Raw genomic sequence first — 57,671 nt, 5'->3', positions numbered from 1 at the left:
CCGATGTCCGCGGCGTCTCAGCCGACGCGGCCGCGCGGAAGTTGCGGGCCGCCGGACTGCGGCTCGGCAGCACGAGCTACGTACACGACGACCACGTGCCGTCCGGCATGGTCCAGTCGCAGTCCGCGAATCCAGGCGACCATCTGGGGGCCAAGTCATTGATCAACATCGTGGTGAGCCGAGGCGCCGATCAGCCGTCGAGTCCCTCCGGCACGCCGCTGGGCGCGCCGGCGCCGTCTCCGGACACCACGGTCGTCCCGAACGTAACCGGCGCATCGCTCGCGCAGGCGGAGTCCGCGCTGCGCTCCGCCGGCTTCCGGACGGGACGCATCAGCTACACGTACGACGATCGGACTCCCGCGGGCGTCGTAATCGGTCAGGGCCGGGCGGCCGGCGCCGAGGCCTCCCCGAACGAGGCGGTCGACTTGGTCGTCAGCCAGGGGCCCGCGCCGCCCGCCGGACCGGCGCCGCAGACGCCGCCGTCCAATCAGACCGGTCCGCCGGATCAAGGTTCGCCCCCGCCCGTGATCCCGTAATCCGAACGACGCGCCGCCGAGGGGCGCGCCCGCGGCCCGCCGAAATATCCCACCCGATATGCGTGCGATTGTTGTCGGCGGCGGCGTGATCGGTGCGTCGGCGGCTTATCGTCTTGCGCGGGGAGGCGCCGCTGTGACGCTTCTCGACCGCGGCCGGCTCTGCGGCGGGACCTCCGCCGCCAGTTTCGCCTGGACCAACTCGAACCAGAAGACGCCGCGCGAGTACCACGACCTGAACGTGGAAGGCATGCGCGCCCACGCCGCGCTGCGGGCCGAATTCGGCGCCGCGCCGTGGTGGCACGGAGGTGGTAACATCCACATCGCGGCCGGCGATGCCGCGCGCGTCGCGCTCCGCGCGCGCGTCGAGCGGCTGCGCGCTTGGGACTATGCCGCGGAGGAGATCGACGCGGCCCGGGCCCTCGCGCTCGAGCCGGATCTTCCCCCAGGCGCGCTCCGCGACACGGCGATCGCGTTCTATCCGGACGAAGCGTGGATCGAGACCACGGTCTACGTCTACGCGATGACGCGGGCGGCCGCGGCTGCCGGCGCGCGCGTCGAGGCCGGGACGGGGGTCCGCGAGATTTGGCGGGAGGGCAACCGCGTCACCGGCGCGCGCACCGACTCCGGCGAGTTCCACGAGGCGGACGTCGTCGTGAACTGCGCGGGCCGCTGGGCCGGCGACCTCGGCGCCTCGGCCGGCGCCGGTCTTCCGATGGCGCCGAACCGCAGCGTACTCGCGATCACGCCGCCGGCGCTTACGCGGCTCGAGCGCGTCGTCCACGCGCCGAGGTGCCAGTTTCGTCCCGACGGCGGGGGACGGGTGCTGATCCAGGCGGACGAAGTCGACGATGCGGTCACGGCGTCGCGCGCGTCCGAAGCGCCGCCTGACCTGGCGGCCGAACTGGTGCGGCGTGCGGCCGAACTGCTACCGGGGCTCGCCGGGACGGGTGTGGAGTCTGCGCGCCTCGGCGTTCGGTCGATGCCGGCGGACGGCCGGACCGTCATCGGCCCGCAGGGCGGGCTCTCCGGATATTACGCGATCGTCACCCACAGCGGCGTGACGCTCGCGCCGTTTCTGGCCACCGCGGCGGCCGCCGAGATCCTCGGCGGCCGTCCCGACCCGCGCCTCGCGCCGTTTCGTCCGGACCGGTTCGCGCGCGCCTAGCGGCGCCTAGGGTGACAGCCACGCGCGTGCGAGCCGCATCATCCCGTCCGGGACGTGGACGAAGCCGTGCACGCGCGCCGAAACCAGCTTGTACTCCTTCGGGAAGTAGAGCCACACGTAGGGCATGTCGTCCGCTACGATCTGGAGGACTTCACGGTACGCCCGCCGGCGCTGCGCCATGTCGCCGAGGAGGCGTGAGGCGTCGAGGAGGCTGGTTACGCGCGGGTTCGTGTAGCCGGTGTCGTTCGGCTGGTCGGGCCCGGCCTGCGTCAGGAAGGAATAGATGTCCCCGTCGGGGTCGGGCCGGCCGCTCCATCCGAGGAGTCCCGCCTGATGCCGCAGGTGCCCGAGCGTGTCGAGCAGCGTGCCGAACTCGATCGCCTGGATCTTGATCCGGATGCCCGCGTCCGCGGCCATCGACTGCACGGCCTGGGCCACGGATAGCTGCTGCTGGCCCGGGGTCGTGAGCAGCGTGAACTCGAATCCGTCCGGACGCCCGGCCGCCTGTTCTTTCTCCTTGGCCCGCGCCACGCTCCGGCCGGGAATCGGCCAGGACGGGTCGTATCCCGGGGTGCCGTTCGGAAAGAACGAGTACGCCGGATACGCCGCACCTTGAAGGACGACGCCGGCGAGCGCCTCCCGGTCGATCGTGTTGTCGAGCGCCTGGCGCAGCAGCTTGTTGTCGAAGGGCGGCTTCGTGATGTTGAGCCGGATCGCGACCCATGAAAACGCCCCGCGCTGCAGGAGCCGGTAGGCCGCCCCGGGGCGCGCCGACGCCTGCGCCAGTTCCTTGATCTGCGGCAGGGGCACCGTGTTGATGATGTCGAGGTCGCCCGATTTCAAATTTGCCACCCGGGCATTGTCGTCGATCACCGGACGAAACACGATGCGGTCGAGGTAGGGGAGGCCCTTCGCCCAGTAGGACGAGTTCCGCTGCAGTGTGACGTGGTCTTGCGGCGCCTTCTCTACGAACGTGAAGGCCCCGGCGCCGACCGGGTGGAGCGCGAAATTGAGCCCCTCCCGCTGCGCCGCCGCCGGCGACACCATCATCCCCGCGCGGTCGGTCAGCACGTAGAGCAGGGGACTGTACGGCCGCTCGAGGGTCAGGGCGACGGTGGCGGCGTCCTGAACCGTAATCTTCTGAATCGGGCTGATCTCGAGGCGGCGCGCCGACGGGAACCTCGAATCGCGCATTCGCTCGAGGTTGTAGCGGACCGCCTCCGCGTTGAACGGCGTCCCGTCCTGAAACACCACGCCCTGGCGCAGGTGCAGCGTCACCGTGCGGCCGTCGGCGCTCACCGCCCACGACGTGGCGAGATCCGGCACGATCCGCAGCGACTCGTCGGTGTCGACGAGCTTGGCGAACAGACCCTGGAACACTTGGCGATCGACCGCGGCGGTCGACCGGTGAGGATCGAGATTGGGCGGATCCGCGTCGAGGCCCACGCGCAGCGTCCCGCCGCGGTGGACGCTCTCCGCCTGCACGCCTGCCGCCAGAGCGGCCAGCAGCACGGCCGCGGCCCCGAGCGCGCCGAGCCTCCGCATGGTGACGGACCTTCGACTCGCGGCGCCGGACCGCCTGCGGGTTACTGGACGGTGACGCGGAGGTGCGTGACGGCGGCCTTCTCGCCGCGCCGGCACGAGACGGTTACGGGATAGGGACCCGCCTTGGCGATATCGGGAACGCGGACGCTGAACTTCACGAGCCCGTCCGACCCCGCGGCGTGCGGCGGCAACGACGCGATCGTACGGTGGGGATCAGACAGCGCCTGCACAGACGCGCCGCACCGCGCGTGGGGTGCCGTGCGCACGACGAGCCGGCCCTCCGTGCCGCGCATCACCGGCGTGGTCACCGAGACGACCCTGACGGAAAGCGGCGCCGCGCCGGCTGCAGCCGCCCAGGCCATCACGACCGCCGCCGCGGGCCCGAGGCTCCATCTGAGCGTAGCGTGCGAGCGCCGCATGACACCACAAGTTTTCCCGTGCGCGGGGCGTGGTCAAACGCGCGCCCGGGCTCAGGCCGACTTGGAGAGCTTCCCCCAGTTGTTGTAGCCCTGCATCAGAAAGATCCAGCTCTTGTCCCGCAGGTCCGTCGGTAGAAGGTCGTGGATCGCGTGAAGCTCATCGAGCTTCGCCTCTACCGCGTTCTGGACTTGCTGCTTACTCTCCGAGTCGGTGTAGGCCCGGTCGAGCAGCCGCAGCTGCCGGTGAATCCGCATCAGCGACGGGATAACATTCATCGAAACGCTCATCTCCGCATGCCCTCCTTCGTGTCTAGCCGGGTGCGCGCGAACGATCGCTCCCATCCGTGTCCGACGAATCGGAGACGGCTTCGGCGATCGCCTCGTCGACGGTGTCGTGCACGGGTATGACGGTGTCGAATCGAAGGCGCCGGAACAGCGCGCGCAGCGGCGCGTCCGACGACATCACAACTCGGAGCTGGCGCCGCCTCGTGCGGAGGTCCTCGGCGAGATCGTACAGCAGGCGGATCGCCGCGCTGTTGAGGTACGTCACGCCCGTGACGTCGACGGCGACGAGGGAGTTCGCCTTCGCATCGGACGCGGCTGCCCGCAGCTCACGCTCGACCTGCGGCAGACTGACGAGGTCGAGATCGCCTTCCACACACGCCACGGTGGCGCGTGGCGGTTGGTGCACCGTGACCCGAGCCTGTGCTCTCATAAGGCTGTTCTCGACGTCCGCGTCGTTGAAAAGCACTGCCGGACCGAAAAGCGATCCGCGCCGACCTTCCCCCGCCGCACGGACCTCCAGACCCGCTGTTTAGCCTCCCGATATTTACCCTCCGCCTTAAGAAGCGTAAACGGCGGCGCGGGTGTTCCATTCGCGGGAGCGGCGGGGACGAACGGAGGAATCCCGGTCGCGGGGGACCGAACCCGAGTCCCAGAGCCCCCTGGAGAGGTGCTTATGAGGCGATCGATCCTGTGGTTGGTCTCGACCGCGGTCTTGCTGGCCGCCGCGCCCTCGGCGCCGGCCGCGCAGGCTCAGGCGACCCTCACAGTGACGGTGGACAGTTTCCGGGCGGGCGGCGTCATCCCGCAGAGGTACGCCTTCTGCGTCCCGGCCGCGACGGGCCACACCGCGCCGGGACAGAACGTGAGCCCGGCAATCTCTTGGTCGCGCGGCCCGTCCGGGACCGCGTCGTACGCCATCGTGGTCGTCGATACGGATGTCCCCGCGGTTCTTACCGACGCCGACAAGGAAGGCAAAGTCATCCCGGCCACCATGAAGCGGCGGCCGTGGTATCATTGGCTGCTGGTCGATATCCCGGCGTCGGTCACGTCGCTGCCCGAGGGGGCGGATTCCAAGGACGGCACGGCCAAGTCTGCCGGACCGACCCCCAACGGCGTGCGCGGTCTCAACGACTACGGCAACGGCCGTGCCGGCTACGACGGACCGTGCCCTCCGTGGAACGACGCCGCCGTGCACCACTACCACTTCCGGGTCTACGCGCTTAACGTCGCGCGTCTGCCGGTGCCGGCGAATTTTACTGCCGCCGATGTCCCACGGGCCGGGCAGTCGCACGTCCTGGCGTGGGGGGAAGTGGTCGGTCTCTACACGCAAAACTCCGACGTCGCGAAGACCCTGCCGAAGTGACGGCCGCACCCTCCGCGATCGGCAACGTACGGTGGGCGAAAAGCGGGTGGCGGTCGCTCGGTTAGGTGGCGGCGGGTCCCGAACTTCGTCCGGCGGCGAGGCGGACGAACGCGTCGAACGCTCCGGGATTCGCGAGCGCGTCCCGGCTCGCGGCGCGGTCGGGCGGGGCGCCCGCGAGAATGCGCTTGACGGGGACCTCCAGCTTCTTGCCGTTGAGGGTACGCGGCACCTCGGCGACCTGGTAGATTTCGTCGGGCACGTGCCGCGGCGACAGCTGCGTCCGCAGGCGCTCGCGGATCGTCGTCTGGCGACGATCGTCGAGCTCGGCGCCCTCGCGCAGGACGACAAATAACACGAGGCGTCCTTCGCGCCCCAGCTCTCCGGTGTCGATGACGAGGCTGTCGAGCACATCCGGGAGTTCTTCTACGACCCGGTAGAACTCGCTCGTGCCCATGCGGACGCCGGCGCGGTTGAGCGTCGAATCGGAGCGTCCGTAGATCACGCAGCTGCCCCGCGGCGTGATCTTGATCCAGTCGCCGTGCCGCCAGACCCCGGGGTAGTGCGCGAAGTAGGCATCGTGGTAGCGCCGGCCGCCCGTATCGTTCCAGAAGGCCACCGGCATGGACGGCATCGGCTCGGTAACGACGAGTTCGCCGACTTCATCGACGACGGGCCGCCCGTCCTCGTTCCAGGCCTCGACCTTCGCGCCGAGGCCGCGGCACTGGATCTCGCCGGCGCGCACCGGAAGCAGGGGGCATGACAGAACGAACGCCGTCGCGATGTCGGTGCCGCCGCTCGCCGAGCCGAGCAGCAACGACGGGCTGACGTGGTCGTACACCCAGGCGAAGCCTTCGGGCGTGAGCGGCGCCCCGGTCGAGCCGATGCCGCGGAGACGCGATAGGTCAAACGTCTTTCCCGGCTCGATCCCCGCCTTCATACACGCGAGCAGAAACGGCGCGCTGGTCCCAAAGTAGGTCATCCCGGTCTCCGCGGCGAGCCGCCACAGCGCGTCGAGATCCGGGTAGGCGGGGCTGCCGTCGTACAGAATCGCCGTCGCCCCGGCGAGCAGGCTCGAGACGACTACGTTCCACATCATCCAGCCGGTGGTCGAGTACCAAAAGAAGCGGTCGCCGGGCTGGACGTCCGCGTGCAGCGTGATCCACTTCAACTGCTCGAGGAGAACTCCACCATGGCCGTGCATGATGCCCTTCGGCAGCCCCGTCGTCCCGGACGAGTAGAGGATCCACAGCGGATGATCGAACGGGACCGGCTCCGGCACGAAGCCGTCCGGCCCGGGAGGCAGCGCATCCGCCCACAGGCGCGCGCCGCGGAGGCCGGCGAGATCGGGACGCTCGGTGAGATACGGCAGGACGATGACGGCGTCGACGGTGGGCAGCGCGGCGGCGATCTCGCGCACGGCGTCCATACGGTTGTGTCCGCGACCGTTGTAGCGGTATCCGTCCACGGCGAGCAGCACGCGCGGTTCGATCTGCCGGAAGCGGTCGACGACGCTGCGCGTGCCGAACTCCGGCGGGCAGCTCGACCAGACGGCGCCGAGACCGGCCGAAGCGAGGAGCGCCGCGGCGGCCTCCGGGACGTTCGGCAGATACGCCGCGACCCGGTCGCCGCGCCGCACCCCGAACCGCCGGAGGCCCGCCGCCACTCCGGCCACCTCGCGCCGCAGATCGGCCCAGCTCAGGGTGCGGGGCGGCCGGGTCTCGGAACGGGCGAGGAGCGCCGGTGCGTCGTCGTTCCGGCGGAGGGCTGGCTCGGCGAAGTTGAGCGCGGCGCCGGGAAACCACCTGGCACCTTCCACACCCCGGCCGCGCTCGAGCACGGCGCCCGGCACGCGCGTGCCGCGGATCTCGAAGAACTCCCAGATCGATTCCCAGAAGGCCGCGAGATCCCGGACGCTCCAGTCCCAGAGCGCCTGGTAGGAGTCGAAGGTGAGGCCGCGCGTCCGGCGCAGCCAACCGAGGTAGCGGGTGATCGCCGCGCGCCCGCGTACCTCGGCCGGCGGTTCCCACAGCACGGTGCCTTCGGCGACGGTGTTAGGTTTCATCGTGGGCGGCCGCGGGGCGGCCCGCGGCGGCGGGGCGGGACATCGCGTGCAGCGGGTTCGACTACGCTTCGATGAGCCCCTTGCGGATCGCGTACCGCACGAGCTGCGTGCGGTCGTGGAGCTCGAGCTTCTCCAAGATGTGGGCGCGGTGCGTCTGCACGGTCTTGACGCTGATGAACAGCTGCTTTGCGATCTCCTGGTTGGTCGCGCCGTGGGCGATCAGGGTCAAAATCTCCTTTTCGCGGGCGGTGAGGCCGTCGTAGGTCTCGCGGTTTTCGCCGTGCTCGACGCGCTTGAGGTAGTCCTCGGCGACCGCGGTCGCCGCCTGCGGATAGAGGAACGCCTCTCCGCGCGCGGCCGATCGGATCGCCTCGATCAAGTTCGGCGCCGCATCGTGCTTGAGCACGCAGCCGGCCGAGCCGGCCTTGATGAGCTGGAAGACGTAGGTGTCGTCGGCGTGCATCGTGAGCGCGATGGTGTGCGTGTCCGGCACCGCGTCGCGGATCTGCCGCGTCGCCTCGATGCCGTCGAGCCGAGGCATGCTGATGTCGAGCACCGCGACCGTTGGGTGTACTTGCTTGGCGAGGGCGACCGCCTCGGCCCCGTCCGACGCTTCGCCCACCACCTGGATGTCCGGCTCGCCGGCCAGGATGCGCTTCACGCCCTCCCGCACGATGGCGTGATCGTCGGCGAGGATGACCGTTATCTTGCCGGGGCTCTCGCCGGTCACGGCGCCCGCGTCCGTCACGCGGTTTGTCCCCGGCGGACCGCGGCGGCGGGAAATTCGGCGAGCACCTCGGTGCCGCCCTCCGGCCGCGCGGCCACCTGGACCGTGCCGCCGAGGGCCGCGGCCCGCTCCACCATGCCGCCGAGTCCGACGCCGACCCGCCCCCGGTGCGCCGGGGCGCCGGCCGCCGCGGTGATTCCGCGCCCGTCGTCGCGCACGCGAAGCACGATACGGTCGTCCTTTCGCAAGAGGTCCACGTCGATGCGGGACGCGGCGGCGTGTTTGACGGCGTTCCAAAGCGCCTCCTGCGCGATGCGGAAGATCGTCGTCTCCAGCGTCGCGTCGAGCCGCTCGCTGCCGAGCCGCTCGCTCAGGCGCACGTCCAGGCCGCGGGCGGCGATCTGGCTCTGCGTGTACCACCGCAGCGCCGGCACGAGCCCCAGGTCGTCGAGGACGGCCGGCCGGAGGTCGTAGATCAGCGCCCGCACGGACTCCACCGTGCGCGCCGCGAGGCGCCTGAGGCGCGCGAGCGTCTCCTGGGTCACGGCCGTGCCGCGGGCGTCCTCGAGGCGCGCCGCTTCCAGTTCGAGCATCAGGCCGGCGAGCGACTGGCCGGCTTCGTCGTGCAGTTCCCGGGCGATGCGCTTGCGTTCGTCTTCCTGGGCGCTCAGGAGGCGCCGGATCAACCCCGTCCGATCCGCCTCCTTGTCGCGCAACTCGTCGAGCAGCTCGGCCTTGTCGATCGCAAAACTGACCTGCGTGGCGATCGCGGACACGAGCGCCAGTTCCCGCCGCATAAACAACCGACCGGGCACGAGCACGAGGTTCAGCACCCCCCGCGTCCGCACGGTGCGCAGGGGCACGCTCGCGTGCCGGAGGGCCACCCCGACGTCGGCGAACCGGTCGCAGTCCACGACGCCGCCCTGCGCCGGCAACCGGCCGGCGCGCAGCATCTCGAGGCAGCGGCAGGATCCGGCGGGCGCGGACCGGCCGTGTTCTCCGCCGGGGACCAGGTCGCGGAGGGCGCCGCCGCCGTCCGCCAGCGGTCCCGACAGCCCAAACGCCGCGGCGGTCTCGTACCGCCCACCGCGTTCGAGAAACACCCAGCCCGAGTGCGCCTGCACCATCTTGCCGGTCGCGCGCAGTACGTCTGTGAGCATCTCGCCGACGTGGCTCGCCTGGTGCAGCGCGGCGCTGATCGCGCTCATCACTTCGAGCGCGCGCTGCCGCTCGAGCGACCGGAGCTGCACGCCTGCGCCGAACGTCGCCGCGCACAGTGCGCCGAGCAGCTCCGAGATCCCGGCGTCGAAAGTCGTGCGCGGGAGGAACGACCAGCCGGCGAAATTGACCCCGATCGCGACGAGCGCGATGAAGATGGTCCGAATCGCGGTGTCATCGGCGGCGCCTTCCGCCTGGTAATAGCTGCGTCCCGCAAGGACGAACGCGAGCGCCGCGGCCATGCCGGCGACCGCGCGCGCGACGTCGGCGTGGCCCCGCCCGAGGACGAAGAACGCGGCGACGGCGGTGAGCAGTCCGCCGTAGCCGACGGCTCCGAAGAGGATGTTGCCGGGCGTGTTGGGGTCCCGTGCGACGGAGCCGGTGAGGAAGCAGCCGGCTCCGGCCAGGATGAGGATGCTCGGGACGAGGGCGAAGGGCGCGGGCGCTCCGTTGGACAGCAGGGTGAGTTCGGTGGCCGACCGGGCCGCCAGGGCGGCCATCCCGGCGGTCCACCACACCACGTACGGCAACCTCGTCTCGACGTACTTGCTGAGGAGCAGCAGCACGATCGCGACGTGGATGCCTACGGCGAAATCCAGCATAAGGACCGGCATGCCCAGTTCGCCACCACCCCCGTCGCGCCTCAGTGACCCTCTAACCGCTTCATTCCCACCCAAATCCCCGAATAATCGCCCACGCCGGCGAGCAAGTGGAGACCCTCCGCCGCCGGCCCCCGCCGGCATCGGGTGGAGACCCGATTTTGGATCCCAATAGGGCCATCGCCCGATTACTGCTCCCGCCCGGGCCAAGTAAACTCAACTCTGGGATGTTAAGGAGCACGGACCGGCTGATGTTGACGATCGCATATGGAGTCCCGTTGGCCCTGCTGTCGGTCGGGCTCATAGGGTTTCTTCGAATCGCCGTCCGCAGCAACAGTTTTCGCTACCTGCCTCGACGCAGACCGTTGTTCGGCCGGGCCTCGTAACGGGGGGAAACGAGGCCCGGCGGTCTAACGGCGGGCGCTCCCGGAGCGCCCGCCGGCCACGTTTTTGGGCACTCTCAACAGGAAGGAATGGCCTTGCGCATCCGTTGTAGTCTCCGGAGTGTAGTCTTCGGAGGGGTGATGAGGATGAGCGCGCCGGTAGAGCAGCAGCAGAAACCGCTTCTCCTGTATGAGGTCAAAGAGAACGTCGCCGTGCTTACCCTCAACCATCCGGAGCGCCGCAACGCCCTGTCGCGCGCGATGCTTCAGGAGTTGCAGCGGTCCCTCGACCGGGCCGCCGACGACGACCGGGTGCGCGCCGTCGTCATTCGCGCGGTGGGCCCGGTGTTCAGCTCCGGCCACGACCTGCGCGAACTCGTGGGCCAGCCCGAGGCCGACGTCGCCTCGCTGTTCGACGTCTGCACCGGCGTCATGGAGACGATCCGGACGTTGCCCAAGCCGGTGATCGCCCAGGTGCACGCCCTCGCCACCGCCGCCGGCTGCCAACTCGTCGCGACCTGCGATCTCGTCGTCGCCTCCGAGGACGCTACGTTCGCCACGCCGGGAGTCAAGAACGGTCTGTTCTGCACCACGCCCGGCGTGGCCGTCGCACGGGCGGTTGGTCCGCGGAAGGCGATGGAGATGCTGCTGACGGGGACGCCCATCAGCGCCGAGGACGCCCGGCGCGCGGACCTCGTCAACCGCATCGTCCCGACCGACCGGCTTGAGGCAGAGACGATGGCCCTCGCTGCCCAGGTGATCGCCGCCAGCTCGTATACGCTCGCGATCGGCAAGCGCGGCTTCTACCAGCAGCTCTCCAAGGACCGGCCAGAGGCCTACGCCGTCGCCCAAAAGGTGATGGTGGAGAACGCGCTGGCGCCGGACGCGCAAGAGGGGATGCGGGCCTTCCTCGAAAAACGCCCGCCCCGCTGGCGTCACTAGGAGCCGTCGTGCCGTCCCGGCTTGCTCCACTTGCGATCGCGCTGGCGGCGAGCATCCTGATTGGCGTCGCTCCGGGCGCGCCGTCCGCCCCCGAAATCGCCCAGGCGGCTCCGGTTCGGGCGCCCGACTTTCAGTTGCCCCTGCTCGGCGGCGGGTCCGTCAGCCTCGCGTCATTTAAAGGAAAGCCCGTCATCCTGCTGTTTTGGGCGCCGTGGTGACCCACCTGCAACGGAGACGCCCCCGGGTGGGAGCGCGCGGACGGTGAGGCCAGGGCGAAGGGCGTGGCGCTCTTGGGCATCGGACTGCTCGCCGGGCGCGCGTCCTGCGAGGCGTTCGTGAAGCGGTATCACCTGTCGTTTCCGAACGCGTACGACGGGGACGAGCGCGTCGCCAAGTCGTACGGCTTCACCTACCAGCCGTACTGGGCCGTGATCTCGCGGGCCGGGACGGTCGTTCGCGCGGGGTACGGGCCGGCGGGCGAGGCGGAACTGCGAACGGCCATCGACGCGCTGGCGAATCGGTAGCGCGGAGACCCGGTGCATCTCTCGCTCGTGATCGCGTTCGCCGCCGGCGTGCTCGGCTTCTTCTCGCCGTGCATCGTGCCGCTCATCCCGGGCTACCTATCGTTCGTGTCGGGCGTCTCGCTGCTCGAGGTCGAGGCGGCCGAACGGCGACGGCACGTCTGGCGCGTCGTCGGGGCGACGCTGCTCTTCGTGTTTGGCTTCTCCCTCGTGTTTACCGGACTCGGGGCGTCCGCGTCTCTCGCCGGCGGGTTCATTCTCGGCAACCGGGAGCTGCTCGGCCGGATCGGCGGCGCGATCGTCATTCTGTTCGGTCTCGTCATGCTGGGGGTGCTGCGGATCCCCGGGCTCTCCCGCGAACGGCGCTTCGCGTTCTCGGCCCGGCCGGCCGGGCTGGCCGGGATCGTGCTCGTGGGCATGGCGTTCGGGTTTGCGTGGACGCCGTGCGTCGGACCGGTCCTCGGCGCGATCCTGACGCTCGCGGCGACGACGGCGCGCGCGGCCGACGGTGCCCTGCTGCTGTTCGCGTACTCGCTCGGCCTCGGCCTGCCGTTTCTCGTCACCGCCGCGCTGCTCACGAGAGCTTTCGGCGCGCTCCGTGCGATCAGGCGCTACGCACACGCGATCGAGGTCACGGGTGGCGCGTTCCTGGTCGTGATGGGCGCGGCGCTTCTCTTCGACTGGATCTACCGTCTCAACGCCTGGATTCTTCAGGTGTTTCCGGTCCGACCCGCGCTGTAAAGGACTCGCCCGCCGCCGTTCCGTAGCCTAAGCCTGTATCGATCTGCGCGACAAAAGGGGGTCTGCGGTGACCGACGATCACTCGGCCGGTACGGCCACACCGCACGCTCCGGCCGCACCGCAGGCGCTGTCCGCGCCGTGGATCGGGAAGAGCGTGCGTCCGCACGAGACGCTGCGGCCGATCCGCGGCGTCGCCCGCTACGTCGACGACCTCGCGCTGCCGGGCGTCGTATACCTTGCCGTCGTGCGCAGCCCCGTCGCGCACGCTCGCATCCGCCGCATCTCGACCGACGCGGCGCGGCGCGCGCCCGGAGTCGTCGCCGCGGTCACGGGCGCCGACGTCGTCGGCCGGACGGAGGCGTTCCCCATCAACGTCGCCGAGGGCGCGAAGGTCACGCCTGCGCCGCTGCGGATTCTGGCCGACGGCGTGGTCCGGTACGCCGGGGAGCCCGTCGCGGCGGTCGCCGCAGAGACGCCGGCGGCGGCGCTTGACGCGGCCGCGCTCGTCGAGGTGGAGTACGATGAGCTGCCCGCGGTGACCGACGTGCGGGCCGCCCTCGGCGGCGCCGTCGCGGTCCACGCGGCCGCGCCGGACAACGCGCTGCTCCGCTGGCGGCGGAGCCACGGCGACGTGGACGAAGCGATCGCGTCGGCCGCGTACGTGGTGCGCGCGCGCTTCGAGATTCCCCGGATGGTCGGGGCGCCGATGGAGCCGCGGGGAGGGGCCGCGGCCTACGATCCCGGCACCGACGTGCTGACCGTGTGGTGCTCGACGCAGGATCCGCACCGCCCGCTCGCCCAGCTGAGCCGGGTACTGCGCCGTCCGGAGGACCGGCTGCGCGTCATCGTGCCGGAGGTCGGCGGCGGCTTCGGCGTCAAGGGCAGTCCGGCGCCGGAGGTGGCGGTCGCGGCGCTGCTGGCGATGGACCTCGGCCGGCCGGTCAAGTGGATGGAGACCAGGCGCGAGAACTTCCTCTCGAATTATCAGGCGCGCGGCATCGACGCGGACGCGGAGCTGGCCGTGGACAAGGACGGCCGGTTTCTCGGATTGCGCGCGCGCATCCTCGCCGACCTCGGCGCGTACATGTATCCCGCGACGACGACGGTCCCGCTCACCGCGGCGATCCTCATCATCAACACGTACACCACGCCGGCTGCGGACGTCGAGCTGATCGGCGTCGCCACGACGAAACCCCCGACGGGGCCGTATCGGGGCGCGGGCCGCCCGGAAGCCGTGTATATGATGGAGCGGCTGGTAGATCTCGCGGCGCATGCGACGGGACTGGATCCTGCCGAGATTCGCCGGCGCAACTTCATCGCCGCCGATCGGTTCCCGTACCGCACGCCGCTCGGGTGGGTGTACGATTCCGGACGGTTCGAGCTCTGCCTCGAGCGCGGGCTCGAGGCGATCGGCTACGGGCGCTGGCGGAAGGAGCAGGAGCGCGCGCGCGCCGAGGGACGCCTTCTCGGCATCGGCATCGCGGCGTACGTCGAACGCGCCGGTACGGGCCTGTGGGAGGCCGCGGCGATCACCGTCTCGCCTGACGGCCGTGTCGTCGCGCGCATGGGCTCGACCCCGCACGGCCAGGGGCACGAGACGACGTTCGCCCAGATCGCCGCGGACGCGCTCGGCGTGCCGCCGGACCGGATCACGGTCGAGCACGGGGATTCCGCGGTCGTGCCCCGCGGCGTGGGCACGTTCGGCAGCCGGTCGATCACCTGCGGCGGGTCGGCGCTGTGGGTCGCCGCGCAGAAGATCCAGGAGAAGGCCGCGCGGATCGCGGCGCACCTGCTTGAGGCCGCGCCGACCGACCTCGTTCGCGACGGCGACCGGTATGCGGTTCGCGGCGCGGCCGCGCGCGGCGTCTCGTTCGCGGAGGTGGCGGCGGCCGCGTACCAGCCGGGACGCCTGCCGCGCGACATGGAGCTGGGGCTCGACGCATCGGCGACGTTCGCCCTGCCGAGTCCGGTCTTTCCGTCTGGCGCCTACGTCGCCGTGGTCGAGGTCGAGGCGGAGACGGGGGCCGCGCGAATCCTGTCGCTGGTCGCGGTCGACGACGGCGGCCGCATCGTCAATCCGTTTCTCGCCGAGGCGCAGGTCGTCGGCGCCGTCGCGCAGGGCGTCGGCGAAGTCTTCCTCGAGGAAGCGGTCTACGACGAGGCGGGTCAGCCGCTGACGACGACGTTCGGCGAGTACGCGATGCCGCGGGCGGCAAACACGCCGTCCGTGCACGGCGTCTTCGTCGAAACGCCCTCGCCCTGGAACCCGCTCGGCGCGAAGGGCGTCGGGGAGGCGGGCTCGATCGCGGCCCCGCCCGCGGTGGCCAACGCCGTCATGGACGCGCTCGCGCCGCTCGGGATCACGCACCTCGACCTGCCGCTGCGGCCGGAGCGGCTGTGGCGGGCGATTCGTGATGCGAAAGGCGGTGAGCGATGAGACCCCGACTGCTCTCCGCGGCGCTCGCCGTCGCCGCGCTCGCCGTGGCCGGCGCGGCGCCCTCGGGTCTTGCCGCTCCGGCGGCACCCCAGTTCCCGCCCGCCGGGCCGCACGACAAGATCGTCTTCGGCCAGCCGACGGCGCCGCCGAACGTGGTCCACGCGCCGGTCGAGCTGGCGAAGGCGTTCGGGTTCATGGACAAATTCAGCGTGGACCTGTCGGTGCTCGACTTCGACGGCTCGACGCGCGCGCTCACCGCGGCGATCGCCGGCGGCATCAACGTCGGTCTCATCGATTGCCAGGTCGCGAACGGCAACGGGGTCCAGATCTCGATGTTCTATGCGCCGGCTCCCCGGACCGACTTCGTGCTCGTGGCGCGCGACAGCATCAAGACGCTGGGAGACCTCAAGGGGCGGAAGATGGGGCTCTCGGGCGCGCCCGGGGGCATCATCGATCGCATGAACCGCGCGATCCTCGCGAAGGCGGGCCTGCGGGCCGAAGACGTGACGATGGTCCCGACGACCACCGCCGGGCGCGTGCCGGCGCTCGTGACCGGCCAGAACGACACCGCGCTCTTCCATCTGGAGCAGGCGAGCAAGGTGCTGCGCACCCAGCGGGGTTTCCACGTTCTGTACGATCTCTACAAGGCGCTGCCCGATTACGAGTACAACGCCTACTGCGGGCTTCGCCCGTGGGTGCAGGCTCACCGGCAGGCGGTCGTCAACCTGGCCGCGGCGACGATTCTCGCCGTGCGGTATGCCTACGCGCACCGCGCGGAGACGATCAAGGCGCTGACCGACATCACGCACGAAGACGCCGAGGACGTCGCGTACGCGTACGGGAAAGTCGTCACCGGCTGCATCTGGGCGCGCAACCTCGGGCTCGACTCGAGGCGCATCGACTGGACCACGCAGTTCGAGCACGCCGGCGGCAACCTCCGGAACGTCTACCCGGCGAGTCAGATCGTCGACGCGGGTCTCGCCAACGAGGCGCTCGCCAAGGCCGGCGGCGCGGTCCCGGTTCCCGAGGGCTGCGAGTAGCCGCCGCCGCCACCCGCCATGCCTGACGAGCGGGTCCGCTACGTCGGCCGCGTCTGGGAGCCGCGGCTCGTCGCCAACGGCGTGGATCCGAGCGACTACCGTCGCGTCGTCGGCGGGCTCGAGACCTGGGACCAGTGGTACGGAGCGTGGATGGATCTGGCCGGCGGCCACGAGCGGCTGGCCCGCGACGCCGAGATCGGCGGATTCGGTCTCACCGCGGGGGAGGCGTACTACCGGGCCGCGATCGCCTACCATTTCGCCGTTTTCAGCTGGACGGAGAACCTGGATGAGTACACTCACGGCCACGAGCGCTGCGTGGACTGCTACCGGCGCGCGCTGCCCTGGCTCGATCCGCCGGCCGAGCGCGTCGAGTTTCCCCTCGAGACGGTCCGGATTCCGGGCTATCTGCGTCGCCCGCGCGTGGACCCCGCCGGCGCGGCCCCCGGAGGGGACTCCAGGCCGCCCGTCGTCTTGTTTCTCTCCGGGCTCGACTCGATCAAAGAAGAGCACGCCACCTTCGAGCGGTTTTTCCTGCGGCGGGGCCTCGCGACGCTCACCCTCGACGGGCCGGGCCAGGGCGAGACGTGGTACCGCATGAAGATGCGCGCCGATTGGGAGGTCACGGCGACGGCGGCGATCGACTACCTGCTCGGGCGCGGCGACGTCGACGGCACGCGGGTCGGCGTCTGCGGCGTCAGCCTCGGCGGCTACCTTGCGCCTCGGTGCGCCGCGTTCGAGCCGCGCCTCCGCGCCGTGGCGTCGTGCGGCGGCCTGCACAGCCTGGAGGAAGGCCGCCTGCACCGCGGGCCGCATCTCGCGCGGTGGCTGCACGTCTGGGGGGCGCGTGATCACGCGGAACTGGAGGCCCGCAGCCGGGGCGCCACGCTCGCCGACTGCGCGGCGCGCATCACGGCGCCGCTCCTCGTCGTACACGGCGCGCAAGACACCTTGATCCCGCCCGAAGACGCGTACCGCACGTACGAGCGCGCGGCGGGGCCCAAGCGGTGGGTGCTGTACCCCGACGGCAACCACGTCTGCAACAACATCACCTACAAATACCGGCCGCTCGTCGCGGATTTCATGGCGGAACAGCTGCGGTGACGCCCAAGATTCGGATCGAGAGGGCGTGCCGGATGTTCGCGGGCGGCACCGTCAGCGCGTTCGAGGACCTCTCGTTCGACGTCTACGACAACGAGATTCTCTGCATCGTCGGACCGAGCGGCTGCGGAAAGACGACCCTCTTGCGGTGCATCGACGGCCTGGTGCCGCTGTCGGCGGGCCGCATCCTCTTCGACGGGACGCCGGTCACGGCGCCGCCGTCGCGCATGGCGATGGTCTTTCAGCACTTCGGCCTCTTCCCCTGGAAGACGGTCGAGGCCAACGTGGCCTACGGGCTCCGCTTGGCCCGCGTCTCCCGAACGGAAGCCGACGGCCGCGTACGGCGTGCGCTCACGCTGGTCGGGCTCCAGACGTTCGCGCCGTACTACCCGTATCAACTCTCCGGCGGCATGCAGCAGCGCGTCGGGCTCGCGCGGGCGCTCGCGATCGAACCAGAGGTGCTGCTGATGGACGAGCCGTTCGCGGCCCTCGACGCACAGACCCGCGAGATCCTGCAGGAAGAGATGCTGCGCATCCTCGACCAGGAGCGCAAGACGATCGTGTTCGTGACGCACAGCATTGACGAGGCCCTGCTGCTCGGCGACCGCGTCATCGTACTGACATCCCGTCCGGCGCGGGTGCGCGATGTGCTGCCGGTCCCGTTTCCACGGCCCCGTGCCCTGGCCGCGGTCCGCGCCGACCCCGCGTTCGGCGCCCTGCGGTCACGGGTGTGGGACCTGCTGCGGCAGGAGATCCAGTGAACGGCCAGGCGGCGGTGCTGTCGTCGCAGCAACGGGCGGTACAGGCCGCGGCGTCGCGCCTCCGGCGGCGCCGGCGGCTGCAGGACGCGATCGTCCGCGTGGCGTCGGTCTGTGCCGTGCTCGCGATCTGGGAGGTAGGCGCCCGCGAGATGAGCCCGCTGCTCTTCGCGCCGCCGTCGCGGATTATCGCGGCCGGCGCGCAGATGGTCGTCTCCGGCGAGCTGTGGCCGTACCTCAGCCTGAGCTTCCGCGTCGCGGGGGCCGGCATGCTCCTCGGCACCGTCGTCGGCATCGCGGCCGGGGTGTTGATCGCGCGCGTGCGCCTGCTCGACCTCTCGCTCGAGCCGTTCGTGATCGCGCTGTACTCGACGCCGATGGTCGCGCTGATTCCACTCGTCGTGATCTGGGCCGGCTTCGGCGACGCCGGCAAGACCGTCGTGATCTTCTTGTTCGCGGTCTTTCCGGTGCTGCTGAATACCTACCAGGGCGTCCGGGGGGTGGACGCGCGCCTCCTGGAGGTCGCGCGCTCGTTTCGCACCTCGGAGCGGGCGCTGTGGGGTGACGTGATCCTGCCGTCGGCGCTGCCGTTCATCGTGGCGGGCGTGCGGCTCGCCCTCGGCCGCGCGCTCATCGGGATGGTGATTGCCGACCTGTACACCTCCGTCTCGGGCGTCGGCTACCTCATCGTCCGCTATGCCCAGAACCTCCAGATCGACCGCCTGCTGGTGCCGGTGGTGATCCTTTCGATCACCGGGGTGACGTTGGTTCAGGCGCTGCGCTGGGTCGAGGTGCGGATCGCGCCCTGGCAGTTCGCCGGGCGGGACGACTGACCGCGGCAGGACGTCCCGGCCGCCCGGAGCAGAGAGGAGGTCGACTGCGGTGTCATCCCGCGACTTCGAATCGGCGCGCGGCGCCCTCGACAGCGGCGCGAACTTCGGCCGCCTCACGGGCACGCCGTACTACGCCGACGCGGTGTACGAGCGGTTCTCCGACGCGGAGCACGCGCGCCGCCTCGCCGCGACCCGCGACAAGATGGCTCGCCTCGCTCTCGACGGGCTCATCGCCTGCGGCGGGCCCAACCACTGGAGCTACGGCGCCGGGGTCTTCTGGCTCAGCAATCACCGCGAATGGCACGCGCTCTCGGTCTATCTCTACGTGCCGCGCGAGGGCGAGCCGGCGCTCGTGTACGGGATGGGCGGCACGCACATCGAAGCGACGCGCCGCGCGGTCGCCGTGCGCGACGTGCGTCCGGCGCCGGGCGGCCAGTTCGGCGAGGCGCTGGCGGCCGTGGCGAAGGAGCGGGGACACGCCGGTGGCCGGATCGGCATCGCGGTGATCGATCCGCGATACGGCGATTACCTGCCGTACAACCAATACCGGCGTCTGGCCGCGGAGCTGCCGGACGCCCGGCTCGAGCTGGTAGGCGACTTCTTTCACGAGTTGCTCGTCGTGAAGAGCACGGAAGAACAGACGCGCGTCCGCCGGGCCGGCGCGCTCTGCGTCGCGGCGCTGCGCGCCGTCCGCGCCGCGGCGCGGCCAGGCGTCGCCGAGTACGAACTGAAAGCGGCCGCCGCGTCGGCGATCCTCGCCGGCGGCGGCGAACTCGATTTCCTCATCATCGGCAGCACGCCGATGGACGCGCCGAGCATGGTCTTCGGCAATCCGCGGCCGTCGGGGCGGCGGCTCCGTCCGGGCGATCTTATCCTGAACGAGCTCGCCGCAGGCTACGAGGGCTACACCGCGCAGATCGGGATCCCGATCTGCGTCGGCCGGCCGACCGACCGCGTGCGGGCGATGTGGGACGAGGTGGTGCGCCCGGGGTTCGATCTGCTCGCAGAGGAGCTGCGGCCGGGCAACACCTTCGAGGCGATGCAGCGGAAGACGGCGGTCTTCCGCGAGCGCGGCTACCAGTCGCGGCCGATCGTGATGCACGGGATCGATCTCACGAGCCACCATCCGGACGTGCGCGTCGACGGCGTGCACGCCGAGCCGGCCGATCGGGTGATGCGGCCGGGCATGGAGCTGATGCTCGAGCCGAACCCCATCACGCCGGACGGACTGCTCGGGCTCTTCTACGGCCACACATTCCTCTTGACCGAGACCGGGCGCGAACACGTGACCGCCGGGCTCCCCGAGGATCTCCTCGTCGCCGGGAGCTGACGGTTCAGGCGGTCGGACCGTCGCCGCGCCGCGTACCCTTACGCCGGTTCGGTCTGATCATCCAGATGACCGCCGCCGCGGCGAGCAGCGCGGCCGCCGCCCCGATCGCGTAGACCGCCCGGGATGACCCGCCGCCCCCCGGGCCGGCCGCCACGAACACCCCCAAGCGGTCTGAGGCCGCGAAGATCTGCAACGCCGCCGGGACGCGCTTGCTGTCGAGCGCCGTCCACGCCCCGTCGCTCCACCGCAGCAGCACGGTGGCGTGCCGGGGATAGCGCAGCACAGGCGTGACGGGGCGCCGCAGCACGATCGCGCCGTCATTCTGATAGGCCGCGTCCACGCGGTAGGCGTTGCCGTCGAAGACGAGGCCGGGGGGCGGCGGCGCGACCTTCGCCGGGTCGACCGCCGTGATCCGCACGATTGCGGCGGTGACACCGGGCCTCGGCGCCACCGAATCGTGCGGGAAGATGATGCCGGCCTGCGCGTCGTCGGTCAGGATCGAGGCGGATCCGGAGCCGGTGGGGTTGAGGCCGATCTGTCCCGTTCCACCCGTCGGCGGCTGGTTGTCCCGCGCGAGGTCGGGCGGCGGGGCGATCCAGTGATACGGAGCCGGCGGAGCTTCGCCTTCGTAGAGCAGCCGCGCCGGGACGTGGTGCCACGCGAGCGGGGCGGCCACCAGGTACACGGCGGCCGCGGCGATTCCCCACGCCGCGGCCGTCAAGCGCGCGCGCCCGATGATTACCACGGGGCGCTCACCACGCGGCCTGGATCAGATTTGCGGCGGCATGAGTGGCGGCCGAGGCCGTCCAGGTGCCGGACGCCCAGCGCTGCCATCCGAAGACGAGGCCGGCCGCGAGATCCACCGGGAACGCGGCGACGCCGTACGCCGGCACGTGAACCGCGGCGAAGACCGCCGCGGATCCGCCGACGGCGAGCGCGGCGCCGTACACCGCGAGCGCGCCATAGAGCAGCCGGCGGAACAGCAATTCTTCGGCGACGCCGGCGGCCGCGGTCGCGGCGACGAGGAGCGGCGTCATCTTCGGCGCCAGGGGATGCTGCAGCGCGCGGGCCGCGGCGAAGGCCGCGATCCCGACTGCCGCCACGGCGAGCCACGACAGCCGCGCGCCGTCCCCGCGTGGCGCCCGCGGCACCGGTGTGGCGCCGCCGATTACGCCGGTCGCGAGGGTAATCGCAAGCGAGGCGACGGTGGCCGGCGGACGCAGCGCGAGCGCCGCGCTGCCGAGAAATCCCGCGACGAGAGGTAGGAGGACGTCCAACGAGTAAGGGAATACCACGCCGCGGCGCCGGACTCCGCTTGTCGCGTTCGCGAAATGGGAGGCGGGAGTGGCATACCTCGGATTCGTGGGCCTCGGCGCCATGGGCGGCCGCATCGCGAAGCGCCTGTTGGACGCGGGCCACACGGTCACGGGCTTCAACCGCACGGCCGCCAAGGCCCGGTGGCTCGAGCAGGCCGGTCTCACGCTCGCGCCGGCTCCGCGAGCCGTCGCCGCCACGGCGGAGATCACGTTTTCGATGGTCACGGATACCGGCGCGCTTCGCGCGGTCACCGAGGGACCCGACGGCATTCTCGCCGGCCTGGGTCCCGGCAAGGTCTACGTCGACATGAGCACCGTGAGCCCGCGCATCAGCCGCGAGCTCGCCGCGAGGGTGCGGGAGCGGGGCGCGGCGATGCTCGACGCGCCGGTCTCGGGCAGCCTCGTGACATTGGAGGAAGGCCGACTCTCGATCATGGTCGGCGGCGATCGGGAGGTCGTCGAGCGGGTGCGTCCGGTCCTGCTCGCGATCGGCCCGGTTGTGACGCACGTCGGCGAGAACGGCCAAGCGGCGCTGATGAAGGTCGCCACCAACCTCAATCTCGGCGCGCAGGTGCTGGCCTTCTGCGAAGCGGTGCTGCTCGCGGAGAAGGGCGGCATCGCCCGGAAGACCGCGGTCCACGTGCTGCTCAACAGCGCGATCGCCTCGCCGATGCTCAAGTACCGCGGGCCCTTCGTCCTCGAGATGCCGGCGGAGGCGTGGTTCGACTGTACGATGATGCAGAAGGACTTGGTGCTCGCGGCGGAGATGGGCCGTGTGCTCGGCGTGCCGCTGCCTACGACGGCGGTGGCCAACGAATGGCTGACCGCGGCGCGTGCCATGGGCCTCGCGGAGCAGGACTTCGCGGCGATGTTTGACGTCCTGGCGGAGATGGCCGGGGTGGAGGCGCGCCCGCCGGCGCGCGGCGCAGACCGGCGGGCGGCGGAGGGCGGCGGGGAGGGCGGCGATGGGGATTAAGACGTTCGGCCTGCAGACGGTCGACTGGGAGGAGCGCGTCAACTACGAACGACTGCGCACCGAGCGGCTCGCGCGGGTCAAGCGCCGCCTCGACGCGTCCGACTGCGGGGCGCTGCTCTGCTTCGATATGAACAACATCCGATACATCACAGCGACGCACATCGGCACGTGGGCGATCGACAAGCTCGTGCGCTTCGCACTGCTCCCCCGCGGGGACGAGCCGATCCTCTGGGACTTCGGCTCCGCGGCGCGGCACCACCGGCTGTACTGCCCGTGGCTCGGCGAGCGGTCGCGCGCCGGCATCTCGACGCTCCGCGGCGCGTATCCTGAGAGCGCGCGCGACGTCGCGAAGAAGATCCGCACCGAGTTGGAGGCGAGGGGCCTGCACCGGCAGCCGCTGGCCGTGGACATCATCGAACCCCAGGTGCTGTTTGCGCTGCAGGCGGAGGGGCTGCGCATCGTCGACGGGCAGACGCTGATGCAGGACGTCCGCAAGATCAAGACCGTCGACGAGATCACGTTGATCGCGACCGCGGTGATGATGGTCGACGCGGCATACGAGCAGCTGTACGGGGCGCTCCGGCCCGGAATGCGGGAGAACGAATGCGTGGGGCTCGTCGCGAAGGTGCTCTACGACCTCGGCTCCGAGCACGTCGAGGGCGTGAACGCGATCTCCGGCGAGCGGTGCAGCCCGCATCCGCACGTCTACACCGACCGCGTGCTGCGCCCGGGCGACCCGGCGTACTTCGACATCCTCCACGCCTACAACGGCTACCGGACCTGCTACTACCGGACGTTCTGCGTCGGCAGCGCTTCGCCCGCGATGGTCGACGCCTACCGCCGCTGCCGCGACTACCTCGACGCGGCGCTCGCCTTGATCCGCCCGGGCGTGACGACCGCCGACGTCGTTCGCGTGTGGCCGAAGGCGGAGGAGTTCGGGTTTGCCGACGAAGAGGCGGCGTTCGCGCTCCAATACGGCCACGGCGTCGGGCTCTCGATCTGGGAGAAGCCGATCTTCAGCCGGCTCGTCTCGTTGGACCACCCCGAGGTGATCGAAGAGGGGATGGTGTTCGCGCTCGAGACCTTCTGGCCGGCCGCCGACGGCTGGTCGGCGGCCCGGATCGAGGAGCAGTTGGTCGTGACCAAGGACGGCTGCGAGGTCATCACCCGCTTCCCGGCGGAGAAGCTCCTCGTCGCCGGCACGCGCTACTGGACCGCGACGGGGCCGCTCGAGTCGACGCGCGAGGCGCAGTCTAACATGAACCGCGGCGCCGCGGCGCCGTCTCCGGCCGAGCGGGTCGTCGCCGGCGCGCGCTCCGAGGGCGGAGGCGCGCCCGGCCGCCGATGACCGCGCGGCGGACTGACGCGCCCGTCGTCGACGCGCACGTCCACATCATCGTCCCGCAGATCACGCGCGACCGCGGCCCGGAGCCGTGGCGGCCCACAGTTGCGCGAGACGGCGACCGGCAGCGCATCGAGATCGGCGGCGTGGAGGTCCGTTCGGTCCGCCATGAGTTCGTGAACCCGGAGGGTCTGCTCGCCGAAACCGCCGCGGCCGGCAGCGATCGGGTGGTGCTCTGTCCGTTCGTGGGGCTTCTGCGCTACGACGCAGACCCGCACGACGCGTTGGAGTCGGGCGGCATCCAGAACGCCGCGCTCGCCTCGCTCGTGCGCGCGCATTCGGGGCGCGTCGCGGCGCTCGGGACGGTGCCGCTGCAGGACCCCGAGCTGGCCGCCCGCGAGCTGGAAGCCGTCGCGAACCTCGGCCTCGCCGGCGTCGAGATCGCCGCGAGCGTCCGCGGCGCTTACCTCGGCGACGATCGCTTCCGGCCGTTCTGGGAGGCCGCGGCCGCGCTCGGATCGGTCGTGTTCATCCATCCGACGACGCGGGGCTTCGACAATCCGGCGTTCAGCCGCCATCACCTCGGCAACGCGGTCGGCAACCCGCTCGAGACCACGATCACGGCGGCCGACCTCGTCATGGGCGGACTGCTGGAGTCGTTCCCCAGCCTCCGCATCGTGCTCGCGCACGGCGGCGGCGCGGTGCTCGCGCTGCGGGGCCGTCTCCGCCACGCATACGAGGAAGTTCCGGCCGCGCGGGCGCGCCTCGAGATGCCGCCGGACGAATCGCTGCGACGGTTCTACTACGACACGATCGTGCACGACGTCACCCTCTTGCGGCAGCTCGTCGAGTACGCCGGCGCCGATCACGTCGTGATGGGTTCCGACTATCCGTTTGACATGGGGGTGGAGCGCCCGGCCGACCAGGTGCGGGCGGCGCACATCAGCCCCGACGACGAACGGCGGGTGCTGGGCGGAACCGCGGACCAGCTGCTGTCAGGCGGCGCCTGCCGGGCGCGGCGGTTTTCGCCTCAGCCAGAGTAGCCCGACGAAAACCGCAACCGCCCCCGCGACGGCCACGTACGCGAGCCACGGCGTCCTCTGCGCGTAGGGAGTTCCGGCGGGCGCCACAGGTGCGAACGTTCCCAACGCCGTGACGTCCCCGACCAGCAGGTGCAGGTGGCCCGCGTACTGCACGGACCGGGTGAGCTGCCAGACCGGCGCCGCGCCGGGCAACGCCCGAACGATCCCGCTGCCGCCGGTGGCGTATCGCAGCACGATCGTTACCGGACGCTTGAACTGCGGGACGGCGCCGCTCTGTCCCAAGACGGCCCCGAACCGGCAGGCGTTCCCGTCGAACCGCATGCCCGGCGGCGGCGGGCCGATCGAGGCGGGATCGAGCGGGGTGATCGTCACGGTGACGGTCCGGCCGAAGGGCCCCGCGGCGAGTGCCCCGTCGTTAAGGATGACCGTGCACTGGGCGTCGCCGGTGGCGACGGCGCCCGGAGACTTTCCGGAGGCGTCCAGGTCGCGGGTGGCCCGGCTCGGCTGGGGCGGGCGATTGTCCTGCGCCAGTTCGCGTGGCGGGTGCACCCACTGGTACGGCGGGAGCGGCACGACGCCATCGTAAAGACCTCGTGCCAGCCAGGTCGGGCCCGTCCGGCCCAGCGCGGCGGCGACCAGCAGCCCGGCGCCGAGGATTCCGGCGGCGGCGGCTCCCGCGGCCGCGCGCACGGCGGCACCGCGGCGTTTCTCTGTTACTGGGTCACTTGACGGTGAACGTCGCACTCGTCACGACGCGCGGATTGAACGGAAAGTGGTCCGTCGCTACGAACTCGGCCTGCAGCAGATGATCGCCCGCCGTCACCGGGACGACCTGATCGAGGCCGTAGGTCATCGACACGACGCGGCCGTCGAGGATCAGGTGTATATGTCCTCGGTCGGGCTTCAGATTGGTCGAGGTTTCCGGTGTGATGGTCGCGCCCGTCAGCCGCAGTTGTACTTCAAGCTTTCTGCTCGACACCGTCGTGCCCGGCGCCGGTTTCAGAATGGACAGCGTGGCGGTGGAGCGCGGGCGCCGCGAGGACGGGCCGGACGGGGCGTTCTGCGCGCGCGGCCCGCAGGCCGCCAGTACGAACATTGCGACCAGGACGAGTATCGCCCGCGTCATAGCGTGACGTCGAGTTGCGCGTCGAGCACCGTTCCGTCTTGGGCGGTGCCGTAGAACTCGAACCGCCACCCGCCCGCGCCGAGCTGCGCATCTCCAATGAAGTGTCCGGCGCTGAACCGCCGCACCGGCACGCTCTGCCGCGCGCCGCCCGCGCGTGCGGCCAGAATGGTAATGGACTGCGGTACGGGCAGTTCCCCGCCGTTCGGCGCGATGAACGTCGCGTGCACTTCGTTGAATCCCGGCCGGCCGGGATCGAGGTACGAGTTGAGCACGATGCCTCCCCCGAGGTCGATGGTGTACAGCGTCGGCTGGCCCGGCGCACGAATTTCGCGAATAGTCTGGGGCCGTGCCTTCGGCGTGACAGCGAGCGGCACTTCCACCGCGGTCGCGGCGCGCTGCAGGAGTGCGGCGACGGTCCACGGGCCGCCGAGCGACAGGTTCGCGCCGTCGCCAGTGTACACCCCGGCGCCCGCGGTGCGCAGGTCGAGGGTGGAAACGCCGAGATCGGGGCGCGCGACACTTCGGAAGCTCAGGCTGACGCGGTCCGCCGCGACGGGCCGCCCGGTGTCGTAGTCCGCCGCGCGCAGGGTGAAATGGTTGGCGCCCGGAAAACCGGGCGCGATCTCGAGCCGGACGCGCACGGACGTGGCGAAGTCGTTTCCGGTGATCGTGAGCGGTCGGGCGGCGGCCGCGGCCTCGGCGGCCTGGCGTGCCGGCGCGAGGCCCGTGAGCAGTCCGGTCAGCAACAGCACGACCGCGCCGACCGCGAGTTCCATCGCGGCCACTTTTCGGAGCAGACCGGCCGTGTCCGGCAGGCGCGGGATCGCGCGGTACCGGTTCACCCAGCCGAGGCCGGCCAGACTGAGCAGAAGCGCCGCCTTGACGACGATGAGGCGTCCGTAGTCCGTCGAGAGGAGGGCGTCCCACGCGCCGACGTTGTCGATTGCCCGCAGCGCGCCGGTGACGGCCACCGAGAGAATGGCGATCCCCGCGACCGTCGAGAATCGCCGCGCCGCCGCCGCGACCTGACCGGCCGGCACACGGGTCCCTATTGCCAGCAGGGCCGCGAGTCCCCCCAGCCAAACGGTGATGCCGACGAAGTGCAGCCACTGTACGGCGATGTTCACGGGCCGGAGCGGACCGAGGGTGGCTCCCGCGTGTCCCGCGGTGACGTGAACCAGCATGGCGGCCGCGGCGCACACGCCCGCGGCCGCCAGCCCCCACCGTCGTGCGGAGGGGCGCGGCGCCGCCGCGGCCAGGGCGAGCCCCGCGAGGAGGATGGGCCCGGCGCGAAGCGCGAGAGACGTGCCGAGCGACGTGGCGAGCAGCCGGCCGATGCCCGTGCCGGCGGCCTGCGCCTGCGCGAGACCGATCCCGGCGACCGCGAGAAGCGCCGTCGCGCATGAAAGCCAAACATATCGCAGGGAGCCCGTGGCCGCGGCCGGCGCAGCGATCGTCCAGACCCACGCCGCACCCATGATGCCGGAAAGACCGAGGTAGAAGGCCCAGCGCGACACAATCGAGGCGGCGGAGGGCGGGGATCCGGCCGACGCGGGCAGCACCGCGGCGGCCGCGGAAACGCCGACCCCGAACGCAAAGGTACCGCCTGTGGTGTGCCCGTCGACCCTGGAGACCGTCCGCCACGACACCGTGTAGACGCCGTTGCCCGACGCGTGGACCGGGACACGGAGGACCAGAGGGTTGCCCGAGACCGGCGTCGCCGGTGCGCCGCTGACCGTCCGGCCGTTCGCGTCGACGACCTGGATCGTCGAAAGCGCCGGTTCAGGCTCCTCGGTGAACGTAAGCGTCGTAAAGCCGGGGGCCCGCCGCAGCACTGCCCCGGACACGGGGTCCGACTGGCGCAGCAGCGCGTGGGCCCACGCGGGGTGCGACAGAAACGTCACCGCGAGCAGGCTGAGGAGCGCGCCGATCAGGCGGTGCAGTGCGGATGGCGCGGGCCGCAACGTTTCGATGCCCGACGACTTCGCCGTTATCCGGGCCGCTTCCGCCGCATCGCGCCCAGGCCGACGGCGATGCCCACAAGGCCGGCGATCAGCCCGATTGTCCCGACGGTGACGGCACGGCCCGCAGCCGATGCGGCCTCGCCGACGCGGGGACCGAGCCGCTGGACCAAGCCGTTGAGGTCCGCCGTGGACGGATCTTTGGCGGGGAACTCGATCGCGGTCGCCTCCCGGACATCGTCGAACGTCTTGTCTGACGATGTAAACGTCTCGTCGATCTTCTGGTTGTCCACCGTACCGGTGAAGTGGAACGAATAGGTGCCCGGCCGGGTGGGCACGATCTGCGCCCGGTAGTCGCCCGGCCGCCCGAAGGTCCGCCCGAAGGCGCGCTCGATGTCGAGCGGCCCGCTGAGCTGGGATCCGAAGCGAACCTCCACCTTGAGGGTGTCGGTAACGTCCTCGATCGGTTTGCCGGCTTTATCGGCGAGGATAACCTGCACCGTGTTCTTCATACCGGTGTACGCGGGCTCGTCGCCCCATCCTACCGTCATGGCGACGGTTCCCGCTGTGCGATGCTCGTGGGCCAAAGCGGGCATCGTTACCCAGCTCAACAACCCAAGGACGGCCGCCGTCGTGATTGCCCAACCCGGTGCGTGCTGCCGCATGGTCCCCCTTGGTCTCCGGTCGCCCGGTTCATTATAGGCGATTCCGGGGCGCGCGTTCCGTTCAGACGGTCTGGAGAGCGGGGATCGCGCGCCGGCGAAGAATCGTTACAAACAACCCTCACGATAATATGCCGCGGCGCCATGCCGCAATGTCGCCAAGGAGGAAATTGATGCGCCGATACCTGTTCCTGCCGATGATGCTCTGGGCCGTGACGGCGACGGCCCTGCTCGTGACCTCGCTCGCGTGGCCGGACGCGCTCCGAAGCGCCGCGACCGCGGTCGCGGACTACGCGCGGCCGAAAGCGGCGGAGGCGCAGTCCGCCGCGCCGCCCGCCAAGCTGGAGTGGCTCGGGTGGCAGTTCTTCCGGGTCACGACCCCGCGCGGCCGGGTGCTCCTCTTCAACCCCGCGCTCAACGACCCGCGGGCGGCGTTCCGAAATCAGGAGTCCCCGGTCAGCCTCGAAGACATCGACAAGGCCGACCTTATCCTCGCCGCGGACGGCCACGCCGACGACCAGGGCATGACTGTGGAAATCGCGCGCAAGACCGGCGCGAGCGTCGTGACGACGTTCGAGCTCGCGCAGTGGATGGTGGGCCGCGGCGTCGACACGGCGAAGATCTTGCGGAGCGGACCAGGCTCGCGCTGGGACATCGACGGCATCAAGATCCAGGTCGTCAACTCGATCCACGGGTCCGGCGCACCGGCGCTGCCCGGCGTTCCAGCCGCCGTGTATGGCGGTCCCGCGCTCGGCTTCATCGTCACGCTGGAGAACGGCGTGCGCATTTACCACGCCGGCAGCACCGCCCTCACGATGGACCTGCAGCTGTACGGCCGGCTCTACCGGCCGCAAGTCGCGCTGCTGCCGATCGCCTCCGGGATGCTGCCGGACGAGGCGGCGATCGCCGCCGAACTCCTGCGCGCCGACAACCCGGACCTCGTCGCGGTCTTCCCGCAGCACCACGCGTCGTTCATGCCCGCGGACCGCCGCGGGCGCGCTTTCGTCGACGCGGTCAACGCGCGGCCGGCTCTGCGGGGACGGGTGCGGGCGTTCGACCCCAGGCCCGGTGATACGTATCTTCTGACGCCGTCCGGCGTGCGGGTGCGTTGAGCATGCGGGTCGCGGTCCTCGGCACCGGCGGCACCGGCGGCTACTTCGGCGGGCTCCTCGCGCGCGCGGGACACGAGGTCATCTTCGTCGCACGAGGCCCGCACCTCGACGCGATTCGCGCGAACGGCCTGACGGTCAACTCGCGCCTCGCCGGCAACTTCACCGTCCGGGCCGCCGCCACCGACGACATCCGGTCGATCGGCCCGGTGGACCTCGTCCTGGTGTGCGTCAAGACCTATAGCATGGACGCGGTGCTGCCGGCGCTGCGGTCGCTCGTCGGGCCTCAGACGGTGATCATGTCGATGCAGAACGGCATCGACAACGAGGACCGGATCGCCGCGGCCGCCGGTCCGGAGCACGTCCTCGGCCTGGCCGCGCAGGTCTCCGCCTTCATTCAAGAGCCCGGCGTCGTGGTACAGGCGGGCGGCCCGGGCAGGCTGATCTTCGGGGAAATGGCGGGCGGCGAAAGCGCGCGCAGCGCGTCGCTGGCGAAGGCGTTCCAGGCCGCCGGCATCGCGATCGAGGCGCGGTCCGACGTCAAAGTGGCGTTGTGGGAGAAGTTCATCTTCATCTGCTCTGCGAGCGGGGTCACCGCGCTGACGCGCCTGCCGGCGGGGCCGATCTTCGCGGATCGCGAGACCACGGGACTGCTGCGCGCGACGCTCGACGAGGGCGTCGCCGTCGCGAAGGCGGAAGGAATCCACGTGGCCGCGCGCTTCACCGAGCAGACGCTCGGGTTCATGGCGAAGCTCGAGCCGTGGATGCGCGGCTCGATGGCGTTGGACCTGCTCGAAGGACGCCGCCTCGAGCTCGAGACGCTCAACGGCACCATGGTGCGCCTCGGCCGCGCGCGCGAGGTGCCGGTGCCGGTCACCTGGACGATCTACGCCGCGCTGCGCCCGTTTGAGAACGGGCCGCCGGCGATCCCGGCGCCGTCGCATGATGACGGCTAAATCCGCGCCCGCGCGGCGGAGTTGCGCGGGCCTTGCGCGCGAAAAAACTGCTGTGGCATACTCAAACGTGCATCGGCAGGCTGAAGAAGTCGGTTGATAGCACGGCACGGGACCGAGGTGGGAACGGGATGCCGGTTGGGACGGTGAAGTGGTTCAGCGCGGAGAAGGGATACGGGTTCATCACGCCGGAGACGGGCGGAAAAGACCTGTTCGTTCACTACAGCGCGATTCAGATCGACGGCTACAAGAGCCTGAACGAGGGTGACAAGGTCGAGTACGAGGAGACACAGGGCCGCAAAGGACCGCAGGCGTCCAACGTGCGCGTTGCCCGCTGAGGCGGCGACGCTGCCCTCCAACTGACCGCGATGACGGGGACGGCCGGCGCCGGCCGTCCCCGCGTTTCTGAAGCTCCGTCCGGGGGGACACCGATGAGCACGGAAGGGTCCGGACACACAACGTTCGCGAGCCGCTTCGGGCTGCGCCCGGTGGTGTACGGGCAGCGCGGCGTCGTCGCGACGGCCAATCCGCTCGCGACGATGGCCGGCGTGCGCATGCTGGCGCAGGGCGGCAACGCCGTCGACGCGGTGGTCGCCGCGGCCGCGGCGATCGGCGTCGTGGAGCCCTACATGTCCGGCCTCGCCGGTTGCGGCGCACTGATGCTTACGCGTCCCGAGCAGACGCCGAAGGCGCTGATCTTCCTCGGCCGCGCCCCCGCCGCCGCGACGGCCGAGCGGTTCGCGGCGGGACTCCCCGATACGGGCTACGAGGCACCGGCGGTCCCCGGCAACCTCGCCGGATGGGCGCGCGTGCTCGCCGAGCACGGCACGATGCCGCTCGCCCGCGTCCTCGAGCCGGCGATCGAGTATGCGGAGCGCGGCGTGCCGTTCACGCTGTTTGACGAGATGATGTTCAGGGAGAGTGGCGGGCGCCTCACGCAGGAGGGCGTGGCCACCTACTTCCATGGGGGCGCGGTCCCGCCGCCGGGCGCGCTGCTGGTTCAGCCAAATCTCGCCGCCACGTTGCGGCGGATCGCCGCCGACGGGCCGGGCTATCTGTACCAGGGGCCGCTGGGACAGGCGATCACCCGTCTGATGCGCGATCACGGCGGCCTCATCACCGACCGCGACCTGCGCGACTACCCCGAGGAACTGCACTGGACGGATCCAATCTCGATCGACTACCGCGGCGTGACGGTGTACGCGCCGCCACCCCCGACGAGCGCCGTCCAAGTACTCGGGACCCTCGGCATCCTGAACGGTATCGATCTGGGACAAGCGGAGCATTTGAGTCCCGCCCACGTGGGCGCGGTCGCGGAGGCGGCCCGTCTCGCCCGCCTCGATACCGACCGCTATGTCGGCGACCCCGACGCGGTCGACGTGCCGGTGGCGCGGGTGCTGTCCGCGGACCATCTGGCGGCGCTTCGGAGCGAGCTTCACCCGTGGACGGATGCGGCGCGGGGCGGTGGAGCGCGTGCGGCCGGCGCCGCGGCGGATGCGGGCGGGATTCGGTCGACGACGCACCTCGCCGCCGCGGACGCGAGCGGCCTTGCGGTCAACATCACGCACAGCCTCGGCCACGGCTTCGGCTGCGGGGTCGTCGTGCCCGGGACCGGCGTCTGCCTCAACAATGCGATGCACTGGTTCACCAACCGGCCGGGCCACCCGAATCAGGTCGCGCCGGGGAAGCGGCACGAGTGGCCGATCGCGCCGGTGCATCTGTTCCGCAACGGCCGGTTCTGGTCGACCGTCGGCACGCCGGGATCCTACGGTATTCTCGTGACGACGGTACAGGTACTCGTGAACCTGATCGATTTCGGCCTCAACCTGCAGGACGCGATCGCGGCGCCTCGGTTTCGATGGATCGACGACGTCGGAGATCCGCTGCCGGCACAGGGCCTCCGCGTCGAGTCGCGGATGCCGCGGGCGACCCGCGAGGCGTTCGCGCGGCGGGGCTACGCGGTGGACACGCTGGGTCCGTGGTCGATGAAGGTCGGCGGCGTCCAGGGCGTGCAGCGCGACCCGGCTACCGGCTGGCTCGCCGGCGCCGCGGACCCGCGCCGCAACGGCTACGCGGTCGCGTGGTGACGGCGTGATGGCGATCGACTGGGCGATGGACGCGTATCACCGTGAGCGGCAGCGCACTGCCGGCAAGTTACAGGACGCGCGCGAACGCTCGACGGACGCCGGCCGGAACCGCGGCGCGGTGCCGGAACCGATCGTCATCGTCGGCGCGGGCGCGATCGGGGGGACGATCGGCGCGCATCTCGCGCGGCAGGGCCGCGCGGTCCTGCTCGTGGACGCCGCGCGCGACCACGTGGAGGCGGTGGGCCGGGACGGTCTCCACATCGAAGGGCGGGACACGTTTACGGTGCGCGTGCCGGCGGTCACGCCGGACGGACTGCGCGCCGCGCTCGGGGAGCGTCCGGCCCGCACCGTGATGCTCGCGGTCAAGGCGCAGCACACCGCAGCCGGACTCGACGTGGTCGCGCCGATTCTGGCGGAGGACGGGTACGTCGTGTCGATGCAGAATGGCCTCAACGAACGGGCGATCGCGGCGCGGCTCGGCGCCGCGCGGACCGTGGGCGCTTTCATCAACTTCGGCGCGGACTACCACGCCCCGGGGCGGATCATGTACGGCGGCCCCGGCGCGCTGTACCTCGGCGAGCTGAACGGCGAGAGCACGCCCCGGGTCGAGGCCCTCGGGGACATGATGCGCGACGCCTTTCTGCCCAACACCACGATTACCCGCAACATCTGGGGGTACTTGTGGGGCAAGATGGGCTACGCGTCGATGCTGTTCGCGACTGCGGTCGTCGACGAGACGATGGCCGCCGTACTCGGCGACGCGGCCAACGAGGCGCTGCTCGCCAACCTGGCGGCCGAAGTCACCGCCGTGGCGGAGGCGGAAGACGTGCGCTGCGAGGCGTTCGACGGTTATGAGCCCGACGCGGTGCGGTTCCGCCGGCCGCGCGACTGGGCGGGTGTTCGGCGCAGTCTTGACGCGCTCGTGGAGCACAATCGGGGCTCGCTGAAGCAGAAGAGCGGCATCTGGCGTGACCTCGCGGTGCGCCGCCGCCGCACCGAGGTCGATTCACAGATCGGCGAGATCGTGAAGATCGGGCAGGCCCGCGGTATGGACCTTCCGCTCAACGTCCGGCTGATCGAAATGATCCACGACCTCGAATCCGGCAACCGGACGATGCACCCGGACAACCTCGCGGAGCTGCGCCGGCTCAATGACACGGTCTACCCGGGGGCCCGCCGATGAGCCCCAGCCCGTACCGGATGTTCGTCGACCGGCATTTCGACGAGATCCTCGGCGATCTGAAAGCGTTTGTGGAAGTGGAATCGCCGACGACCGTGAAGACGGCGGTCGACAACGCCTCGCGCCACCTCGCCGCCCGGTTCGCCGATACGGCCGCGGCCGAGATCGTCTGGCATCCGCAGCGGGAGTGGGGCGATCACTTCGAAGCGCGGATCGGCCGCGGTCCCCGCCGCATTCTGCTGCTCGGGCACGTCGATACCGTGTGGCCGCTCGGGACGATCGAGCGGCTGCCCTGCCGCATCGACGGCGACCGGATCACCGGTCCGGGGTCCTTCGACATGAAGGCCGGGGACATCCAGGCGCTGTGGGCGCTCCGCGCCGTGCGCGAACAGAGCGCCGCGAAAGACAAGACGTTCGTGTTCTTCGCCAACACGGAAGAAGAAGCGGGAAGCCCGACGTCGCGGCCGATCATCGAGTCGCTCGCGCGGGAGTCGGAATGTGTGCTGGTGCTCGAGCCGTCGGTCGGCTCCGAAGGCGCCGTCAAGCTGTGGCGCAAGGGCGTGGGGATGTTCCGGCTTGAGGTCACCGGGCAGGCGAGCCACGCCGGCGCCGATCCGGAGAAAGGCCGCAGCGCGGTGCTCGAACTCGCCCGCCAAATCGTAGACCTCTACTCGGCGGTCCCGCTGGCTTCGGCCGGCACGACGATGAACGTCGGTGTCGTCCGGGGCGGCACGCGGTCCAACGTCGTCGCCGCCTCGGCCGACGCGCAGATCGATCTGCGGGTGCGAACCGCGGCGGAGGCGCAGCGCGCCCAGGACGCGATCCTCAAACGGCCGCCGTTCGTGCCGGGGACCACCGTGCGGGTCACCGGCGGCCTCAACCGGCCGCCGATGGAAGAGACGCCGGCGTCCCGCCGGCTCTACGAGCGGGCCCGCGCGATCGCGGCGGACGAGGGTTTCGAACTGCCGGCCGGCGGCACGGGCGGCGGGAGCGACGGCAATTTCACCGCCGCGCTCGGCGTGCCGACGCTCGACGGCCTCGGCGCCGTCGGCGGCGGTGGGCACGCCGACACGGAGCACGTCCGGCGGGAGACCGTGGCACCGCGTACGGCCTGGTTTGCCCGGGTGCTGGCGGAGTTGTAGCGCCGCCCCGCGGGACGAGCCGCCCGCACGTTCACGGTCGCCGGCCGCAGGCCGGCGGTATGCGCCGGCGGCGCCGGGCTAGGGCATCCCCGCGACGACCTCGATCTCCACCTTCAGTTCCGGCCGCGCGAGCGCGCTGACGCCGACCGTCGATCGCGCCGGCAGATCGCCGGGGAATGCCTTGCGGTAGATCTCGTTCATCGCCGCGAAGTCCTTGATGTCGGTGAGAAACACGGTCGCTTTGAGCACGTGCCCCATGTTCGTGCCCGCAGCTTCCAGCACCGCCTGGATATTGTCCAGGCAGTTCCGGGTCTGCTCGCGGACGCCGGGCGGCACCTGTCCGGCCGGATCGGCTCCGACCTGCCCCGACGTGAAAACGAGGTTTCCAAACGTGATGCCGGGGGAGTACGGCGAGGCGGGGCGGGGGCGGCTTGACGGAAACACGGACTGGCGGGCCATCGGTCACCTCCGGGCATGCCGGCCGGGCGGGTCGCGTACCGGCCGGGAATGCCGTGAACTTCGTTGGCGCACAAGGCGTTCCCCCCGGCGGAGACCGGCCGCGAAACGCGCGGACCGTCTATCCCCCCCGCATGAACGACGGATACAGCGTCATCCCGCCGTCGACAAAGACGGTCGTACCCGTCACGTAGCGGGCGGCGTCCGACACCAGCACGACCGCCATCCGCGCGACGTCGTCCACCGTGCCGACGCGTCCCATCGGGATCTTGGTGAGCAGGTCCGCGAGTTGCGCCGGGTCGGTCCAGACGTCGCGGTTGATCGGTGTCTCGATCGCGCCCGGCGCGAGGGCGAGGACGCGCACGCCGGACGGCGCGGCTTCTTGCGCCAGCGTCTTCGTTAACATGCTGAGCCCCGCTTTGCTCGCGGTGTAGGCGCCGTAGCCCGTCCACGGAATGCGCTCGTGCACGGAGGTAAGGTTCAGGATGACACCGCGTCGGTTCGGCACCATGCGGCGCAGCGCTTCGCGGGCGCACAGGTACGCCCCGGTGAGGTTGATATCGAGCACGCGCCGCCACGCGTCGATGGTCTGCTCCCAGCCGGCGGCGCGGGCCCCGTCGACGCCGGCGTTGTTGACCAGGATGTCGATGCCGCCCCAGGCCGCGTCGATGTCCGCGAACAGCTGCGCGACCTGCGCCGGATCCGACACGTCCGCCGGGACCGCGATCGCCGCGCCGCCGCCGGCGCTGATCGCGTTGACGGCGTCCTGCGCGCTCTCAGGGTGCGCGACGTAGTTGACGCACACACGGGCGCCTTCCGCGCCGAGCCCGAGCGCGATCGCGCGCCCGATGCCCGAGTTGCCGCCCGTGACGACCGCGCGCCGTCCGCGCAGGTCAAGCTCCACGGGCCGGCTCCGCGACGCTCGGTACCTGCCACGTCCTGCCGTCGCGCCGGGGGAGCGCCTCGGCGGCGTCCGGCCCCCACGTGCCCGCGGCGTACATCGGCAGGCCGTCCGCCGGTGCCGACCGCCACGCGTCGAGGAGCGGCTGGACGATCGACCACGACGCCTCGATCTGGTCGGCGCGCATGAACAGCGTCGGGTCGTCCCACATCACATCGAGCAGCAGCGTCTCGTACGCCTCCGGCGGCTCGCCGCCGAACTCCCGGCAGTAATCGAAATCCATGTTCGCCTCGTCGAGGTGCATCACGGGGCCCGGCCGCTTCGCCTGAAACCGCAGAGCGATGCCCTCGTTGGGCTGGATCCGCACGACCAGTTGATTCGGTCGCCAGTGGGCGGCGGCGTCCGGCGGAAACGGCAGGTGCGGTCCCGGTTGGAACTGGATCAGCGCCTCGGTCGCCTTGACCGCGAGCCGCTTGCCGGTGCGGAGATAAAAGGGGACGCCGTTCCACCGCCAGTTGTCCACGAAGAGGCGCAGCGCCGCGAACGTCTCGGTGATCGAGTCGGGCACGATGCCGGGTTCCGCCCGATACCCCGCCACCGGCCCGCCGGCGACGGTGCCCGGCCCGTACTGGCCGCGGACGGCCGTCGTCTCGATTTCGCCGGTGAGCGGCCGCACCGCGCGCAACACGTCCGTCTTCTTGTTCCGGATCTCGTCCGCGTCGAACGACACCGGCGGTTCCATCGCGATGAGGCACAGGATCTGCATGAGGTGGTTCTGTACCATGTCGCGGAGCGCGCCCGCCCGATCGTAGTAGGCGCCGCGGTGCTCGACGCCGCCCGTCTCGGCGACGGTGATCTCGACGTGGTCGACGTACCGCCGGTTCCACACCGGCTCGTAGAGCGCGTTGCCGAACCGGAGCGCGAGGATGTTCTGCACCGTCTCCTTGCCGAGATAGTGATCGATTCGAAAGATCTGCCGCTCGGCAAATACGCGGCCGATGGCCGCGGCAAGCGCACGGGCCGACGCGAGGTCCCGACCGAACGGTTTCTCCACCACGAGCCGCGCCCGATCGCCGGCGAGGCCGGCCGCGCCGAGCGCCTTCACGATCGACTCCACCGCCGACGGGGGCGTGGCGAGATAGAAGACGCGCACCGCGGGCGCGTTCGACTGCCGCTCCGCCTCGGCGAGGGCCGCGGCGAGCGCGCGTGCGGTTCCGTGCGTGGAGAGGTCCCCGCGAAGGCACCGGAGCGACGCGGCCAGGGCGTCCCAGCGCGCCGGGTCGGTCTTCCCGCGCCGGGAGAAGCGGTCGACGGCCTCGAGGGCATGGCGCCGGAACGCGGCGTCGCCTGCCAAGTGGCGGTCGACGCCGATCACCGCGAAGCGGTCGGGCAGCCATCCGTCGACCGACAGGTTATAGACCGCCGGCAGCAGTTTGCGCGCGGCGAGGTCGCCGCCCGCGCCGACGACGACGAGAGTCGTGGGACCCGGTCGCGTTCGCGCGCTCCTGCCGTGCTCGTTCGAGGCGTCCCCGGGCCGCGCGCGATCCGGGCTCACGTGACCTTGGAACCGCCGGCGGCGAGCGCGGCCGCCGTCACGTCCTCCAGGCGGGCGAGCGCCGCGTCCACCGGCCCGCGCAGATGAATCCGTATGACGCGCCGCCCGTGCCCGCGCAGCGCCTCGAGGTCCCCCAGCGCCTGCGCGCGTTTGAACACTCCAAACGTGTACGGCTGCGCCGGCACCGGGGCGTCGTGCGCGTCGTCGGCCGTGAGGAGTAGGAAGAGGCCCGTCGGCGGGCCGCCCTTATGGTATTGGCCGGTGGAATGGAGGTAGCGCGGTCCGTACCCGAGCGTCGTTGCGAGGCGCGTGGCGTCGCGCAGCCGGTGGCGGATCGCCTGGAGCCCGCGCTCGGTCTCCGGGGACTCGGTGAGGTAGGCCAGGATCGCGATGTAGTCGCCCGGCCGGCGCCCGCGAAGGAACTCCGCGAGAGCACCGGCGAGGCTGCCGCCGGCGCCGGCCGCGTACAGCGCGAGCGGACCGTCGGTATGCGTTGGGGCCGGCTCGGGGAGGCGCCCGTCGCGCCGCACCGTATCCAGCAGCCGGTTCGTGATGTCCTTGGCTTCCTGCACGTTCGGTTGGTCGAAGGCATTGATGCCGAGGATCGCGCCCGCGGTCGCCGTCGCGACCTCCCACCGGAAGAATTCCTGCCCGAGGTCGAGCGTGTCGTCCATTTCGACGGTCACGATCGGGTGCATCGCGCTGCGAAGCGCGCGGATCCGATCCTCGACCGGGCCGCCGGTCTCGCCCCGGCGGCGGACCTCGACGAACAGCCGGTCCGATCCGTACGCGTCGGGGCCGCCGACCGCCTCGTCGGCGACGGGGAGGAGGCCGGTCCCGTTCTTGCCGGTGCTCTCGGCGAGCAGCTGCTCGAGCCAGGTGCCGAGGGTCGCGACGGATCTCGAGACGATGAACGTCACCTTATCGCGGCCGCGCCGCGCGAGCTCTCCCATGACCGCTCCGAGGTGGACGCCCGGATTCTGGGCCGGCGGGACTTCGGGACCGCACGCGCCGGCCATCCGCCCGGCGCGGTCGAGCAGGTCCTTCACGTCGATCCCGGCCAGGGCCGCCGGCACCAGCCCGAAGTACGTCAACGCCGAATAGCGTCCGCCGACGTCGGTTGCGTTGGTGAAGACGCGACGGTATCCGCGCCGGTCCGCCAGCGCGGCGAGCGGGGTGCCGGCATCCGTGATCACGGCGAAGTCCTGCGCCGCGACATCGCCCGCCGCCGCCTGCCGCTTCGCGTAGAAGTACTCGCCGAAGGCGAGCGGCTCGGCGGTCGTGCCGGACTTGCTGGCCACGATGAACAGCGTCGACCCGCGCGCGGCCCACCGGTCCGCGGCCAGGATCGTCGCGGGGTCCGTGGTGTCGAGCACCGAGAGCCGCAGCTCCTGCCCTTCCGGAAACGTCCGCTCGAAGACGAGCGGCGCGAGGCTGCTGCCGCCCATCCCCATGTGCAGCACCTGCCCGTATCCCGCCCCGCGCAGATCCGCTCGGAAGCGTTCCAAGCCGGCGACCGCCCGCGTCATGGCTTCGGGCGCGCGCAGCCACCCGAGGCCGGCGCGCACCGCGGCCTGCCCGGCGGGATCGGCCGTCCAGAGCGCGGGATCTCCCGTCCACAGCCGCGGCACAAAACGGTCACGGGCCAGCGCCTCGAGCCGTTCCGCGACGGCGGCGAGGTACTCAGGCGACGCTGAAACGACGAGCGGGACGGTCATGAGTCGTCCTCAGATGGTGACGTGCGGTGGTTGGGACTCTCGGTGGTGTTCGTTCCCGTTTCCGTGTGTCCTATCACGCCGCCCCTTACGGGGAGTAGCCGTCGGTATGCGACGGCGTCGCCAGGATCGGGTCCGGCCCGGACCGTAACCCTACTCAGCCATCGCTCTCAGTCCGGGAGGCACACGCATGTCTGTCCAACAACGGGCCCCGCGTCCGGAGGACATTGCCCACCTCGTGACCGTGTCCGACGCGCAGCTGTCGCCGGACGGTGAGACGGTCGCGTTTGTTCGCACCGAAATCGACCTCCGCGCGGACGAGTACCGGTCGACGATCTGGCTCGCCGCATCGGGCGGGGGCGAGCCGGTGCAGTTGACGCGGGGCGGCCGGCGCGACAGCGCGCCGCGATGGTCGCCGGACGGCCGGACGCTCGCCTTCTTATCGGATCGCGACGGCACGAATCAGCTGCACCTCCTGCCGCTCGGCGGCGGTGAGCCCCGCCGCGTCACGTCGCTTCCGCACGGCGCCGGGGCCGCGGTGTGGGCGCCGGACGGAAGCCGCATCGCGTTCCGCGCAGAGGTGGATACGCCCGCCGTCCGCGCGGGCAATGCGGACGGCGCCGCAGTCGCGCCCCGCCCGCGGGTGGTCACGCGTGCGCAGTACAAGGCCGACGGCACCGGCTACACGTTTTGGCGCCGCCATCAGTTGTTTGTGCTCGCGCTCGCCGACGGCCGGGTCGCGCAACTGACCGACGAGGACGTCGAGCATGGAAGCCCCGCGTGGTCGCCCGACGGCGGGCGGCTCGCGTTCATCCGTGCCCGGGCGGGCGCGGGTGACTACAGCCTCTTCGATCTGTGGACGGTGGACGCGGGCGGCGGCCCTCCGCGGCAGCTGACGCGTGAGATCGGCCGGGCGGTTGCGCCGGCATGGTCGCCCGACGGCGCGTGGATCGCGTGCTTGGGCCACGACGAGCAAGAGGCGGGGTTCGGCGATCCGATGGTGCGGCTGTGGCTCGTGCCCGCGGCGGGCGGCGCGGCGCGCTGTCTCACCGGGGGGTATGATCGCGCCGCGGTCCTTGCCCGGCCGCTGGAACTCTCCCCGCCTCCGATCTGGTCGCGGGACGGGCGTGCCGTGACGTTTCTGGCGGCCGGCGGGGGCCGCGCTCACGTCGTGCGTGTTGCGGCGGCGGACGGCGCGGTCACGACCGTCGTGGGCGGCGACCGGCAGGTCCAGACCGTGACCGAAGCCGCGGGCCGCCTGGCGTTCACCGCCTCCGCCCCGGCGATCCCGGCCGACCTCTTTGTCTGCGAGGCCGGCGGCTCGGCCGAACGACGGCTCACCCGGGTCAACGACGCGTGGCTCGGCGAGATCGCGCTGCCGAGAGTGGAGCACCGCCGCTTCTCCAGCCCGAACGGCGGTGAGCTCGACGGCTGGGTGACGCACCCGGTCGACGGCCGACGGCCGGCGCCGCTGCTCGTAGAAATCCACGGCGGGCCGGCCAGCTATGCGGGACCGTCGTTTCCGTCGGGGCTGTGGCACACGTACATCCTCGCGTCGCGGGGATGGGCTGTACTCCAGCTGAACCCCGTAGGGTCCGGCTCGTACACGAAATCGTTCGCCCACGGCATCCGAGGCGTATGGGGAGAACGCGATCTTCCCGAGCAGCTCGCCGCGGTCGATGCGCTGGTCGCCGACGGCACCGCCGACGCCGCGCGGCTCGCGGTCTCGGGCTACTCGTACGGCGGGTTCATGACCTCATGGACGATCACGCACACCGACCGGTTCAAGGCCGCCGTGGTCGGCGCGCCCGTCGTCAACCTGGAAAGCTTCCACGGGACTTCGGACATCGGGCTGTGGTTCGGCGCATGGGAGATGCGGGGCGACTTGGTCACGAACCGGGAGACGTACCGCCGTCTCTCGCCGATCAACTACGTGGAGCGGGTAACCACGCCCACGCTGATCGTGCACGGAGAAGCCGACGACCGCTGTCCGATCGGGCAGGGAGAGGAGTTGTTCGTCGGGCTCGTCGCGGCCGGGCGGGCGCCGGCGGAGTTCGTGCGGTATCCCGGGCAGAGCCACAGCTTCCGGCAGCAGGGGCGTCCGAGCCACCGCATCGACGTCGTGCGACGCGTGGTCGACTGGCTCGGGCGGTACGTGCCGGTTGGGGAGTAGGCCTTTCGGCGTTGGCGTCCTTGGTCTCGGCGCTCGGGGTTCAGCGCTTGCCGATGCCCTGGAGGGCGCGCAGGTACATGATCTGACCCGCGTGATAGATGTCGTGGGTGGTCGTCCGGATCAGGCGCATCGCCAGCGGCTGCGCCGGTCCGCCCCTGTACCAGGTGATCTGCTTCGAGAGCGCCGCGTCGTCCGCGGTCTGCGCCCGCGTGAGGAACTCTTCCGAGACCTGGAGCAGCTCGCGGCGGTCCCGGTCCCAGGCCGCGTCCCCGCCGCTCACGTCGCGCCAATCGGCGGCGGCAAGCTCTCGGCCGTCCGGCGGATCGCCGTTCCACGCGGCGAGTACGCCGCGCTTCCAGAGCGTGAGGTGACGGACGATCTGCCAGATCGAATGGCGCTCGGGGGAGGGTTTCCACGCGGCCTCGGCGGCGGTCAGCCCGCGCACCGCGCCGCGGAGCGGCGGCTGCCACTGCCACTCCTCGTCTTCCAGGGTCGTGTGGATGTGGTTCACGACGACTTCGCCGAGCCCAACCCTGCCGCTGTCGCTCACCGTCGCACCCTCCCGTCGCGGTCGACGCCGGCGCCGTAGGCGGCGGCACCCTCCGCGCTGACGTAGCCGTCGTCCAGGTCGGCCTGGATTTCCCCGGCCGGCCGGGCCGTCGGATCTCCGAAGCCGCTGCCGCCGGCGATCTCGATCGTCGCGCGCTCGGTCGTGCCGCGAAGCTCCGCGACCCCGACCGTGGCGCTCGCCTCTCGCACCTGTCCGTCTTCGACGACGAACGCGCGGGCGCGACGCCCCGGCTGTCCGCCGTGCAGACCCGGGGTAGACACGAGCATGCCGTGCGGACGGAAGTCGACCAGCACCGGGCTGGGGCTCGGCCGGCGCAGATGGATGCGGACGCGCTGCCCCAGGCCGCCCCGGTGCCGCCCGGGGCCGCCGGAATCAGCAATGAGCTCCTTGCACTCCACGACGAGCGGGGTCCGGCTCTCGAACATCTCGACCGAGACGTTGGCCGCCGACGTCGGATACAGCAGCGCGGACTTGCCGTCCCCGTGCGCGCTCGCGCCCTGGCCGCCCCCCTGGAACAGATGGTCGTTGAACGCGCGCCCGTCCACGTCGCGGCCGTAGCTGCCCATTCCGATCGGCAGGCCGGTAAACGCCTGCACGCGGTCCGGGAGCACACCGGCGAGCGCCCGGAAGACCGCGGGGCCGAGGTACCATCCGGTATGCGTGCGTTCGTTGACCGAAGCGGGATGCCGGCAGTTGAGGACCGAGCCTTCGGGCGCGATGACGTGAAACGGTCGGTAGCAGCCCGCGTTGGACCGGATCTCGGGCGTCAGGATCGATTTGAGCGCGTACGTCGTGTGCGCGGCGGTGTAGTGATAGGTGCAGTTCATCCCGCCCCGCGGCAGCTGCGGCGGCGCGCCGGTGAAGTCGGCGGTGATCTCGTCCCCGGCGACGGTGACGGCGCAGGGCAGGCGGAGGGGCTCGTCGAGGCCGTCGTACCACACCTCGCTGCGGTAGGTGCCGTCCGGCACCGCGCGGATCGCTTCCCGCATCGCCTGCTCGGCGCGGGCCTGCACGGTGTGCGCGAGCGCGGCGAGCGAGTCGAGGCCGTACTCGTCCATGAACGCCAGCAGCCGGTCCGCCCCGATCCGGTTGCTCGAGACCTGGGCCTGTACGTCCCCGAGCACCATCTCGGGCCGGCGGACGTTCGCGCCGATCATCGCCATCAGATCGTCGTTCAGGGCGCCTTCACGGTACAGCTTGAGCGGCGGGATTTGCAGGCCCTCGTCGTAGATTTCACGGGCGTTCAGCGAGTCGCGCGTGCCGCCGATGTCGGAGGCGTGGGCGATCGATCCGATCAGCGCGCACAGGCGCCCCCGTCGGAAGATCGGCGTCACGACGGCGAGGTCGTACAGATGCCCGGCGCACATCCACGGGTCGTTGGTTACAAGCACGTCGCCTTCGCGCAGCGTCTCCTTCGGGAAGGCGCGCAGCATATAGCGGACCGCGAGCGGCAGCGACAGGTTGAACACCGGCATCGACCGCGGCGAGTGGGCGATCGATTCGGCGTCCGCGTCGAGTACTTCGCAGCCGAAGTCCTGAGCCTCGCCGATGATCGTGCTGAACGCGGTGCGGAGGATCGTGATCCAGCATTCCTCCGCGATGTTGATGAGGCGGCTCCACATGATCTCGAGCGAGATCGGGTCGAACGGCGAATCGCCGGCCGCGGGCGGCCGCGTGGTGTCAGTCCGCACCATGCACACGCCCTCCGCGAACGGATGCGGGCTGCCGCGTCTGGCGGGCGACGGTCAGGCGGAGATTGCCCGACTCGTCCACCGCGAACGCGTCCCCCGGGCAGACGACCGTGGTGGCCTCGCGTTCCTCGATGATCGCCGGTCCGTCGGCCCGCATGCCCGGCCGCAATCGGCCGCGATCATAGACCGGTACGTCGACGAACCCGCCCGTCTCGGGAAAATACGCGGACCGCCGGCTCCGTACCGCCGTGCCGGCGTCGGCCGCTCCGGGTTCGCCCGTCCGCAGCCGCACGTCGGGTCGAGGTCCGGTGACGGTGAGGCGCCAGTTGAGCGCCTGAATCGGCCGGTCGGCGAGAAAGACGCCGTAGCGCCGCCGGTACTCCGCCTCGAACGCCGTGGCGAGACGGCCCGCCACCTCCGGTCCGAGCGGGCCGTCGGGTACCGATACCTCGATGTCGTGGAACTGTCCGAGCAGGCGCATCTCCGCGCGCCGCTCACGGAGGACGGCGCCGGGAGCCACGCCCGCGGCGGAGAGCGCCGCGAGGCCCTGCGCCTCCATCTCCGCGTAGAGCTCCGCCACGCGGTCCCAGGGCAGAGCGTCCAGCGGTCCGGGTAGGGAGTGCACAAGTTCCACGCTCACCGGGGCGATTAGGAGACCGAGCGCGGAGGCGACGCCCGAGGCCGGCGGCACGATGACCTCGGCCATGCCGAGAATGCGCGCCACGCGCGCGGCGTGCGACGGGCCGGCGCCCCCGAACGCGATCAGCGCGAACCGGCGGGGATCCTGGCCGCGCTCGATCAGGTAGACACGGGCCGCGGCCGCCATGCTTTCCACGACGATCTGGTGGATGCCCCACGCGGCGGCGACCGCGTCGAGGCGCAGCGGCGCTCCGAGCCGTTCGAGCGCGGCCGTGGCCGCCGGCCGGTCGAGCGGCATCGTGCCGCCGAGAAACGATGCTTCATCGAAGTACCCCAGCGCGAGGCAGGCGTCGGTCACCGTCGGCTCCTGCCCGCCGCGGCCGTAGCAGGCCGGTCCCGGCTCGGCGCCGGCGCTGTGCGGGCCGACCTTGAGCAGCCCGAGCGAGTCGATCCAGGCGATCGAGCCGCCGCCCGCGCCGATCTCCATCATATCCACCGTCGGCACCGTCACCGGCAGGCCGGAGCCGCGCTTGAAGCGGTGGACGCGGGCCACCTCCATCTCCGGCGCGATCGCCGCGCGCCCGTCGCGGATGAGGCAGATCTTCGCGGTGGTGCCGCCCATGTCGAATCCGACGACGTCGCGGAGCCCGAGCGGCCCGCCGAAGAACGCGGCGACGAGCGCGCCGCCCGCGGGGCCCGATTCGAGCAGCCGGATGGGGAACCGCCGGGCGGTCTCCGGGGAGGCGGCGCCGCCCGTCGACTGCATCAGCGTGAAGCGTCCCTGAAAGCCGCGGTCGGCGAGCGTCGACTCGAGGCGCCCCACGTAGCGGTCGAGGAGCGGCTGCACGTACGCGTTGCACACCGTCGCGCACGTGCGCTCGTACTCGCGAATCTCCGGCACGACGTCGCTCGAGAGCGACACCGCGAGACGCGGCGCGCCCGCCCGGATTGCTTCCAGCGCGGCGCGCTCGTTTGCCGGGTTGCGGTACGCGTGCAGAAACGAGACCGCGACCGCCTCGACGCCGTCCGCGGCGAGCCGCTCCGCGAGAAGCCGCACGGCCTCGCGGTCCAGCGGCGCGAGCACGTCGCCGTCGGCGGCGACCCGCTCGTCAATCTCCAAACGCCGGCGGCGGGACACCAGCGGTTCGGGGAAGCGCAGGAACAAGTCGTAGATGTCGTAGCGCTGCTCCTTGCCCATCTCTAAAATATCGCGGAAGCCCCGTGTGGCCAGCAGCGCGGTGCGCGCGCCCCGCCGTTCGATGATCGCATTGGTCACGAGGGTCGTGCCGTGCACGAGCACGGTGACGTCGGCGATGCCGGCTCCGACCGCCGCGCAGATCTCCTCGAGGCCGGCGAGCGCGGCGCGGGCGGGGTCCTCCGGCGTGGTGAGAATCTTGTGGAGGCGCAGCTCGCCGGTCGCTTCGTCGAGCAGCACCAGGTCGGTGAACGTGCCGCCGATGTCCAGTCCGACACGGTACGCGCGCGGAGAGCGGTGCGCAGCCCCCATCACGGACGTCGCGCCGCCGCTACGCGCGCGGCGCCGAATCGCGTGGAAACTCTTCGCGCCGCGCGACGAAACCGATGTAGTCGAGGTTCTGCGCCTCGACGCCGAGCTGCCTCAGCATCGCCATGACCTGCGCGCGGTGATGCACCTCGTGCATCAGCATCTGCACGCCGATCTCGGCCCTGCTCACCGTCGTGATCACGACCTTGTCGCCCTGCTCGAGCCGGCGCGTCACGGTCTTGCTCCAGTCCGAGATCTCGGCAAGGGTGGCTCTCGTCTGCGGCGCCTGCGCGGTCCAGGCTTTCTCGAGGGCCGCGAAGGTGGGCTGGCGCTTCTCGCCGACCGGGAAGTCGTCGCCGAGCGGGGGCGGGGGCAGGGGCTCCTCGCGGAGCCGCATGCTGTAGAACAGTTCGACGCGCGCGATCTCTATCAGCGTCGCGCGGATCGTTCCCATCCCGAACGGAAACGTCTTCGTGTACTGCTCCTGGCTCAGCGGCCGGACCCAGCCGAACAGCCGCTGCCGGGCCTGCGTCAGTACGTCGTAGACGTGCGCGTATTCCACCGCGGCACCCCCCGCGCGAGCGAGTCGGCGCCCGCCCGGCGGCGACGCCGGAGCGGGTGCGCCGTCTAGCCAATCACCGCCCGAACGACCTCCTCGACGGGGCCGTGGCGTCCCACGAACGTCGGCGTATCCCGCAGCGTGTACGGCCGGGCCGCGGTGCTGCGGAGCACCGTCACGAGCTCGGAGAAGCGGGGCAGGTCGTCGGTCTCGTAGCCGACGACGAACTCCCAGTCGGCGAGGCCGGTGCAGTAGAGCAGCAACTGGTCGATGTCGTCGAACCGGTGGCCGAGCCGTGCGTGCTCGGTCATCATCGCGCGGCGGTCCTCCGCGGACAGCTGATACCATTCGTGCGTCTTGCTAAACGGATAGACGACCAGAAACCGCCGGCGGTCGCCCGGGACCCGGACGCTCGTGCCGTCGCGGCCGGTATACTGCGACGGCCGGACGAAGCCCCATAGCGACCAGGTCAGCTCCAGGCTCGTGCGGGCGAGGATCGCCGCCGCGCGCTGAAACGCGTCCGCGTCGGCGGCCGCCACCCAGAAGCCGAGATCCGCATCTCCGCGGAAGCCCTGGAGGTTGTAGGCGTACACGGCGGCGATCCCGTCCGACCGGCCCGCCGCGCCGGCGGCGGCGGCCACCGCCTCGGCGGTTGTCGTATCCCGATGTCCGGACGGAACCCGGAAGAACAAGAATCCGTGAGCGCGGGGTGCGTCGGCCACTTCGTGCTCCTCTCTTCTAAAACGCTACGAACCCGGCCGAGAGTTCAGTGATCCGGTCGAGGATCTCCTGGGGCACCTTGAGGTCGACCGATTTCAGGTTCTCTTCCTGCTGCGCGACCTTCGTCGCGCCGACGAGCGCGCTCGTGATGCCGGGCCGCCGCATCACCCACGCGAGCGTCAGCTGCGCGACGGTGCAGCCGATCTCGGAGGCGAGGCCCGCCATGTCCTGCGCCAGGCGGAGGTTTTGGTCGTTGATCCGGTTGGCGAAGACGGGCTGCGTCTGGGCGCGCGACCCCTGCGGCGGCGGCGAACCCGGCTTGTACTTGCCGGTGAGCACGCCCCCCGCGAGCGGAAAGTAGGCGAGGATTCCGACGCCTTCCGCGAGGCAGCACGGGACGAGCTCTGTCTCGATACGCCGGTCGGCCGGCGAGTAGGCCGGTTGCACCGAGTCGAACCGGGCGAAGTTCCGCCGGTCGCTGACCCATAGCGCGCGGCAGAGCTGCCACGCCGCGTAGTTGGAGCAGCCGATGTAGCGGATCTTGCCCGCGCTCACCAGGTCGTCGAGCGCGCGCAGCGTTTCCTCGAGCGGCGTTTCGCCGTCCCATGTGTGCATCTGGTAGAGATCGATGTAGTCCGTCGTGAGGCGCGCGAGGCTGTGCTCCAGCTCGCGCATGATGTGCCGGCGGGACGCGCCCTTGTCGTTGGGGCCGTCGCCCATCTTCGACGCGCTCTTCGTCGCCAGCACGACGCGGTCGCGCCGGTCGCGGATCGCTTTGCCGATGATCCGCTCGGAGTTGGTTTCGGTGTAGATGTTCGCGGTGTCGATCAGGTTGACGCCGTGCTCGATCGCGTGGTGGATGATCGCGATCGAGGTCTGCTCGTCGGCCCGGCCGCCGAAGGCGTTCGTGCCGAGGGCGTACGCGGACACGTGAACGCCGGACCGGCCGAGCGTGCGGTAGATCATGAACACACCTCCGTACGGTCGCTCGGGGACTGCCTGGAATCATTGGCCGCCGCGGGCACGGGGGCCTGCCCGCGGCGGCGGGAGTCAGGCGCCGGCGCCGTCCAGCGCGGCACGGACGGCGCCGAGCAGCGCCGGCTCCGGATGGACCACGAGCCGGACGGGAACCCGGGCCACGAGATCGGAGACGCGCCCCTTGCGTGTGAACGCCCGCATGAATCGCCCGTCGACAAATGCCGAGGCGATTTTCGGCGGGATGCCGCCCGCCAGGTAGACGCCGCCCGTGGCCAGGACTTTCACGGCAAGGTTCGCGGCTTCGGCGCCGAGGATGTCGATGAACAGATCGAGTGTCTGCCGCGCGATCGGACACGGCCGCTCCCGATCCAGTGCCGCGGCGGCGATGACGGGCGCCGGATCGTCCGCGGCCGCGAGCCGCGCGGCCAGCCATTCCGGCTCGGGCAGGCCGCGCGCTTTCAGGAACCTGTAGAGGTGCGGGATCCCCATGCCCGAGCAGACCCATTCCACGCTCACGTGCGCCACCGTCGGGCGGAGAAAGGCCAGGAGCTCCGCGGCCAGCTCCGTCGGCGGGGCGAAATCGCTGTGGCCGCCTTCGGAGGGATAGGCGCGGTATCGCGTCCCGTCCCACGTGAGAAAGGCCTGGCCGAGTCCCGTGCCCGGCGCGATGACGGCGATCGTTCCGCCGAGTTCGGCCGCTCCGCGGTTGATGACCCGTGCGTCGCGCGGTCCGAGTGCCGGCACCGCCCACGCAGTCGCGACGAGATCGTTCAGCAGCCGTACAGTCCGCACGCGGAGCGACCGGCGCAGGGCGGTCTCCGAAATACGCCACGGCAGGTTGGTGATCTCGGCCCGGCCCTCGACGACCGGCCCCGCCACCCCGAAGACCGCCCGACCGGGCCGAGCCCCGGTGCGCCGCAGATACTCGCGTGCGATGGCGTCCAGCGCGGGAAAGGACGCGCTCGGGTACGTCGCCCGTTCGATCAGCCGAACCGTCCCTCTCGGGTCCCGGCCACGCCGGTGCCGAACTTGCCGGGCGGCGGCCGGGGACCGCCCAGCCGCGGGCTCGTAGAGGGCGAGGCGGGTTTTGGTGCCGCCGGCATCCCCCACCAACAACAGTTCGCGTCCGGCCATGCCAACCGCTCCGGCGCGGACGCGTCACGGTCCTGCAGGAGCCGCGAAGGCGGCGGGGGCCCTGCGCAGACAGGGCAGGAGCCGCGACGGCGGCGGCCGCCCGCAGGACTCCCCCCGGGTACCGCGAAACATCGCGGGCGTCCTCGGCGTAGAGAAGCGATAAGGAGTTGGTGCGCCGGGGTCGCACTTAGCGGCGCATCCCCGGAATACGTCGTGAGAAGGGGGCCACGGAATGGCAGACCGCGACACCGCGCAACTGCTTCGTGAATTCACGACCGGGCGGCTCACCCGCCGGCAGGTCGTGACCCGCATGATGGAGGCGGGGTTCGGCATCGCCGCGATCTGGGCGCTGCTGGATCGGGCGACCGCGCTGCCCGCGCGGGCCGCCGCCGGAGGACGCGGCTCGCAGGGGACGGTGAAGCTGCTCTACTGGCAGGCGCCGACGATCGTCAACCCGCATCTGGCGCAGGGGACCAAAGACTTTCACGCATCGCGCGTCGCCCTTGAACCGCTCCTGACGGTGACGACCGGCGGCGTTTTCAGCCCGGTGCTCGCCACCGAGGTGCCCTCTGCGGCCAACGGCGGCCTGGCGGCGGACGGACGGTCGGTGACATATAGATTGAAGCGCGGCGTCAAGTGGGGCGACGGCCGGCCATTTACGTCGGACGACGTCGTGTTCACGTTCAACTTCATCCGGAACAAGGAGTCCGGCGCCACGACCTACGGCACCTACGTCAACGTGGCCAAGGTCGAGCCGGTCGATCCCTACACGGTCAAGATCACCTTCAAGGATCCCACGCCCGCGTGGTACCTGCCGTTCGTCGGCGAACAGGGGATGATTCTACCGCGGCACGCGCTCGACGCCTACGTCGGCACGAACGCCCGCAACGCGCCGTTCAACACCAAGGCGTTCGGCACCGGCCCCTACAAGGTAGAGACGTTCCGGCCGGGCGACCTGGTCGTGTACTCCATCAACGAGTACTACCGCGATCCGGCGAAGCCGGCGTTCAGCCAGGTCCAGATCAAAGGCGGCGGGGACGCCACGTCGGCGGCCCGCGCCGTTCTCGAGACCGGCGAGTACGACTACGCCTGGAACATGCAGGTCGAGTGGCCGGTGCTCGAGCACATGCTGCAGGGCAGCAAGGGGGCCATCCTCACCGAGGGGGGCGGCGGGGTCGAGCAGATCTACTGCAACCAGACCGATCCGAACAAGGAGGTCGACGGCCAGCGCTCGTCGATCAAGGCGCCGCACCCTTTCCTCACAGACGCGAAGGTCCGGCAGGCTCTCAGCCTGGCCGTCGACCGCGTCACGATGGCCAAGCAACTGTACGGTGAGGAGGGAGATGCGACGTCGAACGTGCTGACGACGCCGTCCAAGCTCGCGTCCAAAAACACGAAGATCGCCTTCGACATCGATCGCGCCAACAAGATGCTCGACGAGGCCGGCTATGCGAAGGGACCGGACGGCGTCCGCCAAAAGGGCGGCGTCAAGCTGCAGGTCACGTACGTGACGAGCGTCAACACGCTGCGCCAGAAGGAGCAGCAGATCGTCAAGGAAGGCTTCGCCAAGATCGGCGTCACCGCGACGCTGCAGTCCGTCGACGCCGGCGTGTTCTTCAGCAGCTCACCGGGCAACAACGACACATACGCGCACTTCTACCGGGATCTCGAGATGTTCACCTCGACGTTCGGCTCGCCGTTCCCGAGCTCGTACATGGCGCGCTTCTACAGCGGCGTTCCGGCGCACGACATCCCCCAGAAGGAGAACAACTGGTCGGGTATCGACACGCCGCGCTGGCAGAGCAAGGAGTACAACGCGGCGTACGATCAGGCGCTGAAGGAACTGGATCCGAAGAAGAACGACGCGCTCTGGGTCAAGATGAACGACCTCGTCGTGGACGCGGGGGTGTCGATCCCGCTGATCGACCGCAAGTCGGTGGCGGTCCGCGCGAGCAGTCTCGACGTGGGCCGCAACATGAGCGCATTCGACAGCGAAACGCGGAACATCGCGGACTGGCGCCGGAAGGCGTAGGGAGGGGACCACGATGCGCAACGACGATCTCCGCAAGTTGCTGACGGAGTACCGCACCCACCGCCTGTCGCGGCGGCAGGTGATGACGCGGATGGGCGAACTCGGCCTCTCGCTCGGCGCGGCCTGGACGCTGCTCGACCGGGCCACGGCGCTGCCGGCTCGTGCCGCGGCCGCGCCCGGCCGCGGCACGCAGGGCACGCTCAAGCTGCTCTACTGGCAGGCGCCCACGATCGTGAACCTGCACCTGGCCAACGGCACCAAGGACTACCATGCGTCGCGGATGGTGATGGAGCCGTTGCTGAGCGCGGACAGCGCCGGAAACTTCACGGCGGTGCTGGCCGCCGAGGTGCCGACGATCGCCAACGGCGGAGTGGCCAAAGACGGCCGCTCCGTCACCTACAAACTCAAGCAGGGCGTGAAGTGGGCGGACGGCCGGCCGTTCACGTCGGACGACGTCGTGTTCACCTACCAGTACGTGATCAACAAGGCGACCGGCGCGACCAGCTACGGCAGCTACACGAACATCGCCAAGGTCGAGCCGATCAATGCCTATACCGTGAAGATCACGTTCAAGGACCCGACGCCGTTCTGGTACATCCCGTTCGTCGGCTCGTACGGGGCGATCGTGCCGCGCCACGCGCTCGACGCTTACGTCGGCTCGAACGCGCGCAACGCGCCGTACAACCTCAAGTCCTTTGGGACGGGGCCGTACGTGGTAGACTCGTTCCGGCCGGGCGACCTCGTCGTCTACAAGCCCAACCCGTACTATCGCGACCCGAACAAGCCGGCGTTCAGCCAGGTGCAGATGAAGGGCGGCGGCGACGCCACCTCCGCGGCGCGCGCCGTCTTCGAGACCGGCGAGTACGACTACGCCTGGAATCTGCAGGTCGAGTGGCCGGTACTCGACCACATGATCGCCGGGGGGAAGGGCGTTCTCCTGACGGAGCCCGGCGGCGGCGTCGAGTGCCTCTACCTCAACGAGACCGATCCGAGCAAGGACGTCGATGGGCAGCGGTCGTCGATCAAGACGAAGCATCCGTTCCTGTCGGACCTGAAGGTGCGGCAGGCGCTCGCGCTCGCGGTCGACCGGCAGACGATGGCGACGCAACTGTACGGCCAGACCGGCGACCCGTCGCCGAACCTGCTGACGACACCGAGCAAGTACTATTCCAAGAATACGAAGATGACGATGGATCTCAACCGGGCGAACAGTCTGCTCGAGGAGGCCGGCTGGAAGCGCGGGCCGGACGGCGTGCGCGCGAAGAACGGCGTCAAGATGGAGATCGCGTACGTCACGAGCGTAAACAGCCTGCGGCAGAAGGAGCAGCAGATCGTCAAGGCAGGCTTCGATCAGCTCGGGGCCAAGGTGACGCTGCAGTCGGTCGACGCCGGCGTCTTCTTCAGCAGCTCGCCCGGCAACAACGATACGATCGCGCATTTCTACCGCGACATCGAAATGTTCACGGACTCGTTCAGCCTGTCGCCGATTCCGTACATGCGGCAGTGGTACAGCGGCGATCCGGCGCGCGACATCGCGCAGAAAGAGAATGAGTGGTCCGGCCAGAACCTGGTGCGCTGGCAAAACGCCGACTACAACAAGACGTTCGACGAGGCGCTCAAAGAGCTCGACCCGCAGAAGAGCACCGAGCTCTGGATCAAGGCCAACGACATCGCCGTCGACCAGGTGGCCGGGATTCCGCTGATCAACCGGAAGGACGCCGCGGCGCGGGCGAAGACGCTGGATACCGGCAAGAACATGACGGCGTTCGACGCTCAGACGTGGAACGTCGCGGACTGGAAGCGCGTGGGGTAAGATCGTGCCGGGCCCGGCGGCGGTGGTTTCCGCCGCCGGGCCCGGTGTTCAATCCGCGTAGGACGCGATGACGAAGTATATCTTCCGGCGTCTGCTGACGTCCATCCCCACGCTGATCCTTATCAGCATGGCGGTGTTCGCCATCGTGGCACTGGCCCCGGGGGACCCGCTGGCGGGACTCGCGACCAACCCCGACGTGCCGCCCGAGGTACGCCAAAACATCCTCCATCAGATGGGGCTCGACCAACCGCTGCCGATCCGGTACGTGAAGTGGGCCGAGTCGTGGGTGGTCGGCAACTGGGGTTACTCGTTCGCGAGCCACATCCCGGTGACGCGTCTCCTGCTGCAACGCCTGCCCACCGACCTCTGGGTGCTCGGGTCCGCCTACCTCTTCGCCGTGGTGATCGCCATTCCGGTCGGGGTGATCTCCGCGGTGCGGCAGTATTCGCTGCAGGACCAGGTCGCGACGACGTTCGCGTTCATCGGCTATTCGCTGCCGACCTTTTTCACCGGGATCCTGATGATCATCATCTTCAGCGTGAAGCTGCGGTGGCTGCCGTTCATATACAACGTGCAGGTGCACGACCCGATCGGCTTCCTCAAACAGGCGGTCATGCCCGTGGCGGTGCTGGCGCTCTTCCAGTCCGCGTCGCTCACCCGGTTCGTCCGGTCGTCGATGCTCGACAACGTCGGCTTGGACTACGTCCGCACGGCGCGGGCGAAGGGGCTGGCCCGGGGACGCGTGATCCGGCGCCACGTCCTGCGCAACAGCCTGATTCCGGTGGTCACGCTCATCGCGCTGCAGCTGCCGGGCGTGTTCACCGGCGCGGTGGTGACCGAGCAGATCTTCCGCGTGCCGGGAATCGGGTCGCTGTTGATCGCGTCGCTGCAGAACAGCGACACCCCTGTGCTGATGGCGATCGCGTTCGTGGCGGCGATCCTCGTGGTGCTGCTCAACCTGGCGGCCGACGTCATCTACGGCACGCTCGATCCGCGGATCCGCTATGGCTAGCACCCGCTCCGACCGTGTCGCGCCGCTCGGCCCGATCGCCACGCGCATGGCGATCGAGCGGCAGCGCCACGCCAGGACCCTGTGGAGCGACGCCTGGCGGCGCTTCCGCCGGCACCGCCTGGCGATGGCCGGCGCGGCGACGTTTCTGCTGCTGACCTTCGGGTGCGTCGTCGGGCCCTTCGTCTACCGCGTGCCGATCAACTCGATCGATTTCGGGCACTCGATGTCGCCGCCGAGCGCGGCCCACCCGTTCGGGACGAACGATCTCGGACAGGACATGCTGGCCCGCGTGCTGTACGGCGGCCGCATCTCGATCGCGGTGGGCTTTGCCGCCATGCTGACCTCGATCACGCTCGGCGTGCTGGTCGGCGCGGTCGCCGGGTTCTTCGGAGGCCACGTCGACAACGTATTGATGCGCGTCACCGATATGTTCCTGTCGTTTCCCGCGCTCGTGCTCCTGCTGCTGATCGTCTACCTCTTCCACGATCCGATTACGCACCGCTTCGGCACGCAGGTGGGCACCTTCGTGCTGATCGTCGGGGTGATCGGCATCCTCAACTGGATGCCGACGGCGCGCCTCGTGCGCGCCGGCTTCCTGGCCGTCAAGGAAAAAGAGTTCGTCGAGGCGGCGCGCAGCGTCGGCGTCGGGCCGGCCCAGCAGATGATGCGCCACATCCTGCCCAACGTCCTCAGCCCGGTGATCGTGGCGGGCACGTTGTCGGTGGCCGCGGCGATCTTGCTGGAATCGACGCTCTCGTTCTTAGGCTACGGCTTTCCGCCGGACGTACCGACCTGGGGCCGGCTGCTCTTCGACGCTCAGAACTACCTCGACCTTGCGCCCCACATGGCGCTCTTCCCCGGCGTTATGATCTGCCTCGCCATCCTGTCCATCAACTACGTCGGCGACGGCCTCCGGGACGCGCTCGACCCGACGCGCGTGTTCTAGGATCATCTGAAGGCGCATCCGCTCATGACGGCGCGCCGGTGCACGGCGGCGCCTGTTGAGAAGGAAGAGACATCCTCTCCCGCCGAACCAGGGCCTGCCATTCCCAACCGTCCGCTCAGAAGCCCGTCGGAGGTGTACCATGACCAGTTCCGCAGGCTCGGGCCGGTCCCGCGTCACGCTCACGGCCATCAAGGCGGACGTCGGCAGCATCGCGGGCCACACGCAGCCCAGCCCCGAAATGCTGCAGGCCGCGTCCCAGATGCTCGAGGCGCGCCGCGGGGCGTCGCTGATCGACTTCCGCGTTACGCACACCGGCGACGACATCTGTCTGCTGATGACGCACAAGCGCGGCGCGGGCTCCGAGGAGGTCCACCGCCTCGCCTATGATGTCTTCATGGCGGCGGGGTCGATCGCCGAACGGCAGGGCCTCTACGGGGCGAAGCAGGATTTGCTGAAGAGCGACTTCTCGGGCAACATCCAGGGCATGGGCCCCGGCGTCGCGGAGATGGAGATCACCGAACGCGCGGCCGAGCCGTTCATGGTGCTGACCGCGGACAAGACGGAGCCGGGTGCCTTCAACCTGCTGCTGTACCTGACGTTTTGCGACCCGATGTACTGCTCCGGCCTGCTGCTGAGTCCGGACATCGGCAAGGGGTTCACGTTCGTGGTCGTGGACGTGAACCACACGGCGGCCGAGCGCGAGATCACGCTGCATGCCCCCGAGGACCTCTACGATCTCGCGACTTTGCTGCGCGACACCGGCCGGTTCGTCGTGAAGAGCATCCACTCGCGGGCGCACCCGGAGGAGCAGGGCGCCGCGCTCAGCACGACGCGGCTCAAGCACATCGCCGGGCGGTACGTCGGGAAGGACGATCCCGTCGCGATCGTCCGGACGCAGCGGATCTTCCCGGCCACGGAAGAGTTCGGGCTCGCGTTCAGCAAGATTCCGTTCGTCGCCGGCGATACCCGCGGCAGCCACAACATGCCGCTTGCGCCGGTGCCGATCAACACCGATTCCAGTATCTTCTACTGTCTGCCGATGGTCTCCGCCGCCGGATACTCCGTGCGCGACGGCGTGCTCACCGGGCCGGTGGACTTGTTCAAGAACCCGGTGTGGGACGTCTTCCGGAACAAGGCGGTCGAGAAGGGCGCGGAGATCCGGTCCCAGGGCTTCTTCAATCCGGCGATGCTCGGGATGGAAGAGCTCGAGTACGGCGGGATCATGGAGCGCCTCAAGAATCTGGACGGCCGGTTCGTACTGGACGGGCATGTGTCCGAGAAGCGGGCGGTGAAGCCCCTCAGCTGATCCGCGCCCGCACGCGGTCCTGCCGGACCCGGGCCGAACCCCCCGGGTCCGGCCGCTTTTGCGGACGCTCTTTTCGCGTAACTTTTCGTGGAATCACCTGCACTGCACGAGATCGGCGGGAGGAGTCCCACCCCGATCCCCGAATACCCGGTGCCGCGGTCTTCACACCCGGCTTCGCACCACAAGATCGGGGATTTCTCGCCGGAGGATTTGATGTCGCTGCGGGCGGCCGCTCTGACGCTGGTGCTCCTCTTCGCCCGGCCCCTTCCGTCCCTGGGCCAGGCGTCCCCGCCGCATCTCCTCATCAACGACACCGACGTCACGCAGGGGGTTACTCCGCAGATCCAAGACGGCGTGTTGTTGCTTCCCGCCGATCTGATCGCGCGGGCGTTCGTCGCGTCGGCGACGTGGGATCAGGCCGCGCAGACGCTCACGCTCACCGGCGCGGCCGGCAGGGTGGTGCGCATCGTGCCGGGCCAGACGCGCGCGCTGGTCGAGGGGACTCCGTGGGATCTCCCGGTGGCGCCCGTCCTCCGCGACGGGGCCGTGTGGGCGCCCGCGGTAGCGCTGCTGCGAGCGCTCGGCGCGTACGTGGTGGACGGAGACGACGGGCACACCCAGATCGCGCTCGCCCAGGTCATGAACGTCACCTGGCGTCCGGACGGCGCCGGTCTCGCCGTGCGGGTCACCGCGACCGGCCCGGTGCGAGTCGCCGTGCACCTGCTCCACCTGCCGGAGCGTCTCGTGGTCGACGTGGCCGGCGCGGTCTCCCGACTCCCAAGCGTTCCGCAGGATGTCGGCACGGCGGGCGTGACGCGCGTGCGCGGCGGACAGTTTCAAGTGCATCCGTTCATTACGCGGATCGTCTTCGATCTAGATCACGCGTTGAAATTCGCCGTGGCCTCGCGTCCCGGTGAAATCGCGCTCGCCCTCGGCGATGCGGCCGCGCCCCCCGGCGCGCAGGTTGGTCCCGCACCGGCGCCGCCGGCACCCGCCGCGTCTCCCGCAGCGACGCATCCGCCCGTCGCGGTCACGGCGCCGCGCGCGCCGGCGCCTGCGGCCCCGGC

At 70.6% G+C, this 57,671-nt stretch carries 52 protein-coding genes and 1 pseudogene (1 of these 53 running past the window's edge); 29 read left to right on the top strand and 24 right to left on the bottom strand.

Translation table 11 applies throughout. The annotated features are described in order from the left end of the window. Together VFL28_00805 and VFL28_00800 are read left to right on the top strand one after the other, a co-directional pair. Positions 1–536, top strand: the final stretch of a protein-coding gene (locus VFL28_00805; GenBank protein ID HET7263178.1) for a protein kinase. The gene continues 1,402 nt to the left of window position 1, outside the view; only the last 536 of its 1,938 coding nucleotides appear in the window; its start codon lies off the left edge, out of view; its stop codon occupies positions 534–536. Between the two features lie 58 nt (positions 537–594). Continuing rightward, a complete protein-coding gene (locus tag VFL28_00800; GenBank protein ID HET7263177.1) occupies positions 595–1,701 on the top strand; it encodes an FAD-binding oxidoreductase in 1,107 nt (368 codons plus the stop codon). A 6-nt stretch (positions 1,702–1,707) separates the two neighbouring features. Here the strand turns inward: VFL28_00800 and VFL28_00795 are convergent, their stop codons facing one another. The 4 genes from VFL28_00795 to VFL28_00780 all read right to left on the bottom strand — a co-directional run bounded on the left by VFL28_00795 (position 1,708) and on the right by VFL28_00780 (position 4,380). Next, complete coding sequence (locus VFL28_00795) at positions 1,708–3,246, bottom strand: ABC transporter substrate-binding protein (GenBank protein HET7263176.1); 1,539 nt, start codon at positions 3,244–3,246, stop codon at positions 1,708–1,710. Positions 3,247–3,287: 41 nt separating this feature from the next. Further along, a complete protein-coding gene (locus VFL28_00790) occupies positions 3,288–3,608 on the bottom strand; it encodes a hypothetical protein (GenBank protein HET7263175.1) in 321 nt (106 codons plus the stop codon). 108 nt (positions 3,609–3,716) lie between these two features. Continuing rightward, positions 3,717–3,953 carry a hypothetical protein gene (locus VFL28_00785; GenBank protein HET7263174.1) on the bottom strand — a complete coding sequence of 79 codons (237 nt, stop codon included), beginning with the start codon at positions 3,951–3,953 and terminating at the stop codon, positions 3,717–3,719. 22 nt (positions 3,954–3,975) lie between these two features. Then, the gene (locus tag VFL28_00780) at positions 3,976–4,380 is read right to left on the bottom strand and encodes an STAS domain-containing protein (GenBank protein HET7263173.1); all 405 of its coding nucleotides are present in this window, start codon (positions 4,378–4,380) and stop codon (positions 3,976–3,978) included. Between the two features lie 243 nt (positions 4,381–4,623). Here VFL28_00780 and VFL28_00775 point away from each other — a divergent pair, with 243 nt between their 5' ends. Next, the gene (locus VFL28_00775) at positions 4,624–5,313 is read left to right on the top strand and encodes a YbhB/YbcL family Raf kinase inhibitor-like protein (GenBank protein ID HET7263172.1); all 690 of its coding nucleotides are present in this window, start codon (positions 4,624–4,626) and stop codon (positions 5,311–5,313) included. A 61-nt stretch (positions 5,314–5,374) separates the two neighbouring features. Here the strand turns inward: VFL28_00775 and VFL28_00770 are convergent, their stop codons facing one another. The 3 genes from VFL28_00770 to VFL28_00760 form a co-directional block, all read right to left on the bottom strand. Continuing rightward, on the bottom strand, positions 5,375–7,375 hold the full coding sequence (locus tag VFL28_00770; protein ID HET7263171.1) for an acetoacetate--CoA ligase: 2,001 nt from the start codon (positions 7,373–7,375) through the stop codon (positions 5,375–5,377). A 61-nt stretch (positions 7,376–7,436) separates the two neighbouring features. Further along, the gene (locus VFL28_00765) at positions 7,437–8,123 is read right to left on the bottom strand and encodes a response regulator transcription factor (GenBank protein HET7263170.1); all 687 of its coding nucleotides are present in this window, start codon (positions 8,121–8,123) and stop codon (positions 7,437–7,439) included. Beyond that, positions 8,120–9,934, bottom strand: a complete 1,815-nt coding sequence (locus VFL28_00760; protein ID HET7263169.1) for a sensor histidine kinase — start codon at positions 9,932–9,934, stop codon at positions 8,120–8,122. The genes VFL28_00765 and VFL28_00760 overlap by 4 nt, the downstream gene beginning before the upstream one ends. 515 nt (positions 9,935–10,449) lie before the next feature. Here VFL28_00760 and VFL28_00755 point away from each other — a divergent pair. From VFL28_00755 to VFL28_00710, 10 genes and pseudogenes are all read left to right on the top strand, one after another. Further along, entirely contained in the window at positions 10,450–11,244 is a 795-nt protein-coding gene (locus VFL28_00755; protein ID HET7263168.1) for an enoyl-CoA hydratase, read from the top strand. An 8-nt stretch (positions 11,245–11,252) separates the two neighbouring features. Next, a complete protein-coding gene (locus VFL28_00750) occupies positions 11,253–11,462 on the top strand; it encodes a redoxin domain-containing protein (protein ID HET7263167.1) in 210 nt (69 codons plus the stop codon). A 12-nt stretch (positions 11,463–11,474) separates the two neighbouring features. Next, positions 11,475–11,768: pseudogene (locus tag VFL28_00745) on the top strand (redoxin family protein). A gap of 12 nt (positions 11,769–11,780) precedes the next feature. Beyond that, positions 11,781–12,506, top strand: coding sequence for a cytochrome c biogenesis protein CcdA (locus VFL28_00740; protein HET7263166.1), 726 nt, complete (start codon positions 11,781–11,783; stop codon positions 12,504–12,506). 67 nt (positions 12,507–12,573) lie between these two features. Beyond that, a complete protein-coding gene (locus VFL28_00735; GenBank protein ID HET7263165.1) occupies positions 12,574–14,943 on the top strand; it encodes a xanthine dehydrogenase family protein molybdopterin-binding subunit in 2,370 nt (789 codons plus the stop codon). After that, positions 14,940–15,983 carry an ABC transporter substrate-binding protein gene (locus VFL28_00730; GenBank protein HET7263164.1) on the top strand — a complete coding sequence of 348 codons (1,044 nt, stop codon included), beginning with the start codon at positions 14,940–14,942 and terminating at the stop codon, positions 15,981–15,983. Before VFL28_00735 ends, VFL28_00730 begins: the two co-directional genes overlap by 4 nt. Before the next feature lie 18 nt (positions 15,984–16,001). After that, a complete protein-coding gene (locus VFL28_00725; protein HET7263163.1) occupies positions 16,002–17,084 on the top strand; it encodes an alpha/beta hydrolase in 1,083 nt (360 codons plus the stop codon). Further along, positions 17,081–17,842, top strand: a complete 762-nt coding sequence (locus VFL28_00720) for an ABC transporter ATP-binding protein (GenBank protein ID HET7263162.1) — start codon at positions 17,081–17,083, stop codon at positions 17,840–17,842. The genes VFL28_00725 and VFL28_00720 overlap by 4 nt, the downstream gene beginning before the upstream one ends. Further along, positions 17,839–18,672: an ABC transporter permease gene (locus VFL28_00715; protein HET7263161.1), complete on the top strand. Its 834-nt coding sequence runs from the start codon at positions 17,839–17,841 to the stop codon at positions 18,670–18,672. The genes VFL28_00720 and VFL28_00715 overlap by 4 nt, the downstream gene beginning before the upstream one ends. 49 nt (positions 18,673–18,721) lie before the next feature. After that, positions 18,722–20,002 (top strand): M24 family metallopeptidase, encoded by a 1,281-nt coding sequence (locus VFL28_00710; protein HET7263160.1) that lies wholly within the window; start codon positions 18,722–18,724, stop codon positions 20,000–20,002. 4 nt (positions 20,003–20,006) lie between these two features. Here the strand turns inward: VFL28_00710 and VFL28_00705 are convergent, their stop codons facing one another. Further along, entirely contained in the window at positions 20,007–20,747 is a 741-nt protein-coding gene (locus VFL28_00705; protein ID HET7263159.1) for a hypothetical protein, read from the bottom strand. Between the two features lie 7 nt (positions 20,748–20,754). Then, the gene (locus VFL28_00700; GenBank protein ID HET7263158.1) at positions 20,755–21,297 is read right to left on the bottom strand and encodes a CPBP family intramembrane glutamic endopeptidase; all 543 of its coding nucleotides are present in this window, start codon (positions 21,295–21,297) and stop codon (positions 20,755–20,757) included. Between the two features lie 49 nt (positions 21,298–21,346). On the opposite strand from VFL28_00700, the gene VFL28_00695 reads away from it, so the two are divergent. Genes VFL28_00695 through VFL28_00685 form a run of 3 tightly spaced genes read left to right on the top strand, consistent with a single transcriptional unit; the run spans position 21,347 to position 24,679 of the window. Continuing rightward, positions 21,347–22,294 (top strand): NAD(P)-dependent oxidoreductase, encoded by a 948-nt coding sequence (locus VFL28_00695; protein ID HET7263157.1) that lies wholly within the window; start codon positions 21,347–21,349, stop codon positions 22,292–22,294. Continuing rightward, positions 22,284–23,642: a Xaa-Pro peptidase family protein gene (locus VFL28_00690; GenBank protein HET7263156.1), complete on the top strand. Its 1,359-nt coding sequence runs from the start codon at positions 22,284–22,286 to the stop codon at positions 23,640–23,642. Before VFL28_00695 ends, VFL28_00690 begins: the two co-directional genes overlap by 11 nt. Beyond that, the gene (locus VFL28_00685; protein HET7263155.1) at positions 23,639–24,679 is read left to right on the top strand and encodes an amidohydrolase family protein; all 1,041 of its coding nucleotides are present in this window, start codon (positions 23,639–23,641) and stop codon (positions 24,677–24,679) included. The genes VFL28_00690 and VFL28_00685 overlap by 4 nt, the downstream gene beginning before the upstream one ends. On the opposite strand, the gene VFL28_00680 is transcribed toward VFL28_00685, so the two are convergent. From VFL28_00680 to VFL28_00665, 4 genes are read right to left on the bottom strand one after another with little or no spacing between them, the layout of a single operon-like run. Continuing rightward, positions 24,632–25,369 (bottom strand): hypothetical protein, encoded by a 738-nt coding sequence (locus tag VFL28_00680; protein HET7263154.1) that lies wholly within the window; start codon positions 25,367–25,369, stop codon positions 24,632–24,634. The genes VFL28_00685 and VFL28_00680 overlap by 48 nt on opposite strands. A 31-nt stretch (positions 25,370–25,400) precedes the next feature. Continuing rightward, the gene (locus VFL28_00675; GenBank protein HET7263153.1) at positions 25,401–25,805 is read right to left on the bottom strand and encodes a hypothetical protein; all 405 of its coding nucleotides are present in this window, start codon (positions 25,803–25,805) and stop codon (positions 25,401–25,403) included. Continuing rightward, a complete protein-coding gene (locus VFL28_00670; protein ID HET7263152.1) occupies positions 25,802–27,769 on the bottom strand; it encodes a CopD family protein in 1,968 nt (655 codons plus the stop codon). The genes VFL28_00675 and VFL28_00670 overlap by 4 nt, the downstream gene beginning before the upstream one ends. A gap of 26 nt (positions 27,770–27,795) precedes the next feature. Further along, positions 27,796–28,317 (bottom strand): hypothetical protein, encoded by a 522-nt coding sequence (locus VFL28_00665; protein HET7263151.1) that lies wholly within the window; start codon positions 28,315–28,317, stop codon positions 27,796–27,798. 284 nt (positions 28,318–28,601) lie between these two features. On the opposite strand from VFL28_00665, the gene VFL28_00660 reads away from it, so the two are divergent. The 6 genes from VFL28_00660 to VFL28_00635 all read left to right on the top strand — a co-directional run bounded on the left by VFL28_00660 (position 28,602) and on the right by VFL28_00635 (position 34,899). Continuing rightward, positions 28,602–29,540 carry an MBL fold metallo-hydrolase gene (locus tag VFL28_00660; GenBank protein HET7263150.1) on the top strand — a complete coding sequence of 313 codons (939 nt, stop codon included), beginning with the start codon at positions 28,602–28,604 and terminating at the stop codon, positions 29,538–29,540. A gap of 2 nt (positions 29,541–29,542) precedes the next feature. After that, positions 29,543–30,493, top strand: a complete 951-nt coding sequence (locus tag VFL28_00655; GenBank protein HET7263149.1) for a 2-dehydropantoate 2-reductase — start codon at positions 29,543–29,545, stop codon at positions 30,491–30,493. A 128-nt stretch (positions 30,494–30,621) separates the two neighbouring features. Continuing rightward, on the top strand, positions 30,622–30,828 hold the full coding sequence (locus VFL28_00650) for a cold-shock protein (GenBank protein HET7263148.1): 207 nt from the start codon (positions 30,622–30,624) through the stop codon (positions 30,826–30,828). Between the two features lie 93 nt (positions 30,829–30,921). Next, on the top strand, positions 30,922–32,577 hold the full coding sequence (locus tag VFL28_00645; protein HET7263147.1) for a gamma-glutamyltransferase family protein: 1,656 nt from the start codon (positions 30,922–30,924) through the stop codon (positions 32,575–32,577). 7 nt (positions 32,578–32,584) lie between these two features. Next, positions 32,585–33,760, top strand: coding sequence for a 2-dehydropantoate 2-reductase (locus VFL28_00640; GenBank protein ID HET7263146.1), 1,176 nt, complete (start codon positions 32,585–32,587; stop codon positions 33,758–33,760). Beyond that, a complete protein-coding gene (locus tag VFL28_00635; GenBank protein HET7263145.1) occupies positions 33,757–34,899 on the top strand; it encodes a M20 family metallopeptidase in 1,143 nt (380 codons plus the stop codon). Before VFL28_00640 ends, VFL28_00635 begins: the two co-directional genes overlap by 4 nt. A gap of 78 nt (positions 34,900–34,977) precedes the next feature. Here the strand turns inward: VFL28_00635 and VFL28_00630 are convergent, their stop codons facing one another. From VFL28_00630 to VFL28_00615, 4 genes are all read right to left on the bottom strand, one after another. Further along, positions 34,978–35,358: a RidA family protein gene (locus VFL28_00630; GenBank protein ID HET7263144.1), complete on the bottom strand. Its 381-nt coding sequence runs from the start codon at positions 35,356–35,358 to the stop codon at positions 34,978–34,980. Between the two features lie 118 nt (positions 35,359–35,476). Further along, positions 35,477–36,259 (bottom strand): SDR family oxidoreductase, encoded by a 783-nt coding sequence (locus VFL28_00625; GenBank protein HET7263143.1) that lies wholly within the window; start codon positions 36,257–36,259, stop codon positions 35,477–35,479. Continuing rightward, positions 36,249–37,811: a glucose-6-phosphate dehydrogenase gene (zwf, locus tag VFL28_00620; protein HET7263142.1), complete on the bottom strand. Its 1,563-nt coding sequence runs from the start codon at positions 37,809–37,811 to the stop codon at positions 36,249–36,251. The genes VFL28_00625 and zwf overlap by 11 nt, the downstream gene beginning before the upstream one ends. Next, positions 37,808–39,529, bottom strand: a complete 1,722-nt coding sequence (locus tag VFL28_00615) for a hypothetical protein (GenBank protein HET7263141.1) — start codon at positions 39,527–39,529, stop codon at positions 37,808–37,810. Before VFL28_00615 ends, zwf begins: the two co-directional genes overlap by 4 nt. Before the next feature lie 187 nt (positions 39,530–39,716). Here VFL28_00615 and VFL28_00610 point away from each other — a divergent pair, with 187 nt between their 5' ends. Continuing rightward, positions 39,717–41,699, top strand: coding sequence for a S9 family peptidase (locus VFL28_00610; protein HET7263140.1), 1,983 nt, complete (start codon positions 39,717–39,719; stop codon positions 41,697–41,699). 40 nt (positions 41,700–41,739) lie between these two features. Here the strand turns inward: VFL28_00610 and VFL28_00605 are convergent, their stop codons facing one another. The 7 genes from VFL28_00605 to glk all read right to left on the bottom strand — a co-directional run bounded on the left by VFL28_00605 (position 41,740) and on the right by glk (position 49,495). Then, complete coding sequence (locus VFL28_00605; protein HET7263139.1) at positions 41,740–42,249, bottom strand: DinB family protein; 510 nt, start codon at positions 42,247–42,249, stop codon at positions 41,740–41,742. Continuing rightward, a complete protein-coding gene (locus VFL28_00600; protein ID HET7263138.1) occupies positions 42,246–43,964 on the bottom strand; it encodes a hydantoinase B/oxoprolinase family protein in 1,719 nt (572 codons plus the stop codon). The genes VFL28_00605 and VFL28_00600 overlap by 4 nt, the downstream gene beginning before the upstream one ends. Further along, on the bottom strand, positions 43,951–46,107 hold the full coding sequence (locus VFL28_00595) for a hydantoinase/oxoprolinase family protein (GenBank protein ID HET7263137.1): 2,157 nt from the start codon (positions 46,105–46,107) through the stop codon (positions 43,951–43,953). The genes VFL28_00600 and VFL28_00595 overlap by 14 nt, the downstream gene beginning before the upstream one ends. A 19-nt stretch (positions 46,108–46,126) precedes the next feature. After that, positions 46,127–46,666 carry a DinB family protein gene (locus VFL28_00590; GenBank protein ID HET7263136.1) on the bottom strand — a complete coding sequence of 180 codons (540 nt, stop codon included), beginning with the start codon at positions 46,664–46,666 and terminating at the stop codon, positions 46,127–46,129. Positions 46,667–46,731: 65 nt separating this feature from the next. Continuing rightward, entirely contained in the window at positions 46,732–47,385 is a 654-nt protein-coding gene (locus VFL28_00585; protein ID HET7263135.1) for a chlorite dismutase family protein, read from the bottom strand. A 16-nt stretch (positions 47,386–47,401) separates the two neighbouring features. Beyond that, on the bottom strand, positions 47,402–48,349 hold the full coding sequence (locus VFL28_00580) for an aldo/keto reductase (GenBank protein ID HET7263134.1): 948 nt from the start codon (positions 48,347–48,349) through the stop codon (positions 47,402–47,404). An 84-nt stretch (positions 48,350–48,433) separates the two neighbouring features. After that, the gene (gene glk / locus VFL28_00575; protein HET7263133.1) at positions 48,434–49,495 is read right to left on the bottom strand and encodes a glucokinase; all 1,062 of its coding nucleotides are present in this window, start codon (positions 49,493–49,495) and stop codon (positions 48,434–48,436) included. 232 nt (positions 49,496–49,727) lie between these two features. Between glk and VFL28_00570 the strand changes: the two genes are divergently transcribed. The 6 genes from VFL28_00570 to VFL28_00545 form a co-directional block, all read left to right on the top strand. Continuing rightward, complete coding sequence (locus VFL28_00570) at positions 49,728–51,527, top strand: peptide ABC transporter substrate-binding protein (protein HET7263132.1); 1,800 nt, start codon at positions 49,728–49,730, stop codon at positions 51,525–51,527. Between the two features lie 13 nt (positions 51,528–51,540). After that, the gene (locus tag VFL28_00565; GenBank protein HET7263131.1) at positions 51,541–53,340 is read left to right on the top strand and encodes a peptide ABC transporter substrate-binding protein; all 1,800 of its coding nucleotides are present in this window, start codon (positions 51,541–51,543) and stop codon (positions 53,338–53,340) included. Between the two features lie 67 nt (positions 53,341–53,407). Further along, positions 53,408–54,352, top strand: coding sequence for an ABC transporter permease (locus VFL28_00560; protein ID HET7263130.1), 945 nt, complete (start codon positions 53,408–53,410; stop codon positions 54,350–54,352). 46 nt (positions 54,353–54,398) lie between these two features. After that, positions 54,399–55,298 (top strand): ABC transporter permease, encoded by a 900-nt coding sequence (locus tag VFL28_00555; GenBank protein HET7263129.1) that lies wholly within the window; start codon positions 54,399–54,401, stop codon positions 55,296–55,298. Positions 55,299–55,437: 139 nt separating this feature from the next. Next, positions 55,438–56,604, top strand: a complete 1,167-nt coding sequence (locus tag VFL28_00550) for a fructose 1,6-bisphosphatase (GenBank protein ID HET7263128.1) — start codon at positions 55,438–55,440, stop codon at positions 56,602–56,604. A 213-nt stretch (positions 56,605–56,817) separates the two neighbouring features. Then, positions 56,818–57,671 (top strand): stalk domain-containing protein (locus tag VFL28_00545; protein HET7263127.1); only part of this gene is annotated, 854 nt, incomplete at its 3' end.

The organism is bacterium (assembly GCA_035691305.1).
In the GTDB taxonomy this organism is placed as follows: Bacteria; Sysuimicrobiota; Sysuimicrobiia; order Sysuimicrobiales; family Segetimicrobiaceae; genus DASSJF01.
Note: the sequence above shows the minus strand (reverse complement) of the source record. Positions and strands in the feature narration are given on the sequence as shown.

Bases quoted from the DNA above. Each gene is read 5' to 3' on its own strand.
- VFL28_00800 (HET7263177.1), top strand. From the start codon at position 595: ATGCGTGCGATTGTTGTCGGCGGCGGCGTGATCGGTGCGTCGGCGGCT.
- VFL28_00795 (HET7263176.1), bottom strand. From the start codon at position 3,246: ATGCGGAGGCTCGGCGCGCTCGGGGCCGCGGCCGTGCTGCTGGCCGCT.
- VFL28_00790 (HET7263175.1), bottom strand. From the start codon at position 3,608: ATGGCCTGGGCGGCTGCAGCCGGCGCGGCGCCGCTTTCCGTCAGGGTC.
- VFL28_00785 (HET7263174.1), bottom strand. From the start codon at position 3,953: ATGAGCGTTTCGATGAATGTTATCCCGTCGCTGATGCGGATTCACCGG.
- VFL28_00780 (HET7263173.1), bottom strand. From the start codon at position 4,380: ATGAGAGCACAGGCTCGGGTCACGGTGCACCAACCGCCACGCGCCACC.
- VFL28_00775 (HET7263172.1), top strand. From the start codon at position 4,624: ATGAGGCGATCGATCCTGTGGTTGGTCTCGACCGCGGTCTTGCTGGCC.
- VFL28_00770 (HET7263171.1), bottom strand. From the start codon at position 7,375: ATGAAACCTAACACCGTCGCCGAAGGCACCGTGCTGTGGGAACCGCCG.
- VFL28_00760 (HET7263169.1), bottom strand. From the start codon at position 9,934: ATGCCGGTCCTTATGCTGGATTTCGCCGTAGGCATCCACGTCGCGATC.
- VFL28_00755 (HET7263168.1), top strand. From the start codon at position 10,450: ATGAGCGCGCCGGTAGAGCAGCAGCAGAAACCGCTTCTCCTGTATGAG.
- VFL28_00730 (HET7263164.1), top strand. From the start codon at position 14,940: ATGAGACCCCGACTGCTCTCCGCGGCGCTCGCCGTCGCCGCGCTCGCC.
- VFL28_00725 (HET7263163.1), top strand. From the start codon at position 16,002: ATGCCTGACGAGCGGGTCCGCTACGTCGGCCGCGTCTGGGAGCCGCGG.
- VFL28_00690 (HET7263156.1), top strand. From the start codon at position 22,284: ATGGGGATTAAGACGTTCGGCCTGCAGACGGTCGACTGGGAGGAGCGC.
- VFL28_00685 (HET7263155.1), top strand. From the start codon at position 23,639: ATGACCGCGCGGCGGACTGACGCGCCCGTCGTCGACGCGCACGTCCAC.
- VFL28_00675 (HET7263153.1), bottom strand. From the start codon at position 25,805: ATGACGCGGGCGATACTCGTCCTGGTCGCAATGTTCGTACTGGCGGCC.
- VFL28_00665 (HET7263151.1), bottom strand. From the start codon at position 28,317: ATGACGGTAGGATGGGGCGACGAGCCCGCGTACACCGGTATGAAGAAC.
- VFL28_00660 (HET7263150.1), top strand. From the start codon at position 28,602: ATGCGCCGATACCTGTTCCTGCCGATGATGCTCTGGGCCGTGACGGCG.
- VFL28_00655 (HET7263149.1), top strand. From the start codon at position 29,543: ATGCGGGTCGCGGTCCTCGGCACCGGCGGCACCGGCGGCTACTTCGGC.
- VFL28_00650 (HET7263148.1), top strand. From the start codon at position 30,622: ATGCCGGTTGGGACGGTGAAGTGGTTCAGCGCGGAGAAGGGATACGGG.
- VFL28_00645 (HET7263147.1), top strand. From the start codon at position 30,922: ATGAGCACGGAAGGGTCCGGACACACAACGTTCGCGAGCCGCTTCGGG.
- VFL28_00640 (HET7263146.1), top strand. From the start codon at position 32,585: ATGGCGATCGACTGGGCGATGGACGCGTATCACCGTGAGCGGCAGCGC.
- VFL28_00635 (HET7263145.1), top strand. From the start codon at position 33,757: ATGAGCCCCAGCCCGTACCGGATGTTCGTCGACCGGCATTTCGACGAG.
- VFL28_00630 (HET7263144.1), bottom strand. From the start codon at position 35,358: ATGGCCCGCCAGTCCGTGTTTCCGTCAAGCCGCCCCCGCCCCGCCTCG.
- VFL28_00615 (HET7263141.1), bottom strand. From the start codon at position 39,529: ATGACCGTCCCGCTCGTCGTTTCAGCGTCGCCTGAGTACCTCGCCGCC.
- VFL28_00610 (HET7263140.1), top strand. From the start codon at position 39,717: ATGTCTGTCCAACAACGGGCCCCGCGTCCGGAGGACATTGCCCACCTC.
- VFL28_00600 (HET7263138.1), bottom strand. From the start codon at position 43,964: ATGGTGCGGACTGACACCACGCGGCCGCCCGCGGCCGGCGATTCGCCG.
- VFL28_00595 (HET7263137.1), bottom strand. From the start codon at position 46,107: ATGGGGGCTGCGCACCGCTCTCCGCGCGCGTACCGTGTCGGACTGGAC.
- VFL28_00580 (HET7263134.1), bottom strand. From the start codon at position 48,349: ATGATCTACCGCACGCTCGGCCGGTCCGGCGTTCACGTGTCCGCGTAC.
- glk (HET7263133.1), bottom strand. From the start codon at position 49,495: ATGGCCGGACGCGAACTGTTGTTGGTGGGGGATGCCGGCGGCACCAAA.
- VFL28_00570 (HET7263132.1), top strand. From the start codon at position 49,728: ATGGCAGACCGCGACACCGCGCAACTGCTTCGTGAATTCACGACCGGG.
- VFL28_00565 (HET7263131.1), top strand. From the start codon at position 51,541: ATGCGCAACGACGATCTCCGCAAGTTGCTGACGGAGTACCGCACCCAC.
- VFL28_00560 (HET7263130.1), top strand. From the start codon at position 53,408: ATGACGAAGTATATCTTCCGGCGTCTGCTGACGTCCATCCCCACGCTG.
- VFL28_00555 (HET7263129.1), top strand. From the start codon at position 54,399: ATGGCGATCGAGCGGCAGCGCCACGCCAGGACCCTGTGGAGCGACGCC.
- VFL28_00550 (HET7263128.1), top strand. From the start codon at position 55,438: ATGACCAGTTCCGCAGGCTCGGGCCGGTCCCGCGTCACGCTCACGGCC.